Origin of the sequence: Polaromonas sp. C04 (assembly GCF_002002705.1) — a bacterium.
Classification (GTDB): domain Bacteria; phylum Pseudomonadota; class Gammaproteobacteria; order Burkholderiales; family Burkholderiaceae_C; genus Rhodoferax_A.
Genome location: NZ_MUNS01000019.1, coordinates 1 through 49766 on the forward strand (window position 1 = coordinate 1; position 49766 = coordinate 49766).

A 49766-nucleotide genomic window follows, 5' to 3' on the forward strand; every position below is an offset into this window, starting at 1 on the left:
ATCCCTGCCTTCCCCCAGCGGGGGAAGGAGCAAACAACCCGCAACCCTATTTGCTGATGTGGATCCACTTGTAATCCATGAAGTTGTCGGCACGCTGGACCAGCGAGACTTTCTTGCTCATGCCCCAGGCCAGCAATTGCTGGTGCAGCGGGATATGGCCAACGTCGGCGGCGTGGATGGCAAACGCCTCCTTGATCTCGGCGTCGCGCTTGGCCTTGTCGGTCTCGGACTGGATCTTGTGCGTCAGCTCATCGAGCTTGGGGTTGCAGTAGGAACCCAGGTTGAACTGGCCAGCGCCCGTCTTGTCGTCCGGGCACACCATCAGCGCATTCAGCGCGTTGTGCGCGTCATAGGTCGATGGCGTCCAGCCCAACATGTAGAAGCTGGTATCGCGGCGCAAAACCTTGGGGAAGTAGGTGCCCTTGGTTTCGGCCTGCAGGTTGATCTTGACGTTGATCTTCGCCAGGTTGGCGGCCACGGCCTGGCAAATCCGGCTGTCGTTCACATAGCGGTCGTTCGGGCAATTCATGGTGAGTTCAAAGCCAGCCGGGTAGCCGGCCTCGGCCATCAGCTTCTTGGCCGCTTCCACGTCGTAGGGCAGGCGCTTGTCCTGCTCGGCCGTCCAGCCGTTGTTGCCCGGGCCGATCATCAGCGCGGTCGGTCGCGACTGGCCGCGCATCACCGTGGTCTTGATGCCCTCGATGTCGATCGCCTGGTAGAACGCCCTGCGCACCCGAACGTCCTTGAACGGGTTCTTGCCCTTCACGCTGGAGTACAGCAACTCGTCGCGCTTTTGGTCCATGCCCAGGAAGATCGTGCGCAGCTCGGGCCCGGTCAGAACTTTCGTACCCGCATTCGCATTCACACGCGCGATGTCCTGCACCGGCACCGGCTCCATCACGTCCACCTCGCCCGAGAGCAGAGCCGCCACGCGCGTGGCGTCGTTGCCGATCGGGGTGAACACCACCTGTTGCACGTTCCCTTCGATCTTGCCCCAGTAGTTACCGAAGCGCTCCATCGTGGTGCGTACATTGGGCTGGCGCTCGCGCAGGCGGTATGGGCCCGTGCCGTTTTCGCGGAACGATGCGGCATTTTCAATGCCTTTGCGGCGGTCCACCGGCTTCGTCGCCTGGTTGGTTTCACACCATTTCTTGCTCATGATGTAGACCAGCGACACCACATCGGGCAGGATCGGGAACGGCGCCTTGGTCTCGATCTCCACCGTGTAGTCGCCGACCTTGCGCACCTCCTTGATGTCGTTGGTATAGCTCTTCATGTCGGAGCCGTCGGACGCGGCGCGCTGGAAGCTGAACAGCACGTCGTCGGCCGTGAACGGCGTGCCGTCGTGGAACTGCACACCCTTGCGCAGCTCGAAGCGCCACACGTTCGGCGAGGTCTGCTTCCAGCTGGTGGCCAGCGCCGGCGCCAGACTCAGGTCCTTGGCGCGCCCCGTCAGCCCCTCATACATGTTGCCGTCGACACTGAGCTGCAGCGACTCGTTGAGCGAGTGCGGGTCCATCGACAGCGCATCGCCCTGATCGGCGACCCGCAAGGTTTGTGCGGACGCTACAAAACTTGCAGCGGATAGCGCACAAACGACGGCAACTGTGAGCAGATTTGACTTAAATTTCACAACGAACTCCTTGGGACAAGAAAGAAAAGAATCGGGGTCACGATACCGCCGACGGACGCACCGGCATTGCCTGCTCCACCAGGCTGGCGTGCAGCGCCGAGCCCAGCGGAAGAATGTCGTCATTGAAGTCGTAGCGGCTGTTGTGCAGGAAGCAGCTGCCCACGCCGTTTTCGGCGCCCTGACCGATGCGCAGGTAGGCGCCGGGCTTGACCTGCAGCATGAACGAGAAGTCTTCCGCGCCCATGCTCGGCTCCAGGTCGCGCACCACGCGGTCGGCGCCCAGCAGCGACTCGGCCACGTCGGCGGCAAACTCCGCCTCGTCGGCCGAGTTGATGGTGGCCGGATACATGCGCTCGTATTTCACGCTGGCGGAGGCGCCGAAGCCCAGCGCCACGGCGCTGCACAGGTCATGCAGGCGCTGCTCCATCATGTCCTGCACCTCGGAGTTGAAGGTGCGCACCGTGCCCACCAGCGTGGCCTTGCCCGGGATCACGCTGAACGCCCCCAGGTCGCCCGCGTGCATGGCGCACAGGCTGATCACGGCGCTGTCGATCGCCCGCACGTTGCGCGAGACGATGCTTTGCACGGCCGTGATGATGTGGGCGGACACCAGCACCGGATCGATCGTCATGTAGGGGTGTGCGCCGTGGCCGCCGCGACCCGTGATCTCGATGGTGATGCGGTCGGCCGCCGCCATCATGGGGCCGGGGTTGACGCCCACCATGCCCGGCTTCATGGAAGGCCAGTTGTGCATGCCATACACGGCCTGCACCGGGAAGCGCTCGAACAGGCCGTCCTCGATCATGACGCGCGCGCCGGCAAAGCCTTCTTCGCCGGGCTGGAAGATCAGCACGGCCGTGCCGTCGAAATTGCGCGTGGCGGCGAGGTACCGCGCCGCCCCCACCAGCATGGTGGTGTGGCCGTCGTGGCCGCAGCCATGCATCAACCCGGTTTTGGCGGACTTCCAGCCAAAGTCGTTGTACTCGGTCATGGGCAGGGCATCCATGTCGGCGCGCAGGCCGATCATCCTGCCGCTGCCGTGGTGTTTGCCGCGGATCAGCGCCACCAGGCCGGTCTTGCCGATGCCGGTATGAATCTCGTCCACGCCGCACAGTTTCAAGGCCTCCTTGATGCGCCCACCGGTGTAAAGCTCCTCGAAGCCGAGCTCGGGGTGCGCATGCAGGTCGCGGCGGAACGCGGTGAGCTCGGGGTGAAACTCGGTGATCTGGGCAAAGGCGCGGCCATTCGCCTTCAAGCGGGGTGCCAGCATCAGTGTCCTCCGGCGTTGCCAACGCGCAGCCTGGGATCCACCACAAAATACAGCAGATCGACGATCAGGTTGATGATGACAAAAATCAGCGCGATCAGGCACAGGTAGGCCGCCATCACCGGGATGTCGGCAAAGGTGATGGCCTGGATGAACAGCAGGCCCATGCCGGGCCACTGGAACACGGTCTCGGTGATGATGGAAAAGGCAATCAACCCGCCCAGCTGCAGGCCCGTGATGGTCATCACCGGCACCAGCGTGTTCTTCAGCGCATGGCCGAAGTGAATGGCGCGGTTGGACAGGCCGCGGGCACGTGCAAACCGGATGTAGTCGGTGCGCAGCACTTCGAGCATTTCGGCGCGCACCAGCCGCATGATCAGCGTGAGCTGGAAAATCGCCAGCGTGATGGCCGGCAGCACCATGTGCATCCAGCCGTCCAGGGTGAACAGGCCGCTGCTCCACCAGCCGAACCTGGTGACATCACCGCGCCCGAAACTTGGAAACCAGCCCAGCCCGACCGAGAAAAACAGGATCAGCAAAATGCCGATCAGGAAGGTGGGCAGCGACACCCCCAGCAGCGACAGCATCATGAACAGCTGGCTCGTGAAGGTGCCGCGGCGCAGCGCCGCATAGACACCCATGGGCACGCCGACCAGCAGCGCCAGCACGGCCGCCACCAGCGAGAGTTCCAGCGTGGCCGGAAAGCGCTCGCCAATCAGGCGCGAGACCTTGGCACCCAGGCGCAGACTCAGGCCGAAATTGCCCTGCACCGCATTCACCAGAAAATGCCAGAACTGCACGATGAACGGCCGGTCCAGTCCCAGATCGACGCGCAGCTGCATCCGCTGCGCCGGCGTGGCGTCCTGCCCCAGCATGAGCATGACCGGGTCGCCCACATACTGGAACAGCATGAAGGCAATCAGGGCAACCACGACCATCACGATCACGGCTTGAATCAGGCGGCGCAGGATAAAAGCAAACATCAGCCAAAGAAGAAGTACCGGGGCATACTAGCAGAGCAAATGGCGTGCCGACACAGGGGTTTCCTTGAGGCCCCGAGGCCCGCTGCCGCCGGGCTATGGTTCCCGCGCGGCAGTGGCCCCTGCAGGCAGCAGCCGCACAGGCCCGTACCAGGCCTGTATGGTGGATCGGGTGTTGTCGGTGTCGGTCATGATGCCAATGCCGACCAGCGCGCCGGGCGCCTCGCCAAAGACCTGTTCGAAATCGGCGCGGACATCGCACTCATAGTCCATCCAGCGGCCCAGCCTGTCGGGCCCCGACTCCATCACCAGCTTGCGGATGCGGTCGGTGCGCGGGCTCACGATCATGCTGCCCGGCGCGCGCTGGTTGTCCCACACATACATCAGCGTGGCGTAGGGCAGCTCTTCACCGGTCAAGGCCCGTACCAACTCGGACATCATCGCGTTTTTGGCTGAGAACGCCGCGCGGTCGCCCTCAAAAACCAGAATGACGCGCACCGGTGAATCGTCGCTCTCACGCAGCGCCATGTCGGCCTGCGCAATCAGTTGCGGCACCTTCCATGAGAAATGCACACGGCCCAGATCGGCCGGCTCAATGCGCAGCTTGTGCCGCAGCATGCTGGCAGACGACACCGCGTGGGCGGCCACGGCGTCGCGCCCCTCCTCGCGGGCGTAGGCAAATTGCGTCGCCTGCTTGCCGGGAAAAGTGTGGTGCTGCCACGGACTGGTAGGGGCGGTTCTGGAAGAAGCCATGGCCCAGGGACTGGCAGCCAGGTGGGCGCCGTCCGACGGCACCGAGGAACAGGCCACCAGAGCAGCCACTGCCAACAAACCCAGCCGGCCTATAGCACGCTGCGCAGCGTACAACGTCATGCCGACAGAGAAATCTCGTGCGTCCAACCAGCGTCAACGAACGACCAAGTCGACATTCTTGCCGGTACGGAACAACATCGCAACGAGTGTATCGAGCGAGAAGCGTCCGAGCTTGAAGTTGACGAGGTCGGAGACTCGCGGCCGGGAGACATCGAGTATTTCAGATGCAGCAACCTGAGTGAGTTTTTCCAATTGCATCCATTGCGTGATAGCGCTCGCAGCCTCTTCCTTCAGCTTTTGAGCCTTGGCAATACGGGCATCCGCATCTTTCAGCAGCGCCTTCGCTTGTTTCGGCGAGAAGCCCAAGTCTGCGAATACGTTGCCATCAGCCGCTGTGACATGGCGGCTCTTCAGGTCATCGTCTTGGTGAGCAGTCTTCATCGAGCTTTCCTTTCCTTTCCTTCAATACTGCGCCATAACGGCGCTTCGCGATATCCTTGTCACCTTGAGAGGTCTTGTTGGTCTTCTTCTGGAAGGCGTGCAACACATACAAGGCCTCTTCGAACTTCGCGACGTACATGACCCGGAACCACCCATCAGCGGTGTCCACGATGATTTCCGCCACACCGGCACCGATCGCAGGCATCGGCTTGAACACGTCCGGCTGTTCCCCTCGCTGAACCTTGCGCAACTGGAAGCCGGCATTGCGTTTGGCATCGTCGGTGAAAGCACGGAGATCGTCAAGAGAACTACCTCGCCAGTCGATAGGCTTCATCATTTGTATAAGTAATTGTACAACAATCCAGGATGTGTAGTAGTCCGGGATTCGACAATCGGGATAGGGGCCGGTCAGCCTTGACCGGACCCCTCCCACACCACCCGGCATGCGGGTCCGCACCGGGCGGTTCGAGAAGTTGAGGTCATGAGAGTCGTGGCAATCCCAGGCGATCGAACCATTCTACGGTCAGGACGCTGTTGAGCCGCTTGCCGCTATTGCGCCACCAGCGACGGCTGTTGGCCGCGACTTGGTGGGCAATCTCGGGTTTGGCGCCCAGCGCTCGCAGTTCGCGATAGATGCTCGTCCCGCGCTTCCACTGCTTGAGTTGAACAGCGCGCAACCGGTGTCGCAACCACTCGTCCAGCTCGCGCCAGACGCGGGGTGTTTGCGCCAACCGGAAGTACGCTTTCCAGCCCAGCAGGTAAGGCCGTAGACCATCCACCACCTGCTGCATGCTTCGTCCACCGCTGCGGCGCGTCAGCTGACGCAATGCCTCGGACATCGACATGTCGCTCAACACTCCTTCTCGTTGGGCCCTTCACCGTGCTCTGCAGCCTCCTCGGCTCGCCCCGGCTACTACGGCTTATGCTGACTCCTCGCTCCGGTCCATCACCGTCGCCCTTTCAGGCATGAAGCGAGGTCTCCCCAGGTAAGGGTCGCACTCCTTCATCGCACAACCGCCGCATTTACGCCACCGCGCCTTGATCACGAGAGCTTCGTGGTCACATGCCCACTCGCCCTGCTTGGCAGCGCCTTCTATGCGGTTCTTGTCCATCGGCTCGCGATTTACGCTCCACGCTTCCTCCCCACACTCGGTCACCCTCGTGCAGTTGCGCTTGCGCTTCGTTCGTCGTGATCAACTTACGGCGGGACTTGCACCCGCAGGAGTGCGCCCATGCTGGGCGCACATGAAAAAAAGCCACCAGCCCGAGGGCTGATGGCTTTCAAGGTTTCTGAATCAACACTGGCACAAGGCCAGCGTGTGATTAGAAGGAGTGACGCAGACCGATGTCGATACCGTTCGAGCTGCCGATAGAGCCAGAGGCGCCAGCGTTAGTGGCGAGGGCGCCAGCGGTCACGTTAGCAGCGGAGCCGCTGTTGCTGACGTGTGCGTACGTACCGTAGATGGCGGTGCGCTTGGACAGGTTGTACACATAACCCAGAGCGTACTGGTTCGCCTTGACAGCGTTGTTGTCGAACTTGACGTGGTTATAGGAAGCCACGATGTTGCCAGGACCGACCGGTGCGTTCAAGCCCAGCAGCCAGGTGCTGTTCTTCTGGGCACCAAGCGCGCCTGGAGTGCCCAGCTTTTCCTGGTTGTACTGGGCCATCAGAGCCACCACGCCGAGGTCGTAGGAAGCACCGATATTGGCCTTCTTGTAGTCGTTCAAAGCCAAGATCTTGGTCTGGCTGTAGGCCAGGGCCACGTTCAGAGGACCATTCTGGTAGCCAACACGCCCACCCATAACGTTGCCGTCTTTGCTGTTGGCAAGAGCGGACGAGTTCTCACCCATGGCGTACATGGCCTGGCCGTAGAAGCCGCCCAGGTTGCCCGGCAGGAAGTAGCCGATGCTGTTGGACGAGCGCACGGTCGTTGCCACGCCATTCGCGCCGCCCAAGGCAATGGTCGCGTTGGTTGCAGCGCCAACACCCACGGTGCCGAACGGATCGAAGATGGTGTCGTTCCAGAACGACGGCGTGTAGTCACGGCCCAAACGGATTTCACCGAAGTTGCCAGCCAGGCTGACGGTTGAACGACGGTTAAAGGTCAGACCACCAGCGCTGTTCTGGGCAGCCTGGTTGTTCAGGCTGGAGTTTTGACCCGTGCCGCTGTCGTTGTTCAGGCCGGCTTCGAGCCAGAAACCTGCATTCAGACCGCCACCGAGGTCTTCGGTGCCACGGAAGCCAAGACGGCTGGAGCTGTTGGCGCCTTGCACCAGGCCGTTAACGGAGCCGGCCAGGGCGCCGCCGCTGACGTGTTCGTAGGCAGCGTCAACCACGCCAAACAGCGTGACGGACGATTGAGCAGAGGCCACGCCGACAAAAGCGAGTGCAGCCAGAGCAACTAGGGATTTTTTCATTTCGAGTTTCTCCAAGGTTAAACAGAGGGCACCGGCGAGAGAAGTTCGGTTCCCCGGGCCAACCTCCTTTTGGGAAGTTGTAGCTATTGCACCAGACCCGGCTGTGATGGGCAAAGGAATTCACCCAAAAACCACCTCTAATGAGCTATTTCGTTGCAATGGCGCCACATCTTGCCGATGGGCCGTGGGTTGCCCGCAACATCGCCGGCGGCCACCGGCTCCTCGCGCGGCTTAAACTGCGGACTGTGGACGGCCCGAATGGGCGCGCCACGCTGGAGGAAACTGTATGGACCCATTCTTGACGGCCGCGGATACGGCCCTGCGCACCCTGTTTGCCACGCCGCGCGCGACCCGGCCCTGCCCCGTGCTGCCGGCCGACGCGACCCAACTCGACCATTCTGCAAAACATCACTCCGGCGCACTGATGCGGGTCAACCACGTGGGCGAGGTCTGCGCCCAGGCGCTGTACGCCTCGCAGGCTCTGGCCACCCGCGACGCCGGGCTGCGCGCCCATTTCGAGGCGGCCGCGCGCGAAGAAACGGATCATCTGGCCTGGATCAAAGGCCGGCTGGACGAGTTGGGCGCGCGGCCCTCGCTGCTGAATCCGCTGTGGTACGCCGGCGCTTTTGCGATGGGTCTCGTGGCCGGGCGTCTCGGCGACCGCGTCAGCTTGGGATTCGTGCTGGAGACCGAGCGGCAGGTCGAGGCGCACCTGCAAAGCCATCTGGAGCGCCTGCCCGCGGGCGACCACGCGTCACGTGCCATCGTGGTGCAGATGCGCGACGACGAGGCGCGCCATGCGGCGCAGGCCAAAGACGCAGGGGCGCTGGAGTTCCCTGCGCCGGTGAAGGCACTGATGCAGGCCGCGGCCAAGGTCATGACGACGACGGCGCATTACATCTGAGGCTGTCATTCCCTGCTGAAGTTGTCATTCCCGCGCAGGTGGGAATCCACCACGGCGCGCCCAAGTGTTACCGTGGATTCCCGCCTGCGCGGGAATGACAAGGGGGCGCCGGAATGACAAGCTAAGCGGGCGTCACGCCTCAATGACCTCGAAGCTGGTGCTGATGGCGGCGGTCTTGCCGAGCATGACGCTGGCCGAGCAGTACTTGTCGTGGCTCATGGCAATGGCGCGCTCCACCGCCTGCGCGGGGATGCCTTTGCCGGTGACGGTGAAGTGCATGTCGATGCTGTTGAACACCTTGGGGTCGGCCTCGGCGCGCGCGGCGCTGAGTTTGACCGTGCAGCCGCGCACGTCGTGGCGGCCGCGCTTGAGGATCAGCACCACGTCGTAGGCGGTGCAGCCGCCGGTGCCCGCGAGCACGGCCTCCATCGGGCGCGGCGCCAGGTTCTGGCCGCCGTTGGCCGGCGTGGCGGCGTCGGGCGCGCCATCCATGGCGAGCACGTGCCCGCTGCCGGTTTCGGCCACGAAGCCCATTCCCGAGCGCGCGCCGGTCGCGCCGGTCCAGCTCACAAGGCATTCCATCATGTCGTCATCTCCTTCTCAAAATTTGCCAAAAAAGTCTCATGCGCGACGGCCCCGATGGTGCAACGCAACAAAAACAGGACTACACTGTACCCAACGCGTCAGAATTTTGATGCACCGGTTGTCTCCTCCATCCTCTGAAAAGATGGATTACGCCCCGAATCGCAAGGTCCGGGGCGTTTTTTTGGCCCCTCATCAGTTTTCCACGGTACTCAAGCGCCTTCCGCGACCCATGAAACCGGCGCAGCCAGATGCCAGGGATACCGCGGAACCGGCTTTGCCGGGCCGCTGGTATCGCCCCCTTGAGGGGGAGGCGCCGCAGGCGCTTCGGGGGTGTTTCATCCTCGCCGCTTATCATTGACCCTCCATGAGCACCAAGCACCTGCAACCCGGCGACTATCTGAAAAAAATCCTCACGGCGCGCGTCTACGACGTCGCCATCGAGTCGGCGCTGGAGCCCGCCCGCACCTTGAGCCGGCGCCTGCACAACAAGGTGCTGCTCAAGCGCGAGGACCAGCAGCCGGTGTTCAGCTTCAAGCTGCGCGGGGCCTACAACAAGATGGTGCAGCTCAGCGCCGCGCAGCTGCAAAAGGGCGTGATCTGCGCCTCGGCCGGGAATCACGCGCAGGGCGTGGCGCTGTCCGCGCACAAGCTCGGCTCGCGCGCCGTGGTCGTGATGCCGACCACCACGCCGCAGCTCAAGATCGAGGCGGTGAAGGCGCTGGGCGGCGAGGTCGTGCTGTTTGGCGACAGCTACTCCGATGCCTACACGCACGCGGCCGCGCTCGAAAAAGAGCAGGGCCTGACGTTTGTGCATCCGTTCGACGATCCGGACGTGATCGCCGGCCAGGGCACCATCGCGATGGAAATCCTGCGCCAGCACCAGGGCCCGCTGGATGCGGTGTTCGTGGCGATCGGCGGCGGCGGGCTGATCTCGGGCGTGGCCAACTACATCAAGGCGGTGCGCCCCGAGGTGCGCGTGATCGGCGTGCAGATGAACGACTCCGACGCGATGATGCAGTCGGTCGCGGCCCACAAGCGCGTGACCTTGCCGGACGTCGGCCTGTTCTCGGACGGCACGGCCGTCAAGCTGGTGGGCGAGGAAACCTTCCGCATTGCCAGCAGGCTGGTCGACGAGTTCATCACGGTCGACACCGACGCGGTCTGCGCCGCCATCAAGGATGTGTTCGTGGATACGCGCAGCATCGTCGAGCCGGCCGGCGCGCTGGCGGTGGCCGCCATCAAGCAATACGTGGCGAAGAACAAGACCCGGGGCGAAACCTACGCCGCGATTTTGTGCGGCGCCAACATGAACTTCGACCGCCTGCGCTTCGTGGCCGAGCGCGCCGGCGTGGGCGAAGAGCGCGAGGCGCTGTTCGCGGTGACGATTCCCGAGGAGCAAGGCAGCTTCCGGCGCTTTTGCGAGGCGGTCGGCCAGCTGCCGGGCGGCCCGCGCAATGTGACCGAGTTCAACTACCGCATCAGCGACGCGGTGCGCGCCCATGTGTTCGTCGGCCTGACCACGCACGGCAAGGGCGAGTCGCCGCGGATTGCGGACAACTTCAACAAGCACGGTTTCGACACGCTGGACCTGACGCATGACGAGCTGGCGAAGGAGCACATCCGTCACATGGTAGGCGGCCACTCGGCGCTGGCGCAGGACGAGCGGCTGCTGCGCTTTGTGTTCCCCGAGCGGCCCGGCGCGCTGATGAAGTTTTTGAACCTGCTGGGGCCGGGCTGGAACATCAGCCTGTTCCACTACCGCAACCAGGGCGCCGACTACGGCCACATCCTGGTCGGGCTGCAGGTGCCCCCGGCCGACAACCCGGCCTTCAATCGGTTCCTCGACACGCTGGGCTACCCCTGGGTCGAAGAAACCGGCAACCCGGTGTACCGGCTGTTCTTGCAGACCTCTTGACCGATGTGGTGTGGCCGCGATCAGGCATTCCCTGCTCGCGGTCCAGTTTTTCACGCGCAGGCTGGTTACGGTTTGAGCGGCGGCAAGTCCAGCGTCACGCTGGCCGGCGCATCCATGCCGGCGGCCAGCACCGCACGGCGCGGTGCCACGGACTGCAACAGCAAGCCGTCACCCACCGCGGCGCCCACACGATAGGGTTTGGGCGGCTTTCCGTCGATGGCGATCAGCGCGGCGCCGCTGTGGCCGCGGTCCGCCACCACGCCCAGCAGCTTGTAGCGGCTGGCACCGCTGACAGCACCAGCGGCAGGCGCTGTCGCCGGGTTGGCGCCGAGCAGGCGCGCGACGGCGGCCGGGTCTGCCGTCGCGACCCCGTTGCCCGCGATCGGCAGCGCCGCGGGGGCGCCCGGCGCCGGCACGAACCTGAGCCCCCAGAACACCGCGCTGGCCGCTGCCAGCGCCCACACCATCAGTGTGACACTGCGCAACCACCACCTGCTCTGCGAATTCATCGGCATGCGGCGATTATCATTGAAGCGAATCCGATTTCAGGCCCACGACGAGCAAGCACACCATGACACTGTTTCCCCCCAACCTGCGCCGGCGCGTGCAGGCCGGTTTCACCCTGATCGAGCTGATGGTGGTGCTGGTCATCATCGGCGTGCTGGCCGCGCTGATCGTGCCGAATGTGCTCGAGCGCGCCGACGATGCGCGCGTCACGGCTGCGCGCACCGACATCAACAACCTGATGCAGGCGCTCAAGCTGTACCGGCTCGACAACCAGCGCTACCCGAGCGCCGAACAGGGCCTGCAGGCCCTGATCATCAAACCCACCGTGCCGCCGATTCCGCCGAACTGGAAGCCGTACCTGGACAAGCTGCCGAACGACCCCTGGGGCAACCCCTACCAGTACCTCAACCCCGGTGTGAAGGGCGAGATCGATGTCATGTCATTCGGCGCCGATGGCAAGGCGGGGGGCGAGGGCAAGGATGCGGACATTGGCAGTTGGCAGTAGAAATTGCCCCCACGCTTGTCGCTTCGCGTACTGCGCTGCCCCCCGAGGGGGCCGCATTTCGCCTTGGGGCGGCCCGGCGGCGAAACCGTAACCCCTACGCGGCACGCGGGCTTCACGCTGCTGGAGCTGCTGGTAGTGGTGGCCATCATCGCGGTCGCCTCGGCCGGGGTCAGTTTTGCCATGCGCGATTCGTCGCAGACCCAGCTGGAGCGCGAGGCGCAGCGGCTGGCGGCGCTGCTGGAGTCGGGCCGCGCCCAGTCGCGCACCAGCGGCGTGCCGATCGTCTGGCACACCACCCCCGGGGGTTTCCAGTTCGACGGCGCGGCGCCGCAGTCGCTGCCAGAGTACTGGCTCCATGCGGACACGCAGGTCAGCCAGGCCACCACCATGGTCGCTGGCCAGGCCCTGCTCACGCTCGGGCCCGAGCCCATCATCGGCCCGCAGGAAGTGGTGCTGGGCAGCGCGGACCACCCAAAGCAGTCGCTGCGCGTGAGCACGGACGGGCTGCGGCCCTTTGCGGTCCAGCCGGCGAATTCACCATGAGGCGCCCCACCAGTTCGGGCTTTACGCTGATCGAAGTGCTGGTGGCGCTGGCCATCGTCGCCATTGCGCTGGCGGCGGGCACGCAGGCCACGATGGCCTTGACCACGCATGCGCAACGCCAGTCCGACATCCTGCTGGCCCACCTGTGCGCCGAAAACGAACTGGTCAAGGTGCGCCTGCTACACCAGATGCCCGGCGTGGGCGACTCCAGCGTGGCCTGCGAGCAGGCCGGGCACCCCTTCGACGTGGCCGTTTCGGTGCGCCCGACGCCGAATCCGAGCTTTCAGCGCGTCGACGCGCAGGTGTTCGATGGCACAACACCGGTGCTGCGCCTGTCCACCATCGTGGGACGGTTTTAATGGCCCCCACGCTTGTGACTGCGTGTACTGCGCTGCCCCCCGAGGGGGCTGCTTCGCCTTGGGGCGGCCCGGCGGCGAAGCGGTTGATGCGGCGCCAGCGTGGTTTCACGCTGATCGAGCTGCTGGTGGCGATTTCGATCATGGCAGTGATGGCGGTGCTGAGCTGGCGCGGGCTGGACGGCATGACGCGGGCGCAGGCCCAGACCCAGCAGCGCGCGGACGAGGTGCTGACGCTGCAGGCCGGCCTCAACCAGTGGACGGACGATCTGGACGCGCTGATACAGCTGCCGCAGGTCAACGCGCTCGACTGGGACGGCCGCGTGCTGCGCATGACGCGGCCCGCCCCCCATGCCAGCGACGGCATGCTGGTGGTGGCCTGGTCGCGCCGCGACGTGGACGGCACGGGACAGTGGCTGCGCTGGCAATCGCCGCCGCTGCACACCCGCGGCGACCTGGCGAATGCCTGGGCCGAGGCGACGCTGTGGGCGCAGAACCCGGGCGACGAGGAAAAAAAACGTGAGGTCGCGATCACGCCCTTGCTGGACTGGCAGATTTTTTATTTCCGCAGCGATGCCTGGACCAACCCACTGTCCAGCGACAGCACCAGTGTGGCGCCCAACCCGGTCGCGCTGGCGCAGGGCATACCGAATACCAGCGTGCCCGATGGCGTGCGCCTGGTGCTGACGCTACCGCCCGGCCAGGCCCTGAGTGGCACGCTGACACGCGACTGGGTGCGCCCCACTTTGGGCGGGAACAAGTCATGACTGGATGTGGCCCCCACGCTTGCCACTGCGTGTGCTGCGCTGCCCCCCCGGGGGGCGCATTTCGCCTTGGGGCGGCCCGGCGGCGAAACCATGGCGCTCCCACGCAAAAGGGCGCCGCGCTGCTGATGGCCATGCTCACCGTAACGCTGGTGGCCACGTTTGCCGCGGCGGCGATGTGGCAGCAGTGGCGCGCCAGCGAGGTCGAGGCGGCCGAGCGCGCGCGCGTGCAGGCGGGCTGGGTGCTGGTCGGCGCGCTCGACTGGGCCCGGCTGATCCTGCGCGAGGACGCCCGCTCGGGCGGCGCCGACTACCTGGCCGAGCCCTGGGCGGTACCGCTGGAAGAGGCGCGGCTGTCCACCTTTCTGGCGGCGGACCAGAACAACACCGGCGGCCATGCCGACGACAGCGACGGTGCACAGAACGCATTTTTATCGGGCCGGATGATCGACCTGCAATCGCGCCTGAACGTGGCCAACCTGGTGCAGAACGGCCAGGTCTCGGCACCGGCGCAACTGGCCTTCGAGCGGCTTTTTGGCGTGCTCGGGCTGCCGCCGGCGCAGCTCAGCGTGCTGACCGACAACCTGCTGCTGGCATCGAGCGGCGCTGCGACCGCGGCTGCCGCGGCGATTTCTGCAGTTACCGGCGGTACGACCGGCGCCCCCGTTACGCCGAGCCCTGCATCAGCCAACAACAGCGACAACGCGCTCGCCCCGCTGCTGCCGCAGCGCGTCGGGCAGTTGGTGTGGCTGGGCCTGTCGCCCGCAACCCTGGCGGCGCTGCGTCCCTACATCACGCTGCTGCCGGTGCGCACGCCAGTGAATCTCAACACCGCCAGCGCCGAGGTTCTGTACGCCTGCATCCCCGGGATCGAGATGGCCGATGCGCAGAAGCTGGTGACGCAGCGCGATCGCACGCACTTCGCCACGCTGGCCGATGCCGCCCTGCTGCTCGGCACTGCGGCCGGCGCACTGAACGCCGACCAGCATGGGGTATCTTCGCGTTTTTTCGAGGTGCGTGGCCGCCTGCGGCTGGACCAGACCGTGGTGCAGGAGCGCTCGGTGGTGCAGCGCGAGGGGCTGGACGTGCGCGTGCTGTGGCGCGAGCGCGGGGTCCCGCCGGCGCTGCCCGGTCAGACGCCCCCTGCGAACTGAGCGCGACGCGACGGATGGCCCCCACGCTCCCTCACTTCGTGTGGTCACTGCCACCCGAGGGGGCTGGCCTCGCTCGGGACGGCCCTTCGCTGCGGCCGGCGGCTCTCTACAATGCCGCTAAAACATGAGTACGCTGATCGTTTACCTTCCGCTGGAGAGCGCCGGCCCCGCCACGCTGTACGGCTATGTCCTCACACCCGACAGGCGTGCGCCGGCGAGTGCCGCCAGCGCACCCGTGGCGCTGCTGCCGCAGCCGGCCCAGTCGAATGGCGAGGTGGTGGCGGTGGTGCCGATCGCGGCCCTGTCCTGGCACCGCGTCACCCTGCCCCCGGGCACGAGCGGTACGTCGGCGCGCCTGCGCGCGGTACTGGACGGACTGCTGGAGGAGCGCCTGCTCGACGACCCCGAGGCCCTGCATTTCGCCATCGAGCCACAGGCGCGTGCCGATGCCACGGTCTGGGTCGCTGCGTGCAACAAGGCCTGGCTGCGCGGCGCCATCGGGGCGCTGGAAGCGGCCAGGCGCCCGGTGTCGCGCATCGTGCCCGAATTCGCCCCCGACATGTCGCCCGCGCCGCAGCTGTCGCTGCATGCCGTGGGCACGCCCGAAGAAGCAAGTCTGGTGATGACGGGCCTGAGCACGCACAGCGGTGTCACCGTGCTGCCTTTGAGCCGGGCCGGTGTGGCGCTGGCCCTGCCGACGGACCCGGATGCGAGCCCCATCGAGGTCGTGGCCGAACCCGCCGTCGCCGAACTGGCAGAACAACTGCTGCAGCGCCAGGTCAGGCTGGAGCAGCCCGCGCAGCGCTGGCTGCGGGCGGCCGCCTCGCCCTGGGATCTGGCGCAATTCGAGCTGGCCAACTCGGGCCGCAGCCGTGCCATGAAGCGGCTCGGCACGTATTGGCTGGCGCTGGCACGGGCGCCGCAGTGGCGCGCGGTGCGCTGGGGCTTCGGGCTGCTGCTGCTGGCGAATCTGGCGGGCCTGAACGCCTGGGCCTGGCGCGAACGAAGCACGCTCGAACAGGAGCGCACGGCGGTGCGCGCGGCGCTGACACAAACCTTCCCGAATGTGCGCGTGGTGGTGGACGCCCCGGTGCAAATGGAGCGCGAAGTCGCCGCCCTGCGCCAGGCCACTGGGGCCGCATCGGGTCGCGACCTTGAATCGCTTCTTGGAGCTTTAAGCGCTGCAGCCCCTGCCAGTAAAAGCGTTAACGCTATTGAATTCGTAGCTGGCGAAATCCGCGTCAAGGGCCTGGACCTGAATCCTGGCGAAACCGCGAGCGCAAACCGTACGCTGCAAGCCGCCGGTTATGTGGCCCGCCCCGAGGGCGACAGCCTGCTGGTGCGACCGGAGGCGGCACGATGAAGCTCGCCCCGGCCGTACAGGCGCGCTGGGACGCGCTGGCCGCGCGCGAGCGGACCCTGGTGCGCGGCGCGCTGGTGCTGGTGGCCGCGGCCGTGCTGTGGTGGCTGTGCCTGGCCCCCGCCCTGCAAACCGTGCGCACGGCCGACGCCCAGCACCGCAGCCTGCAGGGCGAACTCGAACAGATGAAAAGCCTGCAAGCCCAGGCGCAGGCGCTGCAGGCACAGCCCCGGCTCGGCTACGACGAGGCGCTGCGTGCGCTGCAGGCGTCGGTCAAGGCACTGGGGCCGCGCGCCCAGCTGGGCGTGGTGGGCGAACGCGCCACGGTCACCTTCAAGGGCGTGCCCGCCGATGTGCTGGCGCCCTGGCTGGCGCAGGCCCGCGTCAATGCGCGCGCGCTGCCCACCGACGCGCGGCTGACGCGCCATCAGGGTGCCCCCACGGGTCCCGGCACCGCCAACTGGGACGGCACCGTGGTGCTGAGCCTGCCGTCCCGCTGATGTCGCGCCGCCCCACGCCCACCTCGCACACTGGCAGCCCCTGGTCCTGGGCCGCGGGCGGCCTGGTCATAGGTGCCCTGGTGGCCACGTTGCTGTTTGCGCCCGCCAGCTGGCTGGCGTGGCTGATCGAGCTACGCACCGGCGGGCACGTGGTGCTGGCGCAGGCGCGCGGCACGGTCTGGAACGGCTCGGCGCAATTGGTGCTCGCCGGTGGCTCCGGCAGCCATGAGGCGGTGGCCCTGCCGGGCCGGCTGTCGTGGCAGTTGCGGCCCGGCTGGCGCGCTCTCGCGGCCCGCATCGAGGCACCCTGCTGCACCCCGCAGCCGGTGCAATTGCGCATCAGCCCACGCTGGGGCGGCGTGCAGCTGGCGCTGGCCGACGGACAGTCGCAGTGGCCCGCGGCCCTGCTGGCCGGTTTGGGCGCGCCCTGGAATACCGTGCAGGCCGAGGGCACGCTGGCGCTGTCCACCCAGGCCCTTTCAGTAGAATGGATCGAAGGCCGGCTGGGCGTGGCAGGGCAGGCCCAGCTTGAAGCCACCGGGCTCTCATCGCGCCTGTCAACACTCAAACCCATGGGCAGTTATCGCATGACACTCAACGGAGGCGCCACGCCAACCCTCAGGCTGGAGACGCTGGAAGGCAGCCTGCAGCTCAGCGGCACGGGCCAATGGGTCGGCTCGCGACTGCACTTCAACGGCGTGGCCAGCGCCGCGCCCGAGCGCGAGGCCGCGCTATCCAACCTTTTGAACATCATCGGACGGCGCAGTGGCGCGCGTTCCATCATCACCCTGGGTTAACCGCATGAATCGTCCCTTTCGCCGCAGTCTGCCGTCGGCCCGCCTGCTCCTTTCCGTGCTGGCCGTACTGACTGCGCTGGCGGGCCTGCCGGGCCTGGCAACGGCCCAGCAGCCCAACGAAGTCTCTGCCGCCGGCGCCCCGATCAGGCCGGGCGAGCCGGTCACGCTGAACTTCGCGAACGCCGACATCGACGCAGTGGCACGCACCATGGCCGCCATCAGCGGGCGCAACGTGGTGGTGGACCCGCGCGTGAAGGGCACCATCACGCTGGTGACGGACAAGCCGGTCAGCGCCAAGGCCGCGCTCAACCAGTTTCTGGCGGCGCTGCGGCTGCAGGGCTTCACCATGATCGACACCGAGGGCCTGTACAAGGTGGTGCCCGAGGCCGACGCCAAGCTGCAGTCCACCAACGTATCGGTGTCCGACCGGGGCGGTTCGGTCACGGCGGCCGGGAACCAGATCGTCACAAAAATCTTCCGGCTCAATTTCGAGACGGCGAACAACCTGGTGCCCGTGCTGCGGCCGCTGATCAGCCCGAACAACACCATCAACGTGAACCCCGGCACCAACTCGCTGGTGATTACCGACTACGCGGACAACCTGCAGCGCATCGGCCGCATCATTGCGGCGCTGGATGTCTCGAATGCCTCCGACGTGGAAATCATCCCGCTGAAAAACGCCATCGCTACCGACCTGGCGCCGCTGATCCTGCGGCTCGTCGAAACCAGCGGCACGCCGGCAGCGGCCGGCCAGGGCCAGGCCGACACCTCGTTCAAGACCACCCTGATTGCCGAGCCGCGCAGCAATTCGCTGATCCTGCGCGCCGCCAATCCGGCACGCGTCGCGCTGGTCAAATCACTGGTGGAGCGGCTGGACCGCCCGGGCGCGGACGGCAGCAATCCGGCGGGCAATATCTACGTCGTTTACCTCAAGAATGCCGACGCGACCAAGATGGCGGCCACCTTGAGGGCGGCACTGTCCGGCGAGGTGCGCGGCTCCACCACCGCCAGCGCCGGCAGCGGCTTGTCGACCACCGCCACCCCCACGGCAGCGACCACCGGCGCCAGCACGAGCGCTTTGACCGCAGCAGGGGCCAGCGTCCAGGCCAGCGCCCAGCCGTCCACCGGTGGCCAGATCCAGGCCGATCCGGCCACCAACTCGCTGATCATCACCGCGCCCGAGCCGCAGTACCGCCAGCTGCGCGCCGTGATCGACAAGCTGGACGGGCGCCGCGCGCAGGTGCTGGTGGAAAGCCTGATTGCCGAGGTCAGCACCGACAAGGCTGCACAGTTCGGCGTCCAGTGGCAGGCGCTGCTGGGCAACCACGGCAACAACGTGGGCGTGCTGGGCACCAACTTCACCAATGGCGGCACCAACATTTTCTCGCTGGCCTCCAGCATCAATAGCACGGGCACCGTTCCCGCCTCTTCGGCCGGCGGCAATTTCGGCATTGCCCACAAAACCGCCGGCATGTTCTCGCTGGGCGCGCTGGCGAATCTGCTGCAAAGCACGGGCGACGGCAACGTGTTGTCCACGCCCACACTGCTGACGCTGGACAACGAGGAAGCCAAGATCGTGGTGGGGCAGAACGTGCCCTTTGTGACCGGCCAGTACACCAACAACAACACCAGCAATGGCTCGGTGAATCCGTTCACGACGGTGGAGCGCAAGGACGTCGGGCTGACTTTGCGCGTGAAGCCGCAGATCAGCGAGGACGGCACCATCAAGCTCACCATCTACCAGGAAGTGTCCGCGGTGCAAGCCTCCACGCTGAACAACCTGAACGGGCCGACCACCACCATCCGCTCGATCGCCTCGACGGTGCTGGTGGGTGACGGCGACATCGTGGTGCTGGGCGGGCTGCTGCAGGATGACTATTCGGCCAGCCAGCAAAAGGTGCCGGGGCTCGGCGACGTGCCGCTGCTGGGCGCCCTGTTCCGAAGCGATACGCGCGAACGCACGAAAACCAATCTGATGGTGTTTCTGCGTCCGGTGGTGGTGCGCGACGGCGCCGAGACCGGCGCCCTGTCGTTCGACCGCTACGACCTGATGCGCGGCGTGCAGCAAAGCGCGCAGCCGACGCCCAGTGTGACCGTGCCGGTGAACGCGGCACCGGTGATGGCGCCGCTGCCCAGGCCCGCCGCGGGCGGCCGGCCGGTGCCGCCACCGCTGCTGGCCCCGGGCCTGTCGGGCACTTGGGGTAGCGCACCGCCGGCCGCCACGCGCAGGGATGTGACGGGCTCGTCCGGCGTCGCGGGCGCGTCCAACCTCACGACGGCGCCCGCGGGCAACCCCGCGCCGACGCCCCTGGGTGAGCCCACGCCGGCCCAGCCCTACGCACGCTAGCGGCGACCCATGCGCTACCCGTTGCCCTATCCCTTCGCGCGCACCTACCAGCTGTTGCTGGAGGAGGATGGGCAGGACCGCACCCTGTGGCACACCGGCCAGCCCGACCCGGGCGCCTGGGGCGAGGTCATGCGCAAGTACGCGGTGCGCTCGGTGCAGCAGGCCGATGCGCCCGCGCTGGCGCAACGCATCAGCGCGGCCTACGCCCAGGGTGAATCGAGCGCCGCCACCGTGGTGAGCGAGGTCGAGGGCGATGCCGACCTGTCGCGCATGATGCAGGAGCTGCCCGCCATCGAAGACCTGCTGGAGACCTCCGACGACGCGCCCATCATCCGCATGCTCAACGCGCTGCTCACGCAGGCCGCGCGCGACGGCGCCAGCGACATCCACATCGAACCCTACGAGCGCCATTCCAGCGTGCGCTTTCGCGTGGACGGCAGCCTGCGCGAGGTGGTGCAGCCGAACCGGGCGCTGCACGCGGCGCTGATCTCGCGCCTGAAGATCATGGCCGAGCTCGACATCTCGGAGAAACGCCTGCCGCAGGATGGCCGCATATCCTTGCGCATCGGCACGCGCGCCGTCGACGTGCGCGTGTCCACGCTGCCGAGCGCGCATGGCGAACGCGCTGTGCTGCGCCTGCTCGACAAGTCGGAGTCCAAGCTGAGCCTGGAATCGGTCGGCATGCAGGGCGATGCGCTGGCGCGGCTGCAGCGCCTGATCGCGCAGCCGCACGGCATCATCCTGGTCACCGGTCCCACCGGCTCGGGCAAGACCACCACGCTGTACGCGGCGCTGAGCCGGCTGGACGCGGCGCGCAGCAACATCATGACGGTGGAAGACCCGATCGAGTACGAGCTGGCGGGCGTCGGCCAGACCCAGGTGAACGCCAAGATCGACCTGACGTTTGCCAAGGCCCTGCGCGCCATCCTGCGGCAGGACCCGGACGTGATCATGATTGGCGAGATCCGCGACTTCGAGACCGCGCAGATTGCCATCCAGGCCTCGCTGACCGGCCACCTGGTACTGGCCACGCTGCATACCAACGACGCCGCCAGTGCGGTGACGCGGCTCACCGACATGGGCGTGGAGCCGTTCCTGCTGAGCTCGTCGCTGCTCGGCGTGCTGGCGCAGCGGCTGGTGCGCAAACTCTGCAAAACCTGCCATGGCCCGGGCTGCGCCGACTGCGGTCACACCGGCTACCAGGGCCGCACTGGCGTGTTCGAGCTGCTGGTCACCGACGACGCGATCCGGGCGCAGATCCACAACCGCGCGGCCGAGGCCGAGATCCGTGAGGCCGCGTTGCAGGCCGGCATGACCCTGATGCGCGACGACGGCGAGCGACTCGTGCAAACGGGCATCACCTCGCGCGAAGAACTGGTGCGCGTCACCCGCGACTGAAAATAAGATGCCTGCTTATTCTTTCGAAGCACTGGACGCCCAGGGGCAGATCCGTAGGGGTGTGATGGAAGCCGACACGGCGCGCTCGGCGCGTGGCCTGTTGCGCGTGCAGTCGCTGGTGCCCCTGTCCGTGGAGCCGCTCGGCAGCGGCGCTGCGGCCGGCGCGGGCCGCCTGGGACTGGGCACCACGCTGTTCACGCCGCGCGTCTTCAATGCCACCGGGCTGGCGATCTGGACGCGCCAGGTGGCAGGGCTGGTGTCGTCCGGCCTGCCGCTGGAGCGGGCGCTGACCGCGCTCACCGACGAGGCCGAAAACGAGGCCCAGCGCAACCTGGTCGCCTCGCTGCGCGCCGAGGTCAACGCCGGCGCCCCGTTTGCCAGGGCGCTGGCGCAGCACCCGCGCGAGTTCTCGCCGATCTACACCGCCGTGATCGGCGCCGGCGAGCAGACCGGCCATCTCGGCCTGGTGCTGGAGCGTCTCGCCGACGATCTGGAAGAACAGCAGGCGCTCACCGCCAAGCTGATCGGCGCGGCCCTGTACCCGGCCATCGTGACGCTGGTGGCGATCGTGATCGTGATGTTCCTGGTGGGCTATGTGGTGCCACAGGTGGCCAATGTGTTTGCCGGCTCCAAGCGCGCGCTGCCGTTCCTCACGGTGGCCATGCTGGCCATCAGCGATTTTGTCAGGCACTACGGCTGGTTCATGCTGATTGCTCTTGTTTTGATAGCTATTGGCGCCCGTGTGGCCTTGAGAAACGAGGCATTTCGTGAAAAATTCGATGCTGCGTGGCTGAACCTGCCGCTGCTCGGCAAACTCGCGCGCGGCTACAACGCGGCGCGCTTCACCAGCACCTTGGCCATGCTCGCCGCGGCCGGCGTGCCCATCCTCAAGGCGCTGCAGGCCGCCGCCGAAACCCTGAACAACCGCGCCATGCGCGCGGACGCGCTCGATGCGCTGGTGCTGGTGCGCGAAGGCGCGCCGCTGGCTTCCGCGATCGGCCAGAAAAAGCGCTTCCCGGGGCTGGTCAGCATGTTCGCGCGGCTCGGCGAGCAAACCGGCCAGCTGCCCTTGATGCTGCAGCGTGCCGCCAGCCAGCTCGGCGCCGAGGTGCAGCGCCGCGCCATGCAGCTGGCCACCATCCTGGAGCCGCTGCTGATCGTGGCGATGGGGCTGGTGGTGATGCTGATCGTGCTGGCGGTGATGCTGCCCATCATCGAGCTCAACCAGTTGGTGAAATAAATGGCCGCCTCGCTTGACGGTCAACTGGTGGTGGCGATTTCATCGCGCGCGCTGTTCGACTTCGAGCAGGAGAACGAACTCTTCGAGCAGGGCGACGACCGCGCCTACATGCGGCTGCAGCTCGAGCGGCTGGAGCAGCCGGCCGCACCCGGCGTGGCGTTTTCGCTGGTAAAAAAGCTGCTGGCCTTCAATGGCGATGCCAAGCGCGTGGAGGTGGTGATCCTGTCGCGCAACGACCCGGTGTCGGGTCTGCGGGTGTTCCGCTCCGCGCAGGCCAGCAGGCTCGAGATCGAGCGCGGCGTGTTCACCAAGGGCCGCGCGCCCTACGGTTATCTGCGGCCGCTGCAGGCCAACCTATTCCTGTCGGCCAGCCCCGGTGATGTGCGCGCCGCGCTGGACCAGGGATTCGCCGCCGCCACGGTGCACACCGGCTCGGTGCAGGCGCGCGACACCTATCCCAACGAAGTGCGCATTGCCTTCGACGGCGACGCCGTGCTGTTCTCCGACGAGGCCGAGCAGGTGTTTCAGCGCGCGGGCCTGGAGGCTTTCCAGAGCCATGAGAAACGTCACGCGGGCAAGCCCCTGCCGCCCGGCCCGTTCAAGCCGCTGCTGCAGGCGCTGCACCGGCTGCAGAAGGAAGGCACGGCCACGATGAGCATCCGCACCGCGCTGGTCACCGCGCGCAGCGCCCCGGCGCATGACCGCGCCATCCGCACCCTGATGAACTGGAACATCGAGATCGACGAGGCCATGTTTCTCGGCGGCCTGCCGAAAGGAGAATTTTTGCGCGAATTTGAACCCGACTTCTTTTTTGATGATCAGACCGGCCACGTCAATTCCGCCGCGCAGCACGTGCCCGCCGGGCATGTGGTCAGCGGAGTGGCGAACCAGATCAAGGGTCCCCCCGCATGAGCCTGTCCACCAAAATCGCCGACTTCAAGGTCTTCACACGCAAGGTCTGGGCGCTGTCGCTGCCCTATTTCCAGTCCGAAGAAAAGTGGAAGGCGCGTGGCCTGCTGGTGGCCATCGTGCTGCTGAACCTGGGGGCGGTGTACATGCTGGTGCTGCTCAACGACTGGAACCGGCTGTTCTACGACGCCTTGCAGAACAAGAACGAGCCCGTGTTCTGGACCCAACTCGGGCGCTTCACCTACCTCGCGTTCGCCTTCATCCTCATCGCGGTGTACCGCTTCTACCTGACCCAGCTGCTGGAGCTGCGCTGGCGCGCCTGGATGACGGGCCACTACCTGCAGCGCTGGCTGGCCCATCACGCGTTCTATCAGCTCGAGCTGGCGCGCTTTACCGGCGCCGCCGGGGCCACGCCCGACAACCCCGACCAGCGCATCCAGGAAGACTTGAACCTGTTCACCAGCTACACCATCTCACTGACGATGGGGCTGCTCAACGCAGTCGTCACGCTGGCCAGCTTTGTCGGCATCCTGTGGAGCCTGTCGGGCGGCTTTGCGTTCAAATTTGACGGCGGCAGCTACAACATCCCCGGCTTCATGGTCTGGATGGCGGTGCTGTACTGCATGGCGGGCAGCGTCGCGACCCATTACATTGGCCGGCCGCAGATCCGTCTCAACTTCCTGCAGCAGCGCTACGAGGCCGATTTCCGGCACCACATGGTGCGCGTGCGCGAGTACAGCGAATCAATCGCGCTGGACAAGGGCGAGGCCGTGGAGCGCGCGCAGCTCGACGGCCGCTTTTCCAGCGTGCTGTCCAACTTTCTCAAGCTGCTCAAGGCGCAAAAAAACCTGGTCTGGTTCACCAACTTTTTTGGCCAGGCGGCCGTGGTGTTTCCGTTCATCGTGGCGGCGCCGCGCTTTTTCAGCGGCGCCATCCAGCTCGGCGAGCTGATGCAGATCGCCTCCGCCTTCGGCCGCGTGCAGGATTCGCTGGGCTGGTTTGTCGACAACTACAGCAGCCTGGCCGCCTGGCGCGCCACGGCCGACCGGCTGACCAGCTTTGAAGAGAGTATGGCGGCGCAAGCCAAGACCCAGTCTATGCTGGATGCTACCAATTCAGTAGCGCCCGACACGCTGGCCACGCACGGCCTGACGCTGGCGCTGCCCGGCGGCACGGTGCTGCTCTCGGACGTTACCCTGCACGCGCGCGCCGGCGACAGCGTGCTGATCAAGGGCCCCTCGGGCAGCGGCAAGTCCACGCTGTTCCGCGCGTTTGCGGGCATCTGGCCGTTTACCCGCGGCCGGGTGGAGCAGCCCGCGGACTCGATGTTCATTCCGCAGCGCCCCTATTTCCCGAACGGCCGGCTGCGCGATGCGCTAGCCTACCCCGTGCCGGCCGACCAGTACAGCGACGCGGCGCTGCAGCAGGCCCTGAACGATGCCCTGCTGCCTCAGCTGGCGGCGCAGCTCGATACGTGGGATGCCTGGAGCCAGAAACTCTCGGGCGGCGAGCAACAACGCCTGGCGATCGCGCGCGTGCTGCTGAAAAAACCCAAGTGGATTTTTGCCGACGAGGCCACCAGCGCACTCGACGAGCCAGCCGAAAAACAAGTGTATGAAAAGCTTCTGGCCCAGGTTCAGCATGCGGGTGGCGCTATCGTTTCAATAGCGCATCGACCGGCCTTGAGCGCGCTGCATAGCCAGCGCTGGACGCTGGAAAAGCGGCCTGAGGGCGCGCCGTCGCTGTACCAGATCAGGGAAAGCGCGAGTTGACCGCAGGGCACCGACGCCATGACCCTGGCAGGATGGCCGGCATCAGCTGCGGGAAAATAGCGTCGGAGAGTCTACGGTTCTAAATCCCAAAATATTTATTAAAATTGGCCTAACCATGAGGAATTCATATATGCAAACTCGTCGCGAGACTCTCCATCGAAGCGCCGTCGTGGCTGGCCTGCTGGCCGCGACCGGCCTGTTCCCGCAATTCGCATGGGCCTACAACAACATCGCCTTCGACGCGAAAAGCGTGCCGGACGTGCTCAAAGCCCTGGGTGCCGGCGCGCCGGTTGCCAGCAAGGATGTCATGATCGAAGGCCCGGACATCGCCGAAAACGGCGCCGTGGTGCCGGTGGGCGCCTCCACCACGCTCGCAGGCGCCAAGCAGATCCTGATTCTGGTCGAAAAGAACCCCTCGACCCTGGCGGCCGTGTTCCATGTGAACGACAGCATCGAGCCCAACTTCAAGACGCGCGTGAAGATGGGCCAGACCTCCGACGTTTATGTCGTGGCCGTGATGGCCGACGGCCGCGCCCTGTTCGCCAAAAAGGAAATCAAGGTCACGCTCGGTGGCTGCGGCGGCTGAGCCCGTGGTGCGTTCATTTCATTGTTTGAAACCAGATTGAGGAGTTGAAAATGGGAGATCCGATGCGCATTCGCGCCCAAGTCGCTGGCGCCAACGCCGTGGTGCGTGTGCTGATGGCGCATGAAATGGAATCCGGCCAGCGCAAGGATTCCGCCGGCAAAATCATCCCGGCCTGGCACATCCAGGACGTGACCGCCACGCTCAATGGCAAGACCGTGATGACGGCCGAATGGGGACCGGCCGTCTCGAAGAACCCGTTTCTGCAGTTCACCGTCAAAGGCGCCAAGGCGGGCGACAAGATCGGCATCAGCTGGAAGGACACCAAGGGCGACAGCCGGACCGACGAGGCCACGGTTTCCTGACAACAACAAGGCGAGGTGCCCATGAGGATGACAAAAATACTGGCAATGGCCGCGTTCGTCGGCCTGGCGGCGAGTGCGGCCTGGGCGCAAAAAACAACGGAGGAAGGTATTGCCGAATACCGGGCCATGCTGCAGGACGGCAATCCCGCCGAGTTGTTCGAGGCCAAGGGCGAAGATCTGTGGAAAAAGCCACGCGGCCCTAAAAATGCCTCGCTGGAAAAATGTGACCTGGGCAAGGGTGCGGGTGTTGTCAAGGGTGCGTTCGTGGAGCTGCCACGCTATTTTCCCGACACAAAACGGGTCCAGGATCTCGAATCGCGCCTGCTGACGTGCATGGAGGCCCTGCAGGGTTTCAACGCCGCCGAGATTGCCAACACGCCCTTCGGCAAGGGCGAGCAGGCGAATCTGGAGGGTCTGGTCGCCTGGATCTCTTCCGAGTCGCGTGGCATGAAGCTCAATGTGCCGCAATCCCGCCCTGAAGAGAAAACCATGTACGAGGTGGGCAAGCGCCTGTTTTTTGCGCGCGCCGGCACTCATGACTTTGCCTGCGCGTCCTGCCATGGCACCGACAACAAGCGCATTCGCCTGCAGGACCTGCCGAATCTGACGAAACCCTCTGGTGCTGCCAGTGGTTTCGGCTCGTGGCCCGCCTATCGCGTGTCGTCGGGTGAACTGTGGGGCATGCAGCGGCGGCTGAACGATTGCTATCGCCAGCAGCGCTTTCCCTACCCCCGTTTTGGCAGCGATGCCACGATCGCCCTGGCCGTGTACATGGGTGTGACCGGCAAAGGGGGTGTATCCGTTGCCCCTGCCATCAAGCGTTAAGAAGGCAGCACTATGAGAAAAGCCATGAAATTCCTGCTGCCCGCTGCAGCCTTCCTGCTGGCGGGCTGCGCGAGCGCGCCTGCGGCCTCGGACTACGACCAGTTGACGGTGGCCATCATGAAGGCGTCGTTCCGCGATCAAGGCATCGCCAGGACGGACCGGCTGGCGCAGGACGACACCAATCGCGCATGCAGCGCCGCGGATGTGGCGGGCAAACCGCTGGACGAGGCCAGCGCCAAGGCGCTGGAGGCAGCCAACCTCAAGACCGTCAAGATGCCGCTTGATGGCAAGTTTCTGGGCGACTGGAAGGAAGGCGAGAAAATTGCCCAGGATGGCCGCGGCATGACCTGGAACGACAAGGCCGGCGCGCCCAATGGCGGCAACTGCTACAACTGCCACCAGATCAGCAAGCAGGAGTTGTCGTTCGGCACCATCGGCCCGAGTCTTTACCACTACGGCAAAACGCGCGGCGTGGCCGATCCGGACAGCCCGGCGGCCCGGGCCGTCGTCGAATACACCTGGCGCAAGATCTGGAATGCCAAGAGCTACAACGCCTGCTCGGACATGCCCCGCTTTGGCCACGCCGGCATCCTGAATGAGCAGCAGATCCGGGACGTCATGGCGCTGTTGCTGGACCCCAAGTCACCCGTCAACCAGTAACCGACGGGCCTGGCCTCTGTCAGACCCGGGTGAGCCCGGGTTTTCTTTTATTGCTTGTCTCAACGGCCGCCAATCTATGAATTTGACTACGCGCGAGTTTTTGCAGGTGCTCGGTGCCGGCACCATGGCAGGCATGAGCCTGGGCGTCTACGCCGAAACCGACATTGCCACGGCAGCCCATGGGCTGTATGACATTCCCAAGTTTGGCAATGTCTCGTTTTTGCACATGACCGACTGCCATGCGCAGCTCAAACCCATTTACTTTCGCGAACCCAACGTCAACCTGGGCGTTGGCGACATGAAGGGCAAGCTGCCTCATTTGGTGGGCGAGCACTTGCTGAAGTTCGCCAGCATTCGCCCCGGCAGCGCGCAGGCCCATGCCCTCACGTATCTGGACTTTGAGAAGGCTGCCAGGCGCTATGGCAAGGTGGGGGGGTTCGCGCATCTGGCCACGCTGGTCAAGCGCTTGAAAGCCAGTCGCCCCGGTGCGCTGCTGCTCGACGGCGGCGACACCTGGCAGGGCTCAGCCACGTCGCTGTGGACCAAGGGCCAGGACATGGTGGATGCCAGCAAGCTGCTGGGTGTCGACCTGATGACCGGGCACTGGGAGTTCACCTACGGCATGGACCGCGTGAAGGAAATCATCGACAAGGACTTTGCGGGCAAGATCGATTTTGTGGCGCAGAACGTCAAGACGAATGACTTTGGCGACCCGGTTTTCAAGCCCTACGTGATGCGCGAGATCAACGGCGTGCCGTGCGCGATTGTGGGGCAGGCCTTTCCATACACCCCCATTGCGAATCCGCGCTATCTGGTGGCGGATTGGACTTTCGGCATCCAGGACGACAACCTGCAAAAGGTGGTGGACGAGGCCCGTGCCAAGGGCGCGCAGGTGGTGGTGGTTCTGTCCCACAACGGCATGGACGTGGATCTGAAAATGGCCGGCCGCGTGACGGGCATCGACGCCATCCTGGGCGGACACACGCACGATGGCATGCCGGTAGCCACCCTGGTGAGCAACCGCGGCGGCAAGACCATCGTCACCAACGCAGGCTCGAACGGCAAATTCTTGGGCGTCCTCGATGTCGAGGTCAGGGACAAAAAGGTGGCCGACTTCCGCTATAAGCTGCTGCCCGTCTTTGCCAACATGCTGCCTGCCGACCCCGAGATGGACGCGTTGATCACGCGCGTGCGCGCCCCGTTTGAAGCCCGGCTGGCCGAGCAGCTGGCAGTGACCGAGGGCACCTTGTACCGCCGCGGCAACTTCAACGGCACGGGTGACCAGTTGCTGGTGGACGCGCTGATGGACGTGCAGGGCGCCGACATGGCTTTTTCGCCCGGGTTTCGCTGGGGCACCAGCCTGCTGCCGGGCCAGGCCATCACGCGCGAGTGGCTGATGGACATGACGGCAACCACTTATTCGTACGCCACCGTGACCGAGATGACCGGGGACACCATCAAGACCGTGCTGGAAGACGTGTGCGACAACCTGTTCAACCCCGACCCTTACTACCAGCAGGGTGGCGACATGGTGCGCGTTGGCGGGCTGCAGTACACCTGCAGCCCCTCAGCCACCATGGGCAGGCGCATCGACGACATGCGCCTGCATGGCAAGCCGATTGAAGCCGATAAAAAGTACAAGGTGGCCGGCTGGGCCCCCGTGGCGGAGGAAGCCAGAACTCAAGGCAACCAGCAGGTCTGGGATGTGGTGGAAGTTTGGCTCAGGGCCCAGGGTGGCAAGGTGGCTGCGCGCAAGCCCAACACGCCCAAACTGGTGGGCGCCACACCCAACCCCGGTATCGCCGACTTGCCGGGTTCGACCTGAAGCGGCGACTACCGGCCCCACGTGGGCGAGTGCGTGAGCGCCACGCCCACGATGTAGCCAACACAAAGTAATGCCGCCACAAATGCCGGCAGGCGTTGCCCTTTGGCAGTGCTGCGCCCCAAAGCCACACGGCCCAGCAGGATGTACGCCAGCAAGGCCAGCACCTTGGCCGTGAGCCAGCCCTGCACGAACGGATATTGGCCGATGGTCCAGCAAAGCCACAGCGCAGACCCCAGCAGCACCGTGTCGACGATATGCGGAGCGATGCGCAACACCCCCCAGCGGCGCCAGGGAACTTCCTGCCATTGCAGCGCGGCGCGCAAGCTAAACAGACTGATACTGAGCGCCACGCAGGCAATGTGCAGCGACTTCACCGCCCCATAGTTCATCCGCTTCACCCGCCAGAGTCAGACAGGAGCGGCAAATTTTCCAGCCGGGCGAGCACGCCCGCGACGATGCGGTCACACCGCTCCCCGGCAAAGGCAAAGGCGTCGCCAAAGCTGAAGTCGATTTCGCGTGCCAGCGCCTCGCGCAGCAAACCCTTGGCCCGGAAGTAACGCGTGCGCACGGTGGCCGGCGGAATGCCAAGGCAAACGGCGGCCTCATCCACGCTCATCTCTTCCAGTGCCCGCAGTACAAACACCGTACGGAATGCGTCAGGCAACTGGTCGATTTTGGCCTCCAGCAGGCGGCGCATTTCTGCGCGCATCGCGGCGCGCTCGGGTTGTTCGGAAGAGGCTTCGTTCATAGGCACCTCGGCGGCGTCATCATTTTGTTCCATGGAACCATTGAGTTGTATCACCTCGGCACGTCGGCTGCGTTTGCGCGCCCGCCCGATCGACTCGTTCACCACAATACGCACCAGCCAGGTTGACAGCTTCGCATCGCCACGAAAACCACCCATCGCGCGATACGCCAGGATATAAGCCTCCTGCACCGCGTCTTCGGCCTCGGCATCGTCTTTCAATATGCTGCGGGCCGTGCGGTACAGCGTCTGGTTGTACCGCCGCATGAGCTGCCGCAACGCGTCCCGATCGCCAGCCGCGATCCGCCGGGCCATTTCGACGTCGGGCAGGTCCTTCTCGATGCGCTTTTCGGCTGTTGAATTCATAAGGCTCCCTGTTGTTCGCTTCATCGGGTTCGCACCATTAGATGGCGACGAACTGCCATGCGTTCCCGCCAATGAGGTATCAACGCCCTGGGCGAGCCCCAACGGGGTCAGCATAATCCCACGAAAGGTATTGCCCTGAGACAGGATTCACTATAACATCTATAAAAAATAGATGTTATAAATCGGCCTGTCATCGGCCTCCTCAAATGCAATGAAACTCCCCTCCATCCCCATTCAACCCGGCGCGGCTCAAAGCGTGCCGCCCGCGCGAGGCCTGCCTTTGCTGCGTCTCGGCTTTCGGCCTTTCTACCTGTGCGCCGCACTGGTCGCCACATTGGCCGTTCCGCTATGGGTCGCCGTATTTCTTGGCCGGATCAGCTTCGAGCCATCGGCGCCTGCCATGCTGTGGCACGCCCACGAGATGCTATTCGGTTTTGCGGCCACCGTGATCATTGGCTTTCTGTTGACGGCCGTCAAGGCATGGACCGGGCTGGACACGCCGCGCGGCCCCGTGCTCGGCGCCCTGGCACTTTTATGGCTGGCCGCCCGCATCACCGCAGTGGTTGGGCCTTATCCTGTGTACGCGGTGCTCGATGTGGCCTTGTTGCCTCTTGTGGCGGTGGCCCTGATCGACGTCCTGGTACGGGCCCGGAACCATCGCAACCTGCCTCTGGCGCTGATTCTCGTTTTGATGTCGCTGGCCAATCTCGGCTTTCATCTGGCCGTCATGGGCGCCATCGATATCCCGCCCGTGCAACCGCTGTACGCCTGTCTCGCGCTCATCGTCATGGTGGAATGCGTGATCACGGGGCGCGTGATTCCCGCGTTCATGAACAACGCCATGCCGGGACTGAAGCTGGTCACTCAGCGAAAGTTCGAACTGACCACATTGGCGGTCACCGCGGTGGGCCTCGCCATGTGGGTTTGCGCACCCGCCGGCTGGGTCGCGTTCGCGGTGCTGTTGCTGGCCGCTGGCTTGCACGTTCGTCGTCAATGGCACTGGCGCCCCCGCATGGCGGGCAACCGGCCGATCCTGTGGATCCTGCATACCGCCTATGCCTGGATTGCGCTCGGGCTGGCCTTGCTGGCATTGGCAGAGATCGGAATCGTGCCCGTTTCCGCCGGGGTACATGCGCTTGCGGTGGGCGCAACGGGCGGCCTCATCATCGGCATGATCACACGTACCGCCCGCGGTCACACCGGCCGGCCACTCAAGGCTTCAAAGCCCGAAATCCTGGCGTACTCGCTGGTCATGCTTGCAGCGGCCCTGCGCGTGCTGCTTCCGCTGGTATCGCCCGACTTGCTGGCGATCTCGCTGGTAGGGGCCGCGCTCGCCTGGACCGCGGCATTCGGCATATACCTGGTGATTTACACACCATGGCTGATGCGGGCACGGCTGGACGGCAAGGATGGCTAGTCACCCAGTTTTCAAATCGTGATCTGTAGAAGAGTGTTTGGTACCATGCCAAGCGAATCCAACTTGAGGAGGCACCCGTGAATCCAGCTGCCATTCTGCTTTCAGCGTTCGTCATTTCGTTCGTCGCGCTAGTCATATTTATCTGGTCGCAACGCATCGGCCTGTTTGATCGCAGCAGTAGCGGCGCCGAGGTCATTTTTGCGCCTGGCGAAATCGGCCGCGTGGAAGAGCCAGCCGGAACGGCCAGCTCCCAACAGGCATTGCAGGGCGCGGTCGACGCCGCCGGAACCGGGACGACCGCCCATGGCGACCCCCACGAAATTGCCGAGCGGGCCGCCGCCGACGCGTCCACCGGTCCGCTCATATTTTTCTTCTACTGCTGTTCCATTGTCTGGCTGCTGGTGGCGTCCGCGGCCGGACTCACGGCCTCCATCAAACTGCACGACCCGGACTGGCTGACGTCACAACAGTGGCTCACCTTCGGCATCATTCGAACCCTGCATCTGAACTCGGTCGCCTATGGCTGGACACCCATGGCGGGTTTGGGCACGGTGCTATTTGTCATCCCGCGCGTGCTCAAGACACCCTTGATCGGCATGCGCTTCGCATTTTTGGGCGCCATCTTGTGGAACGCCGGCCTGATTGCCGGCCTGGGCGCCATTGCGGCGGGCTTCAACGCCGGACTCATGTGGCTTGAAATGCCATGGCAGGTCAGCATCCTGATGGCCGTGGGGGGTGCCCTGATTGGTCTGCCCCTGGTGCTGACGCTGGTCAACCGTCGCGTCGAGCACCTTTACGTGTCCGTCTGGTACATGGGTGCCGCGCTGTTCTGGTTTCCCGTGCTGTTCATTACGGCGAAGATCCCCGGCCTGTACACCGGCGTGCAGGCGGGCACCATGAACTGGTGGTTCGGCCACAACGTGCTCGGCCTGTTCTACACGCCACTCGCGCTGGCGTCGATCTATTACTTTCTTCCAAAAATCATTGGCCGCCCCATCCGCTCCTACAACCTGTCTCTGCTGGGATTCTGGGCGCTGGCTTTTTTCTACGGTCAGGTCGGTGGCCACCATCTGATTGGCGGGCCGGTGCCCGAGTGGATGATCACGCTGTCCATCGTCCAGAGCATGATGATGATCATCCCGGTGGCTGCGTTCTCCGTGAACATGTTTCAGACACTGGAAGGGCAGCTGTCCACGTTTCGCTATTCACCGACCCTGCGTTTCATCGGCATCGGTGGCCTGATGTACGCCGCCAGTTCACTGCAAGGCTCGATCGAGGCGCTGCGCAGCGTCAACCTGATCACCCACTTCACTCATTTCACCGTCGCGCACGCACATTTGGGCTTGTACGGTTTCGTCACCTTTGTGTTCTTCGGCGCGATGTACTTCGTGATGCCACGCATCACGGCGCGTGAGTGGCCCTACCCCTGGCTGATCTCTGCCCACTTCTGGCTGGTCAGTGGCGGCTTTGCGCTCTACTTTATCGGCTTGACCATTGGCGGCTGGCTGCAGGGTGAGGCGATGCTGGATGGGACCCGGCCATTCATGGATTCCGTGGCCGTGACGATCCCGTATCTCCAGGCTCGCAGCATTGGCGGCGCCATCATGGGCTTGGGCCACCTGATATTCGCGGCCCATTTCATTGCGATGGTGCTCAATTTCGGACCCACGCGCAACCAGCCGGCACTGTTTTCGCATTTGCTGGCCAAGAAGGTGGCACCATGAAAAGCGAAACCACGCTCATCGGCGGCGCCATGGTCATGATCGCGCTGTCCATCAGTGCCCTGGTGATCGTGCCTGCCATGGAACTGCACGACATCGCCCCCACGCCGGGGCTGAAACCCTATACCAGCGCCGAATTGCGCGGCAGGCAGGTGTATATCAGCAACGGCTGCGTCTACTGCCACACGCAACAGCCGCGCACCAAGGAATTCGCACCCGCGGACTTCAAGCGCGGCTGGGGCCGCGCCACGGTCGCCGGCGACTATGCCTACGATTCGCCGCCCCTGCTGGGTGACATGCGCACCGGTCCCGACCTGATGAACATCGGCGTTCGCCAACCCAGCGAGCAATGGAATCTGGGCCATCTGTACGAGCCGCGCGCGTATGTGCCGGGGAGCATCATGCCGGCCTTCCCGTTCCTGTTCGAGGCCAAGGCGCAGGCAGACAAGGATGAAGTGGTCGTGACGCTGCCGCCCGGCTACACGCCGGCCAACAAGGTGGTGGTCGCGCGCCCGGAAGCACTCGACCTGGTGAAATACCTGTTGTCCCTGAATCGCAGTTTCCCGGCCATCGAGACACCCCCCGCAGCGAATGCACCCGCGACGCCGGTACCGGTACCGGCCAAATAATGCAGCACCGCACCAACCGAGCACGATCATGACAACGCCTGAAATCCTGCCGCAGCAAGAGCGCGAAAACCCGGAGCCGGTTGAAGGCGCCAACCCGACACCATGGTTCATCATCGTGCTGGTAACCGCGCTATTCATCTTTGGCGTGGTGTACATCATGCGCACCACGCTGAACACCCCCTCTGACTGGGGCGATGGCCGTACGGCTGCCGAGTTGCAGGGCGCGCCGGCGCTGGCGCCAGGAGCGGCGGTGGACGGTGCGGCCGTGTTTGCGTCGCACTGCGTCGCCTGCCACCAGGCGACCGGGCTGGGTCTTCCCGGCGTGTTTCCGCCGCTGGCGGGCTCGGACTGGGTGGCCGGCAAGGAGGCCACGCTGATAGCCATCGTGCTGCACGGCATCAACGGTCCCTTGACCGTCGAGGGCAAGCCTTATAACGGTGCCATGCCGACATTCCAGGGTCAATTGCAGGATGCCGAGGTGGCGGCCGTGTTGACTCACGTGCGCAGCCAGTGGGGCAACACCGGCGCGCCCATCACCGCCGACGCCGTCGCCGCAGTGCGCAAGGATACGGCCTCGCGCACCGAGCCATTCAAGGGCGACGCCGAACTCGGTCCGCTGAAGTAGCGCCGTGGCGCGACCGAGGGCATGTTGTGCCGGATTCCATCTCTCCCGCTGATGGCGCGCTCGCGCGCCGCTTGACGGTGGCACTGTGTGTCGCGCTACTGACGACCTTTGCCTGGGCCCTGTACCGCTACACGGCGAACTTCGACGTATGGACCTTCGAAGGCCGGCGCCAACTGGCACTGCAAGCCGGCGAGTTGCGCGCTGCACAGGTACCGCTGCGCGAGATGCACGATGCGCCGGTCACGCTGTGGGGCGGCACGAACAGCCCGCCTGCCGCCTACCTGGTAGATTTCATCTACACCCGCTGCCCCAGTGTCTGCCGCGTGCTCGGCGACGAGTACCAGCAAATGCAGACCCAACTGGCCGCACAGCGCGCCAGTAGTCCGGCCTCGGCCGCGGTGCATCTGGTCTCCATCTCCTTCGACGCGCAGCACGACGATCCGGCCAGCCTGCGCGAATACGCCCGCGAGCACCGGATCGATCCCGCGCTGTGGACGCTCGCGATACCAGCAACGGCAGCGGATACCCGGGCGCTGATGCGCTCGCTGGACGTCATCGCCATTCCGGACGGTCTGGGCGGCTTTGTCCACAACGGAGCCATCCACCTTCTCGACGCCTCGGGGCGGTTGCGTGGCCTGTATGAATTCGACCAGTGGCCCCAGGCGCTCGAAGCAGCCAAGCAGCTTGCGGCGGCGCGGCGCGACGGACCATGATGCACAGCACCCGCTTGGCAAAGCCCGTTGCCGGCCTGCTGGCGGTGCTGCCGCTGATACTGCTGTGGCCCACGCTGCGCCACAGGATTGAAAGCCAGATGCTGCTGCACATGCTGGTCGAGTTCCCGGTGTTGTTCGCCGCAGGCTGGGCTGCACGCCGTCTTGTCGGGCGGGCCGCAACGCGCCGGTTCCCCCACTTGAGCAGAACAATGGCGCTGCTGGACTGGCGCGGGCTGACGAGCGTCAGCGTGGTCACCTGCGTGGTGATGTTCTGGATGATCCCGGCGGCACTCGACGCCACGTTATTGGTGGCTCCGGTGGCAGCGGCAAAATACCTCAGTTGGTGGCTCGCCGGCCTGATGCTGGCGGGCAGTTGGCGCCGCATGGCGCCCGAGTTGCTGCTGTTTTTTGTAGGCAATCTGTCATGGACGAGCGCCACCGCAGGCATGCTCTACATGGACACCACCTCGCGCCTGTGCGCCAACTACCTGACCGATGACCAGAGCAACACCGGTACCGGCCTGGTGCTGCTCGCGCTGGTACTGGGGGTGCTGGCGCTGCGCCAGATGATTCGGCTTGGCGCCACCCAAGCCGCACCGCGCCGGATCACGCCGCCCGTTGCGCCCGCGCCGACGAAGACAGCACGGTAAAAGCTCGAACCGTCCCCTCGGCGCCGGCGATGTCTTGCAGCGTGTGTGCATCCAGCGGTGCGCTCAAATCGATCGCTGCCACGCCAATGCCGCCCTGCGTTTCCAGGTGCAGTTGCGACACGTTCAGGCCGGCCGCCGACAGCAAGCCGTTGAGCCTGGACATGACGCCCGGACGGTCGTGATGGATGTGCACCAGGCGGCAGGGTGCCCGCAAGACACCCACCGACAGTTCAGGCAGATTCACGCTGCCGCGCACAGCGCCGGACAGCAGGTAGTCGCGCAATTTCTCCGACACCTCGACGCCCAGGTTGCGCTGCGCCTCGAAGGTGGATCCGCCCACATGCGGCGTCAGGATCACGTTGTCCAGCGTGCGCAGCGGTGATTCAAAGGTATCGGCCTTGGACGCCGGCTCCAGCGGAAACACGTCGATCGCCGCGCCGCGCAGCCGGCCACTGCGCAACGTCGCATACAGCGCGTCGATATCGACCGCCTGACCACGCGCCAGGTTGATCAGCGCCGCATCGTCCTTCATCTGGGCCAGGCGCCCGGCGTCGATCAATTGCCGGGTGCGTTCCGTCTCCGGAACATGCAGCGTGACCACATCCGCCTCGCGCAAGAGGGCTTCAAGCGATGCGGCCGGCGTGGCATTGCCGAGCGGCAGGCAGGCCTCGATGTCGTAGTACATCACCCGCATGCCGATGGCCTCGGCCAGCAGCCCGGTCTGAGTCCCGATCTTGCCGTAGCCGACGATCCCCAAGGTCTTGCCCCGCAGCTCATTGGAGCCCTTCGCGTCCTTCAGCCACGCGCCACGCATCGCGGCGGCATGGCGCTCGGGAATGCGGCGCAGCAAGTGGATGGCGTGGCCGATCACCAGCTCGGCCACCGAGCGCGTATTCGAAAACGGCCCGTTGAACACACCGATCCCGCGCTCCGTTGCCGCCTTCAGATCCAGGTTGTTGGTGCCCGTGCAGTAAGAGCCCACCGCCTGCAGGCGGGGGGCATGTTCCAGCACCTGGCTGGTGAGCCGGGTGCGCGAACGCAAGCCCAGCACATTCACATCGGCCAGCAGCGTCTGCAGCTCCTGTGCGTCCGGCGCGTGTTTGAGCCGGACGATTTCGACATCGCGGATCGATTGAAGGATGGGGGTGGCGCTGGTATGGATATCTTCCAGCAACAAGACTTTAAGGCTCATTTGAACTCCGGTAAAACAAACTTGGCAGACCGCGATCTGATGCGGTCAAATTCTTGAACTTATGAATGGCACTCATGAACGGGACCGTCTTGACTCGCACCCGGGCCGCCTTGCGGGCCTCCAGAACGACTTCCTCGAAGCCGGCCGTGGCGCCGAAGTAGCCGCGGTGAAGCATCTTCGCAATACCCAGGGCGGCCTTCTGCAGGACCGCGGCAGCACCGGGCCGACACAATTCGCTGGTGCGCAAAAACCAATACGTGAGCCAGCGCGTGAAGTGCTCGGGCGTAACGCCCGACACCGCCATGTGCTTGCCGAAAACATTGCCTTTGAAGCTGCGCGTGCCCAGCATCACGGTGCTCCAGAACTCGACCATTCGCGCCAGATGCGGCCCCCAGCGGTCCTCGATCACGGCATCGAAGGTAGGTCCGAGAACCCGATCGGATCGAACGTCTGCATAGAACGTGTGAACAAGCTGGACGATGAGTTCACGGTTGGGGAAGGCCGGATCTGCTGGCATGGCATCGCCGGATGTGCTGGTTTTATCCATAACATTCATATTATATGAATGTTATGGAATTTTGCTTGCGATCACTCCGGATGCAGCGCCAGCACACGTTTGAACTCGTTGGGCTCGCTCATCAGGTCCTCCAGCGTATAGCGGTCAAGTTCCGCATACAGGGCGTTGAAGGCGCGCACCAGGACACCCGGGAGTCTGCATACGGGCGCAATACGGCAGCGCGCCGGCTCGCCGGACAGGCATTCGACAATCGGACCTTCACCCTCAGCCTGCCGCACCACCTGACCCAGGCGGATCTGCGCCGGCTCGAGCGCCAGCCGCAGGCCGCCACCCTTGCCGCGCACGGTTTCCACCACACCGCTGCGCGCGAGCTGATGCACCACCTTCATCAAGTGGCTTTCCGAGATGTCGTAGGCTGTGGCAATCTCCTGGATCGTCGCGAGGCGATCGTCTTGCAACGCCAGGTACATCAGGACCCGCAGGCTGTAATCAGAAAAGGTAGTCAGGCGCATAAAATTGAAGATCTATTTTTAATATTGCTTTTTCAAAAAACCGGTGATATATTTAACTTGCATTAATAATACATCTTTAAAAATACACTGTCCAACCCGACACCCCGAGAGAAGGATCGCCCTCCATGTCCGCTGAATTCGCCGCCACCCTCGACATTCGCCAGATCGCACCCCACCAGCGCCATCCGATGATCTTCAACAGCTTCGAGACCCTGCAACCAGGCCAGTCCCTGCAATTGATCAACGACCACGATCCCAAGCCGCTGTACGACCAATTCCAGATGAGGTCGGGCGACGCCTTCAGCTGGGCTTACCTGGAGGCCGGCCCCGAAGTATGGCGCGTGCAGATCGGCAAAACCGCTGCGGCGACAAGCGACTGCTGCTCCGGCGGAGCCTGCTGCGGCTGAGGAAAGGACAACTCACCATGACTTTCGTCGTCACCGAGGCCTGCATTAAGTGCAAGTACACCGACTGTGTCGATGTATGCCCTGTGGATGCGTTCCGCGAGGGCCCCAACTTCCTGGTCATCGACCCCGACGATTGCATTGACTGCGCGGTGTGCGTGCCCGAATGTCCGGTCAATGCGATTTACGCCGAAGAAGACGTGCCGGCCGATCAGCAGGACTTCACCCCCTTGAACGCCGAACTGGCACGATTATGGAAGCCCATCATCCGGACCAAGGCCGCACTCCCGGACGCAGACGAGTGGGCGGCCGTGACGGACAAGCGGGACAAACTCGAGCGTTAAGGCGCATCGGCCCTTTCTGCCGCCCGCGGCGCCCCCTATTTTTGAAACGGAGATCAAAAGATGGAAACCATCCAGCCCCACTCCCACCTTTCCCCCGACGCGCTGTATCCCTTTGATGCGCGCGGCATTGCCAAACGCTTCCGTCATGCCGCCATTTTTGGCGCGCTGGATGCCCTGCGTGCGGGCGAGACCATGCGCTTCGTCAACGACCACGATCCCTTGCCCCTGCTGCAGCAATTGCAGGCACGCTACGCCGACGCGGTGGAGATCGCCTACCGCCAGCGCGGACCGGACGGTGTGGTGATCGATTTCATCCGACACTGACGATCTCTGCGAAACTTCGGGCAGGAGTCGCCATGCAACAGGAGTTCAAGATCGGCAATGGCAGCCTGGGTTTGCACCGGGCCATCGTCGAGCAGGCGCCCGAGGCCATCATTTTTGCGGGCCGCGACGGTGCGATCCGGCTCTGGAACCGCGGCGCCGAAACTGTGTTTGGACACACGGCCGACGAAGCGCTGGGGCAGAGTCTGGACATCATCATTCCGGAACGCCTGCGGCGCGCCCATTGGGATGGCTTTAACCACGCCATCAGCACCGGACAGCAGAAATACGTGAACCGCGTGCTGACCACGCGCTCCATGCACAAGAACGGGACCAAGCTGTATGTAGACTTGAGCTTTGCGCTGGTGCGCGACGAGGCCGGTGCCGTCGTCGGCGCGCTGGCCGTGGGCCGCGATTGCACCGCGCGCTATCTCGCAGACGGTGCTCTTCGCGCGCGCCTGAACGAGCTGGAAGAAAAAGCAAAGGGCGGCGTCGAAGAAAACAGGGAGTCCACCGCATGAGCACACCTTTCCCGGGGTTTTCCACACCAAGCGCGGGCCCCGAGGCGCCGCTGGAGATGCTCTCGGTCTGCCACGACCGCATGGCGCGCCAGTGCGCCACCTTGCGCCGCCTGGTGCCGCACCTGGCGCTGCATGGCGCCGACCCGGAAGCACGCACCGCGGCGGCCAACGTGATGCGCTACTTCGACACCTCGGCCATCAACCACCATCGGGACGAGGAGGTCGACCTCTTCCCTGCGCTGATCGAATCCATGGCCGGCTCGGACGCGGTCTGCCTGCACGAGATGACCGAAGGTCTCACGCTGGACCACCGCGCGCTGGAGGCGCAGTGGCAGCGGCTGCGCATTACCCTTGCGCAAATTGCGGCGGGCGAGTCTGCCCCCCTCGCATCAAGCGACGTGGAAGCGCTGGTCGGCCTGTACGAGCGCCATATCGAACGCGAGGACACCGAACTGCTGCCAATGGCGGCGCGGCTGCTGGGCGACGACGCGCTCGCAAATATCGGCCGCGCGATGCGGGAGCGGCGCGGCATCGCTGAGGTCTAATATCTCGGGCCACTTAAGCGGTGGTTTCTCACAGCAAACTCTGCTGCTGTGATGGTGGCGACTTTGGCCTACCCTTCAAAGGTTTCAATGTTTCCCGGGCCCAATCCAGCGCCTTCTGCCGGTCCCAGTATTCACGCATCTTGCTGACATAAAGCCACGCCTCGTACTTGCCACCCACCGTGATGCCATAGCCGGCATCAGGCTTGACGGGTTGGGGCGAATCCTGCAGCAGCATCTTCACCGCCACCGGGTAGTCTTTCCCGGCCAGCGCGATCATCTTCTGGGCGTTCGCGGTGTCCCCCAAGGCAAATTTGGCCAGCACCGCGTTCAGCGCGAGCGCCGGCTGCATGTCATCGGGATACCGGTCGCCGATCGCAAGCACGTCAGCCCAGCGCTCAAACCTGACATAAGCACACGACAAATCATCGCGAAGTCCGTGGTTGTCGTTCGGATTGAGTTCAAACACCAGCCAATGGGCCAACTCCATGAATCGATGCCAGTCTCCTGCCTCCTTGCAGATATAGGCAAGATGCGCAATCGGCCGCAGGATAGGGCGGTTGCTCAGGACGACCCATGGACATTCAACGAGACCGTTTTCCCCCGATTCGAGCGTCATGCGCAGCTGTTCGGCCGCCCGCTCGGCCATGGGCACCAGCAATCGCTGCTCCACACCGGCCCAGTGGACCGTGTCCACGGCCATGACCAGGTCGTCCAGAACATCGAAGCTGAACCACAAGGCAGGATTCTTTTGCAGGAGGTCGAGCCACTCTGAGGCGTTGTCCCAGACTTCCTCAACATCATTTTGCAAAGCAGTCAGGCCTGGCTTGGCCTGCAGGAAGGCTTGTCGCCAGCGCTTCTCCAGCTTGGCCAGAACAGCGTCAGGCAGGAATTCGGCCGCTACGGCGCGGGCGCCGCGATGCTCGTCTTCTTCCATGAAAACATCGAATCGATGTCGCACCACAGGAGGTGGAGCGGCCAGGAACAGATCATGCAAACGCTGCAGGTCCGCATTGGCCGATGTGGCGACGTCCATGAGGCTGACATGGGGATCTTTGGCCATATCCCGCAAACGGTCCACCAGGTCAGCCAGTTGCGGGTCCCGCTGCCTGGCCAGGAACGCCGCCCACCACTGAGCACGTGCCTGGGCCTCGCTGATGCGCCCCTCGCTCATGAGCGTCGTGACTTCCAGAAAACTCAACGCCGGATCGTTGGGATTGAGCTCGCTGGCTTGCTTGAAGGTTCGCCAGGCACCGGCATAGTCATTCCGATCCGCCAGCATGGTGGTGCGCCGCTGCAGTGCATCGCTTTTGAGCGGCCTGTCGCCACGCCGCAAGATTGCCTCGATCAGCCGCTCGCGCTTGGTGCTGTGGCCGAGCTCCAGCCAGGTGTCCATCAGCAGGTTGAACAGCGGCGCCACTCGCACCGTCAAGGGCCCCGGTCCCGAAAAATAGGGCTCCAGCAATGCGCTGGCGCGGGCGGGATCACCGGCATCAAGCCATTGGAGCGCAGTATCTGCGACGGCATCAATGCTGGCTTTGCTGGCAGAGACCTCGCCAAGGCGAGACTTGGGATAGCTATCCAGCACATAACGCAGCAGATTCAAATTGCCGAAGAGCGGCGGCATGGCGATGGCGCCGCAGCAATGCTTGTATTTTTGCCCAGACCCGCACGCGCAGAGGTCATTGCGCCCCTGCTTGGGTTGCCCCGCCGGTTGCAGGGCGTGACCTGGCATGGGCAGATTCGCAAACAGGCTGAGCGCCGCGGACCGAAGGAATCGATCAGTCTCCTCAGGCCCTGGCAGTATTTGATCGAGCAGGGCCGGCATTACCGCTGGCACCGCCAACTTGAACCATTGCGCAAACGCTGCCGGAGTCGGGTTGGCTGCAGCTTGCCGACCCGCCAGACGCAACAGCGCTTCAATTTGGCGTTCGAAGTCAGATGGAAAGGTCGAGTCCATGTAGAGGTCCGTTCATATTGCGGAAATCATATGGGGATTTGCGGCAAGAGACGTATCTTGCCGGCCGATCAAGGGCGCCATCAGGCCGGCAACTCACCCGGCTGCAAATCTCCCGCAATCAGCCTGAACTGCTCCAGCGCCGCCTCCAGATCGTCCACGATTTCCTGCGCGATCACATCGGGCGGCGGCAGGTTGTCGCTGTCGGCCAGCGAGTCGTCCTTGAGCCAGAAAATGTCCAGGCTGGCCTTGTCGCGGGCGACCAGCTCGCTGTAGTCGTAAACGCGCCAGCGGCCTTCCGGACTCTCGGCAGACCACGTTGCCGCTCTAGCATGCCGGTTGGCCGGGTTGTAGAGCTTGACGAACTCGTCCAGGTGCTCGCGCTTGAGCGGATTGGTCTTGAGCGTGAAGTGCTGGTTGGTACGCAGGTCGTAGATCCACAGCTTCTTCGTCCACGGCGTCTCGCTGGCCGGCTTGCGCTCGAAAAACAGCACATTGGCCTTCACGCCCTGCGCGTAGAACAGGCCGGTGGGCAGGCGCAACAGCGTGTGCACATCGCACTCGTGCAACAGCTTCTTGCGAATGGTCTCGCCCGCGCCGCCTTCAAACAGCACGTTGTCGGGCAGCACCACCGCCGCGCGGCCATGCTGCCTGAGCAGCGTCTTGATGTGCTGCACAAAGTTGAGCTGCTTGTTCGACGTGGTGGCCCAGAAGTCGTCGCGCTCGATCACGTCCTTCTCGGTCGTCACCTTGCCTTCAGCCCCGGTGATCATCGTGCTGCTCTTCTTGCCAAAGGGCGGATTCGCCAGCACAACCTCAAAGCGCTCGCCGGGATCAGCGGCCAGCGCGTCGGCCACCACAATGGGCACGGATTGGTCGGAGCCGATGCCGTGCAGCATCATGTTCATCGCCGCGAGCCGCGCCGTGCTTTGCACCAGCTCCCAGCCGCGCAGGGCGGATTCCTTCAGGTGCTTCTTCTGCGCGCGCGTGAGGTTGGGGTTGTGCTGCGCCACGTGGTTGTGTGCAGCCAGCAAAAAGCCGCCCGTGCCACAAGCCGGGTCGCACACCGCCTCGCCGGGCCTGGGTGCGATGCAGTCCACCATGGCCTGAATCAACGGGCGCGGCGTGAAATACTGCCCCGCGCCGCTCTTGGTGTCCTGCGCGTTTTTCTCCAGCAGGCCCTCATAGGCGTCGCCTTTGACATCGGCACCCATGGCCGACCAGTTCTCGCCGTCGATCAGGTCCACCACCAGGCGGCGCAGCTTGGCCGGGTCCTGAAACTTGTTTTGCGCCTTGCCGAAGATCAGGCCGATCGTGCCCTTCTCGGCGCCCAGCTTTTCCAGCGTGTGGCGATAGTGGTCAAACAGATCGTCGCCATCTTTCGCCAGCAGCGACGGCCAGTCGAACCCCTTGGCAATCGGACTGGACTGGCTCCAGGGCGGCTGGCTGCGCTCGTCGGCCATTTTCAGGAACAGCAGATACGTGAGCTGCTCGACATAGTCGCCGTAGCTCATGCCGTCGTCACGCAACACGTTGCAATAGTTCCAGAGTTTCTGGACGATGGTGGCTGAGTTCATGGGTTTTCCGAGAATAAATCCGGCCGATGCTGGCTGAACCAGCGCTGGGTGGTGATCATATTGTCACCAGCTCTATTCCCGAATAATCGGCACCTGCGAGCCACGCGCTGCGATGGCTGCCGACCCGAGCAAATGCCCGGTGCCGGGCTCCACCAGTGCAAAGGCGGTCAGCTTTTTGGTCTGTTCGATACCTGCCTTGAACAGGCACACGCAACTGTGGCGCGGGTGCTGGGCCGATGCATAGAGGATGCCGTGCAAGCCCTGCTGCCTGCAGTTTTGTGCAAACTTCTGACTTGTCTCGTAGCGCATGGACTGCAGCACGGGGTAACGCTCTTCCAAACCGCGCAAATCCGCCAGACGCAGGCTGGCGCGTGTCTCAAAAGCGACCAGGCTGCGCTCTAAAAGCCGGTCCCAATGGCAGCTCCGCACCTCACGGCGGAACACGGATTCGTAAAGCGTCGTTTCTGGCGAATCCGCCAGGTAGGCGGTTGGCTCGTCTGCCAAATCGAAGCGGCCGGCCAAGCCACCCATGGGTGCCAGCACATAGCCCTTGAGCCTGACGCTGCCGCGCCGAGCGCTGGTGCGCTGCACGCGGTACCACATCTGGTGGGCGGGAATTTCGAGGATCGGGGGCGCGAAACTGAGTAAGTGAGGGGCTTTGAAGTTCATGGACAAGGTCAGTGAGCCTCAGCCGTTGCCAGCGCCAGGATGCGCTCGGGCGTCGCGCCCTGCTCCAGTGCTGCACGGGGAGTCTGGCCGTCCAGCGCGGTGGCGGGCGACTCCAGAAACGACAGCAACTGCCAGCCATCGCTGGTGCCCAAGGCTTTGGCCAGGGGCTGCAACACGGGCCAGATGGCGGGCTCGAACTGCCAGCGCGGCAGCTTGAACCCACGGCGCAAATGCGCCACGCCAATGCAGCGCCCCGCCTTGATCCAGGCGTTGACCGTCACACGGGTAGCGCCCGCCAGCGCGGCGGCTTCGTCGGTGGAGATCATGTCGGCCGCGTCCATACGCTTGCGGCGGTATTGCGCGCCGGAACGCAGCAAAGCCTGTGTTTGCGCGGCTGTGGCGTAGGGGCTGTCCGTGGAAGAGTCATGGCGCGGTTGGGCGGTTTCCGTAGCAAGCGGCGAGTGAATAGTTAAGGTGTTCATGCGTGTGCTCTGGAAATTTTGTCTTGCGCAGTTTTAAGTACGATTATTTGATTCTTTCACCGCCCGCGTCCGCGATGTGCTGCCCTCTGAAACTTGGAACCCGGTTCGACGCGAGCCATATGGACTTTAGATCAACTCGTAATTTTCGGCAATCTCGTTAAGTTAGTTTTATTCGACACCAGGATGCGAGTAGTGTTTTTAACCGGAATTCCCTATTGAATATGGCTATGGCCCTTGTACTCATTGCGCAAGCTGCTACGTTTTTAATAGTAAATCCGCCGGATACAACTGATTCACCAAGTCCGTCACGATTTCACGGTAGGCACCGGGCGTCACACAGACGCAGAACCAGAGCCTGCATTTCTGCCGCCGGAAGCTTTGCTTTGAGTCGGGCGGGTTCGGCCAATGACAGGAGTTCCGGGGTCAAATGAGGGGAGCTCACAGCCGTATGAGGGGAGTCCGCCTCCAAATGAGGGGAGTCGTCCTCCGATTGGGGAAAGTCCTCCGCCACGCGGTAGCTCGCCCAGCGCCGCTGGTTCTGCTGCGTCAGCAGGCCATCGCGCACCAGGGTTTGCAGTACGACGGTGATATCTTTGGAGTGCTCGCCGGTGATTTCCTGCATGCGGCCATTGGTCACGCTGCCTTCCACCTGGGCTGTCACCACCGCTTGCACCGCCGTCTTGTCCAGCTTTGCGAACCGGTCGCCAAAGCACACCCCTAGCGCTTGGTCCACGTCATCGGGTATCAAACTGACCATGGGTAGCACCAGCTTCACGCGGTCGGGCTGCAACGACTCTTCCAGCCGGGACGAGCGCCAATCAAGCCTTGGAACGAATTCGGGTCGCGGTAACTTTGCGCTTTTTTGCTTCCGGCACACCCAATGACGGCGCGTCAACCGCTGGCTCCACTGCTGGTTTTTGTGTTGCCAGATCGGCAAAACTCAAAGACGGCAGCAGCATGCCCCCATGGGCAGAACGGCTCGTAATGTTGCTTACCAGTTCCCGCACCACGCCATATAGCAAGGACACACCGTTGACCAACGCGCGCACCCGCCTTTCCTCAGCTTGGTTGACCTCTTGCGTCAGGTGCATGCGAACCACGCCGCGAACCGAAACCTGCACGTTGTAGGGAGCCTGCTTATCCTCCTTCGGTGCAACGCGTAAGGTTAGCTTGATCCCGTAATCCGAATAGCTGGCTTCTTCGCCCAATACGGCCAACCCCGCCTCGGCAGAGATTGCCAAATTGCCGGGAAAAAACACCAAACCCGTGGAGAACTTCGGATCTGCAACATACCCTTCGACCGGGGTTACAGAAACACCGTCAAACGTGTATTCCAAAAGCTGCAAGGGACTAAGCTGCACAACCCATCTCCTGATGCATGTAATCGTGATTCGACGAATCCAGTTGCGCGCCAATGACCAAAACCTCCTTGGCACCACTAAACTGGCTTGCCATCGGCTTCATGGTTTTGCGGCTCATCCATAGGGCGAGGCCCGGCTCATCACGCATTTCCAGCATCAAAGTTGCTTGTGTCTCCCACGGTTGCGCCGGTGCAGACTCAGCCGGCTTGCGAAACACCGTGTCAAATGTATAGCCCAGCGCGCGTGTGATTGCCGCAATGGTTTGCACCGTCAGGTTCTCACGCCCCGACAACACCTGCGTCACGCGCGCACGGCTCCAGGCCAGGGCACGCGCAAGCTCCGCGCGCGATTTGCCTGCATGGTGCAACAGGAGCACCAAGTCAGCCGCCACATCAACAGATTTCAGCTCTTCAGCCAACCCGTCATGCGCTGCAATCAAGTCATCAAAAAGAGGTTTGTGTTCCATAGTCATCTCACTTCATTTAACCCACTGAATACCCGCTTCAGATCGGGATGCCTCCAAAAAATCAAGCACCGCTTGCTTGGCAATATTTTTCTCTTTCGCAGAGAGCTTGTCCGTGCGTTTGGGCAACGTATGCGCCAGCAGCACCACCTTATCCACAGCGTAGTAAAACAAAATCCGAATATCGCCACGGCGATACCGCCATACCGTCTCATTGCGTTGGGTCAGTTCGCAATAAAACGGCTCGAACGCTTCATGCACGGCCTTCTTGTCCACCAGCTGGTTAAACGGCTTGCCCAATTGCGCCAGCTTGAGCAGGTATTTGAGGCCGGCCAATGCCTGGCGCTGATCAGTTCTCTCCATACCCTGAACCACCTCAAACACCGCTGCAGACCTTCTTTGCTTCGGGTCACTGCACGGAGACGCCACCTTGAACCTGCCCTGCGCTGACAACACACCTTGCTCGAAGTCATCCACCCTGATTTCGGTCAAATAGTACATTTGTTTAGTTATAGCTTAACATTCTTGGATGAATCGGGCTTGAGGGTTGCCCCTAATGTCACCGGCATCTTCATGGTCAAACGGAATTTCATTTGAATCGGTCCTCACGTCCCTATATCGGAGCAAAGGCCTTCGAAAGCGTCGCTTGCCGTAGCGCCTGCGCGCGTTTGAGGTTGGCATCGACTTCAGCCTCGACACTACGAATGAGCGATAACCGACGTTCAATTTCTGCAACGATACGAAGCTGCTCAGCGACTGGCGGAAGCGGAACCGGCAACCGCTCCACATCTCCGACGCGCAAATGCTTCACTCCGCTTCCAACTGCAACACGATCAATCAAATCTTTGACCACTGGCGACAACAAAGCAGAAAGAAGAAACCCAGCCGTGATCGCAGAGGATGGGCGCATCAGCATAGTTCGCTGACCCAAACAAAGTTTCACGCCTGGCGGAATGATGCCCGCTTCGCCCATGGGCGCTTCGCGGGTGAACAGCACGTCACCCGGCTCGGGTGGACAGCGTCGCGACCAGAACTCATAGGTTGGCTGATCGACGTATCGAACTTCATCGAGCAGCAATCGCCCATCGCGGATATTGGTGGTCCGAACCAAGGGGATGCCGCTGGTTGTGTAAGGCGCGGTCTTATTGTGGCAGTCGACTACCTGGTCACAGGCTTGTGTGGCAGAGACCCATGTCCATCCTTCCGGTAAGCTGGCCAGATTGGTAACGCTTGGCCCTTCTGGCTGATTAAATTTGCCTTTGCCCTTCCACTCACTACGCCGTATTTCGAGAATGCGTTGTAGGAGCTGGGTGCCGGTTTCAAAACTGCAGCCTTCGCGGCGGGCGAGTTCGGCTTCGCTGGGAACGAGGCGGCCTTCGACGGCGTCTTTAAGGACGGAGGCTTTGTAGCGTTTGAGGTTGGCCTTGACGCGCTGGAGGTTGGCGACGGCTTCGTCGAGGCGGGAGAACTGCTTTTCGAGTTCGGCGACGATTTCACGTTGCTCTTCAATGCGCGGCAGCGGAATCAATTGCTCTTCGAGGTATGCACTTGGCACGCGGCGCAGACCCACTGCGCCTGTCATGTGGCCGGATGCTTCCTTGCGAAATGTCCGGCTAGATACGAAGTAGTAGACGTACCGAGCATCAACACTAGCACGCGGACGCAAGACGTGAAACTCGGTTGAGCCAAAGCCAACACCGTTGACAAGTTTGCGAGCAATGGCCATTTTGCCGTTTTCCATGCACGGCGTGACCTTGGCAAACAGAATGTCGCCATCGCGAAAGTGCGTGTAGCCCTTTTTGACTTCCGCGTATTTGCGGATGGTCGATACATCAATGCCGCCAGTTAGCGCTTCAACCGCAGCCATCGGAACAAACGATACGTCCAAGTCATCATTCAACGAACTGCGGTCGAGCTTGGGGTTGATCTCAACAGCTTCAGACAGGGGCACCAATTGCGCGGTGGCGATCACGTCGTCAAGCACAGCACTCACGCCGCCAACTCCCGATTCATCGCTTCAAGCACCTTGGGCAGTTCCGTGCCAAACAGTTGGTACACGCGGCCCATGCCGCCTTCCTGGGCGAAGGGAGAGTATTCAAAATCGTCGGGCACGATGGAGAGGTTGCCTGCTATGTGTTCGCGGATCATGTCTAGCCAATGCAGTTGTTCGGTTGTAAACGCAGTGCCGTTTTGTGCCTGCTGCGCCAGCCAGGCCTTGAAGTTGGCGTTGACGCGCTCGGGGAAGGGCACCAGCTCGTTGTCCTGGCGCATGGCAAAGCGCACCAGGCTCACCAGGTCGGTCAGGATGCGGCGGCGGTTTTCGCCCCTGACCTTGGTTTTATCCAGCGCAGCGTAGGCTTGCCAGAGCTGGCCTTCGGTCCACAAGTGCGGCGGGGCTTGCAGGGCGTCGGCCAGGGCCTTGAGCGCTTCAAATGTGAGTATTTCGGCCGCTAGCCCTTGCAGGCGCTGGGGTTGCTGGTACAAAATTTGTAGCGCGGTGATTTCGTCTTTGTGCTCGGCGATGAAGCGCTCGAAGGATTCGACGGTGCCCTTGGCGCGGTCGCGGGCGGCTTCGGAGAAGTCGGCCTCCAGCAAGCTGTCTTGCGTGACGGTGTCGATGATTTGCTCGGCCTTTTTCTTCAGGTCGATGAGCAGGTTGCGCAGGGCGGGGT

At 63.8% G+C, this 49766-nt stretch carries 55 protein-coding genes and 1 pseudogene; 31 read left to right on the forward strand and 25 right to left on the reverse strand.

Going from position 1 to position 49766, the window contains the following annotated elements:
- Window positions 1–46: 46 nt before the first annotated feature.
- The 8 genes and pseudogenes from B0E49_RS00995 to B0E49_RS01035 all read right to left on the reverse strand — a co-directional run bounded on the left by B0E49_RS00995 (window position 47) and on the right by B0E49_RS01035 (window position 7552).
- Window positions 47–1633, reverse strand: a complete 1587-nt coding sequence (locus tag B0E49_RS00995) for an ABC transporter substrate-binding protein (protein ID WP_286137727.1) — start codon at window positions 1631–1633, stop codon at window positions 47–49.
- A 37-nt stretch (window positions 1634–1670) separates the two neighbouring features.
- A complete protein-coding gene (locus B0E49_RS01000; protein WP_077560110.1) occupies window positions 1671–2903 on the reverse strand; it encodes a M20 aminoacylase family protein in 1233 nt (410 codons plus the stop codon).
- Window positions 2903–3883 carry an ABC transporter permease gene (locus B0E49_RS01005; RefSeq protein ID WP_077560111.1) on the reverse strand — a complete coding sequence of 327 codons (981 nt, stop codon included), beginning with the start codon at window positions 3881–3883 and terminating at the stop codon, window positions 2903–2905. The genes B0E49_RS01000 and B0E49_RS01005 overlap by 1 nt, the downstream gene beginning before the upstream one ends.
- 93 nt (window positions 3884–3976) lie before the next feature.
- Window positions 3977–4753 (reverse strand): DUF3047 domain-containing protein, encoded by a 777-nt coding sequence (locus B0E49_RS01010; RefSeq protein ID WP_077560112.1) that lies wholly within the window; start codon window positions 4751–4753, stop codon window positions 3977–3979.
- A gap of 33 nt (window positions 4754–4786) precedes the next feature.
- Window positions 4787–5134 (reverse strand): helix-turn-helix domain-containing protein, encoded by a 348-nt coding sequence (locus B0E49_RS01015; protein WP_077560113.1) that lies wholly within the window; start codon window positions 5132–5134, stop codon window positions 4787–4789.
- A complete protein-coding gene (locus tag B0E49_RS01020) occupies window positions 5109–5468 on the reverse strand; it encodes a type II toxin-antitoxin system RelE/ParE family toxin (RefSeq protein ID WP_502688689.1) in 360 nt (119 codons plus the stop codon). Before B0E49_RS01020 ends, B0E49_RS01015 begins: the two co-directional genes overlap by 26 nt.
- Window positions 5469–5613: 145 nt before the next feature.
- A pseudogene (locus B0E49_RS01025) lies at window positions 5614–5979 on the reverse strand (group II intron maturase-specific domain-containing protein); the annotation flags it as partial.
- Window positions 5980–6457: 478 nt separating this feature from the next.
- Window positions 6458–7552 carry a porin gene (locus B0E49_RS01035; protein ID WP_077560115.1) on the reverse strand — a complete coding sequence of 365 codons (1095 nt, stop codon included), beginning with the start codon at window positions 7550–7552 and terminating at the stop codon, window positions 6458–6460.
- 286 nt (window positions 7553–7838) lie between these two features.
- Here B0E49_RS01035 and coq7 point away from each other — a divergent pair, with 286 nt between their 5' ends.
- Window positions 7839–8456, forward strand: coding sequence for a 2-polyprenyl-3-methyl-6-methoxy-1,4-benzoquinone monooxygenase (gene coq7, locus B0E49_RS01040; protein WP_077560116.1), 618 nt, complete (start codon window positions 7839–7841; stop codon window positions 8454–8456).
- 132 nt (window positions 8457–8588) lie between these two features.
- Here the strand turns inward: coq7 and B0E49_RS01045 are convergent, their stop codons facing one another.
- Window positions 8589–9038, reverse strand: a complete 450-nt coding sequence (locus B0E49_RS01045; protein ID WP_077560160.1) for an OsmC family protein — start codon at window positions 9036–9038, stop codon at window positions 8589–8591.
- 367 nt (window positions 9039–9405) lie between these two features.
- Between B0E49_RS01045 and ilvA the strand changes: the two genes are divergently transcribed.
- On the forward strand, window positions 9406–10956 hold the full coding sequence (gene ilvA / locus B0E49_RS01050) for a threonine ammonia-lyase, biosynthetic (protein ID WP_077560117.1): 1551 nt from the start codon (window positions 9406–9408) through the stop codon (window positions 10954–10956).
- A 65-nt stretch (window positions 10957–11021) separates the two neighbouring features.
- Here ilvA and B0E49_RS01055 read toward each other — a convergent pair whose 3' ends face one another.
- Window positions 11022–11471, reverse strand: coding sequence for a type II secretion system protein N (locus tag B0E49_RS01055; RefSeq protein WP_077560118.1), 450 nt, complete (start codon window positions 11469–11471; stop codon window positions 11022–11024).
- Between the two features lie 56 nt (window positions 11472–11527).
- Between B0E49_RS01055 and gspG the strand changes: the two genes are divergently transcribed.
- From gspG to soxB, 18 genes are all read left to right on the forward strand, one after another.
- Window positions 11528–11968 carry a type II secretion system major pseudopilin GspG gene (gene gspG / locus B0E49_RS01060; RefSeq protein WP_077560119.1) on the forward strand — a complete coding sequence of 147 codons (441 nt, stop codon included), beginning with the start codon at window positions 11528–11530 and terminating at the stop codon, window positions 11966–11968.
- A 63-nt stretch (window positions 11969–12031) separates the two neighbouring features.
- On the forward strand, window positions 12032–12511 hold the full coding sequence (locus tag B0E49_RS01065) for a prepilin-type N-terminal cleavage/methylation domain-containing protein (RefSeq protein ID WP_077560120.1): 480 nt from the start codon (window positions 12032–12034) through the stop codon (window positions 12509–12511).
- Window positions 12508–12870, forward strand: coding sequence for a type II secretion system minor pseudopilin GspI (gspI, locus tag B0E49_RS01070; RefSeq protein ID WP_077560121.1), 363 nt, complete (start codon window positions 12508–12510; stop codon window positions 12868–12870). Before B0E49_RS01065 ends, gspI begins: the two co-directional genes overlap by 4 nt.
- An 86-nt stretch (window positions 12871–12956) precedes the next feature.
- Complete coding sequence (locus B0E49_RS01075; protein WP_077560161.1) at window positions 12957–13634, forward strand: PulJ/GspJ family protein; 678 nt, start codon at window positions 12957–12959, stop codon at window positions 13632–13634.
- Between the two features lie 131 nt (window positions 13635–13765).
- Window positions 13766–14785, forward strand: coding sequence for a type II secretion system minor pseudopilin GspK (gene gspK, locus B0E49_RS01080; RefSeq protein ID WP_502688690.1), 1020 nt, complete (start codon window positions 13766–13768; stop codon window positions 14783–14785).
- Between the two features lie 124 nt (window positions 14786–14909).
- Window positions 14910–16148, forward strand: coding sequence for a type II secretion system protein GspL (gene gspL, locus B0E49_RS01085; RefSeq protein WP_077560123.1), 1239 nt, complete (start codon window positions 14910–14912; stop codon window positions 16146–16148).
- Window positions 16145–16645, forward strand: a complete 501-nt coding sequence (locus B0E49_RS01090; protein WP_077560124.1) for a type II secretion system protein M — start codon at window positions 16145–16147, stop codon at window positions 16643–16645. The genes gspL and B0E49_RS01090 overlap by 4 nt, the downstream gene beginning before the upstream one ends.
- Window positions 16645–17442 (forward strand): type II secretion system protein N, encoded by a 798-nt coding sequence (gene gspN / locus B0E49_RS01095; protein WP_077560125.1) that lies wholly within the window; start codon window positions 16645–16647, stop codon window positions 17440–17442. The genes B0E49_RS01090 and gspN overlap by 1 nt, the downstream gene beginning before the upstream one ends.
- Window positions 17443–17446: 4 nt before the next feature.
- Window positions 17447–19789 carry a type II secretion system secretin GspD gene (gene gspD, locus B0E49_RS01100; RefSeq protein ID WP_077560126.1) on the forward strand — a complete coding sequence of 781 codons (2343 nt, stop codon included), beginning with the start codon at window positions 17447–17449 and terminating at the stop codon, window positions 19787–19789.
- Between the two features lie 9 nt (window positions 19790–19798).
- Complete coding sequence (gene gspE, locus B0E49_RS01105) at window positions 19799–21187, forward strand: type II secretion system ATPase GspE (RefSeq protein ID WP_077560127.1); 1389 nt, start codon at window positions 19799–19801, stop codon at window positions 21185–21187.
- Between the two features lie 7 nt (window positions 21188–21194).
- Entirely contained in the window at window positions 21195–22427 is a 1233-nt protein-coding gene (gspF, locus tag B0E49_RS01110; protein ID WP_077560128.1) for a type II secretion system inner membrane protein GspF, read from the forward strand.
- The gene (locus B0E49_RS01115) at window positions 22428–23339 is read left to right on the forward strand and encodes a 5'-nucleotidase (protein WP_077560129.1); all 912 of its coding nucleotides are present in this window, start codon (window positions 22428–22430) and stop codon (window positions 23337–23339) included.
- Window positions 23336–25108, forward strand: coding sequence for an ABC transporter ATP-binding protein/permease (locus tag B0E49_RS01120; RefSeq protein WP_077560130.1), 1773 nt, complete (start codon window positions 23336–23338; stop codon window positions 25106–25108). Before B0E49_RS01115 ends, B0E49_RS01120 begins: the two co-directional genes overlap by 4 nt.
- A 130-nt stretch (window positions 25109–25238) precedes the next feature.
- On the forward strand, window positions 25239–25694 hold the full coding sequence (gene soxY / locus B0E49_RS01125) for a thiosulfate oxidation carrier protein SoxY (protein ID WP_077560131.1): 456 nt from the start codon (window positions 25239–25241) through the stop codon (window positions 25692–25694).
- A gap of 50 nt (window positions 25695–25744) precedes the next feature.
- Window positions 25745–26056: a thiosulfate oxidation carrier complex protein SoxZ gene (gene soxZ, locus B0E49_RS01130; RefSeq protein WP_174571047.1), complete on the forward strand. Its 312-nt coding sequence runs from the start codon at window positions 25745–25747 to the stop codon at window positions 26054–26056.
- 21 nt (window positions 26057–26077) lie between these two features.
- Complete coding sequence (soxA, locus tag B0E49_RS01135) at window positions 26078–26881, forward strand: sulfur oxidation c-type cytochrome SoxA (RefSeq protein WP_077560133.1); 804 nt, start codon at window positions 26078–26080, stop codon at window positions 26879–26881.
- A 24-nt stretch (window positions 26882–26905) separates the two neighbouring features.
- Complete coding sequence (gene soxX / locus B0E49_RS01140) at window positions 26906–27541, forward strand: sulfur oxidation c-type cytochrome SoxX (RefSeq protein ID WP_502688691.1); 636 nt, start codon at window positions 26906–26908, stop codon at window positions 27539–27541.
- A 76-nt stretch (window positions 27542–27617) separates the two neighbouring features.
- Window positions 27618–29366, forward strand: a complete 1749-nt coding sequence (gene soxB, locus B0E49_RS01145) for a thiosulfohydrolase SoxB (RefSeq protein WP_077560135.1) — start codon at window positions 27618–27620, stop codon at window positions 29364–29366.
- 8 nt (window positions 29367–29374) lie between these two features.
- On the opposite strand, the gene B0E49_RS01150 is transcribed toward soxB, so the two are convergent.
- Window positions 29375–29755 carry a SirB2 family protein gene (locus B0E49_RS01150; RefSeq protein ID WP_077560162.1) on the reverse strand — a complete coding sequence of 127 codons (381 nt, stop codon included), beginning with the start codon at window positions 29753–29755 and terminating at the stop codon, window positions 29375–29377.
- 5 nt (window positions 29756–29760) lie between these two features.
- The gene (locus tag B0E49_RS01155) at window positions 29761–30477 is read right to left on the reverse strand and encodes an RNA polymerase sigma factor (protein WP_077560136.1); all 717 of its coding nucleotides are present in this window, start codon (window positions 30475–30477) and stop codon (window positions 29761–29763) included.
- A 211-nt stretch (window positions 30478–30688) separates the two neighbouring features.
- On the opposite strand from B0E49_RS01155, the gene B0E49_RS01160 reads away from it, so the two are divergent.
- The 6 genes from B0E49_RS01160 (at window position 30689) to B0E49_RS01185 (ending at window position 36232) form a co-directional block, all read left to right on the forward strand.
- On the forward strand, window positions 30689–31894 hold the full coding sequence (locus B0E49_RS01160) for an NnrS family protein (protein WP_077560137.1): 1206 nt from the start codon (window positions 30689–30691) through the stop codon (window positions 31892–31894).
- Window positions 31895–31971: 77 nt separating this feature from the next.
- Window positions 31972–33618: a cbb3-type cytochrome c oxidase subunit I gene (locus B0E49_RS01165; RefSeq protein ID WP_077560138.1), complete on the forward strand. Its 1647-nt coding sequence runs from the start codon at window positions 31972–31974 to the stop codon at window positions 33616–33618.
- Window positions 33615–34244 (forward strand): cbb3-type cytochrome c oxidase subunit II, encoded by a 630-nt coding sequence (locus B0E49_RS01170; RefSeq protein WP_077560139.1) that lies wholly within the window; start codon window positions 33615–33617, stop codon window positions 34242–34244. Before B0E49_RS01165 ends, B0E49_RS01170 begins: the two co-directional genes overlap by 4 nt.
- 28 nt (window positions 34245–34272) lie before the next feature.
- Entirely contained in the window at window positions 34273–34869 is a 597-nt protein-coding gene (locus tag B0E49_RS01175) for a c-type cytochrome (protein ID WP_077560140.1), read from the forward strand.
- Between the two features lie 26 nt (window positions 34870–34895).
- Window positions 34896–35582: an SCO family protein gene (locus B0E49_RS01180; RefSeq protein ID WP_077560141.1), complete on the forward strand. Its 687-nt coding sequence runs from the start codon at window positions 34896–34898 to the stop codon at window positions 35580–35582.
- Window positions 35582–36232: a hypothetical protein gene (locus B0E49_RS01185; RefSeq protein WP_144264388.1), complete on the forward strand. Its 651-nt coding sequence runs from the start codon at window positions 35582–35584 to the stop codon at window positions 36230–36232. Before B0E49_RS01180 ends, B0E49_RS01185 begins: the two co-directional genes overlap by 1 nt.
- Here the strand turns inward: B0E49_RS01185 and serA are convergent.
- Genes serA through B0E49_RS01200 form a run of 3 tightly spaced genes read right to left on the reverse strand, consistent with a single transcriptional unit; the run spans window position 36189 to window position 38453 of the window.
- On the reverse strand, window positions 36189–37424 hold the full coding sequence (gene serA, locus B0E49_RS01190; RefSeq protein ID WP_077560143.1) for a phosphoglycerate dehydrogenase: 1236 nt from the start codon (window positions 37422–37424) through the stop codon (window positions 36189–36191). The two genes, B0E49_RS01185 and serA, sit on opposite strands and share 44 nt — an antisense overlap.
- Window positions 37414–37971: a group III truncated hemoglobin gene (locus tag B0E49_RS01195; RefSeq protein ID WP_174571048.1), complete on the reverse strand. Its 558-nt coding sequence runs from the start codon at window positions 37969–37971 to the stop codon at window positions 37414–37416. Before B0E49_RS01195 ends, serA begins: the two co-directional genes overlap by 11 nt.
- A gap of 41 nt (window positions 37972–38012) precedes the next feature.
- On the reverse strand, window positions 38013–38453 hold the full coding sequence (locus tag B0E49_RS01200; RefSeq protein ID WP_077560144.1) for an RrF2 family transcriptional regulator: 441 nt from the start codon (window positions 38451–38453) through the stop codon (window positions 38013–38015).
- A gap of 125 nt (window positions 38454–38578) precedes the next feature.
- On the opposite strand from B0E49_RS01200, the gene B0E49_RS01205 reads away from it, so the two are divergent.
- Genes B0E49_RS01205 through B0E49_RS01225 form a run of 5 tightly spaced genes read left to right on the forward strand, consistent with a single transcriptional unit; the run spans window position 38579 to window position 40588 of the window.
- Window positions 38579–38860: a DUF2249 domain-containing protein gene (locus B0E49_RS01205; RefSeq protein WP_077560145.1), complete on the forward strand. Its 282-nt coding sequence runs from the start codon at window positions 38579–38581 to the stop codon at window positions 38858–38860.
- Window positions 38861–38877: 17 nt separating this feature from the next.
- Window positions 38878–39201 carry a ferredoxin FdxA gene (fdxA, locus tag B0E49_RS01210; protein ID WP_077560146.1) on the forward strand — a complete coding sequence of 108 codons (324 nt, stop codon included), beginning with the start codon at window positions 38878–38880 and terminating at the stop codon, window positions 39199–39201.
- A gap of 60 nt (window positions 39202–39261) precedes the next feature.
- On the forward strand, window positions 39262–39525 hold the full coding sequence (locus B0E49_RS01215; RefSeq protein WP_077560147.1) for a DUF2249 domain-containing protein: 264 nt from the start codon (window positions 39262–39264) through the stop codon (window positions 39523–39525).
- Between the two features lie 32 nt (window positions 39526–39557).
- Window positions 39558–40043 (forward strand): PAS domain-containing protein, encoded by a 486-nt coding sequence (locus B0E49_RS01220; protein WP_077560148.1) that lies wholly within the window; start codon window positions 39558–39560, stop codon window positions 40041–40043.
- Window positions 40040–40588: a hemerythrin domain-containing protein gene (locus tag B0E49_RS01225; RefSeq protein ID WP_077560149.1), complete on the forward strand. Its 549-nt coding sequence runs from the start codon at window positions 40040–40042 to the stop codon at window positions 40586–40588. Before B0E49_RS01220 ends, B0E49_RS01225 begins: the two co-directional genes overlap by 4 nt.
- A gap of 28 nt (window positions 40589–40616) precedes the next feature.
- On the opposite strand, the gene B0E49_RS01230 is transcribed toward B0E49_RS01225, so the two are convergent.
- The 10 genes from B0E49_RS01230 to B0E49_RS01275 form a co-directional block, all read right to left on the reverse strand.
- Window positions 40617–42545 carry a YecA/YgfB family protein gene (locus tag B0E49_RS01230; RefSeq protein ID WP_077560150.1) on the reverse strand — a complete coding sequence of 643 codons (1929 nt, stop codon included), beginning with the start codon at window positions 42543–42545 and terminating at the stop codon, window positions 40617–40619.
- Window positions 42546–42625: 80 nt separating this feature from the next.
- Complete coding sequence (locus B0E49_RS01235) at window positions 42626–44119, reverse strand: class I SAM-dependent DNA methyltransferase (protein WP_077560151.1); 1494 nt, start codon at window positions 44117–44119, stop codon at window positions 42626–42628.
- A 72-nt stretch (window positions 44120–44191) separates the two neighbouring features.
- On the reverse strand, window positions 44192–44788 hold the full coding sequence (locus B0E49_RS01240) for an RES family NAD+ phosphorylase (protein WP_077560152.1): 597 nt from the start codon (window positions 44786–44788) through the stop codon (window positions 44192–44194).
- 8 nt (window positions 44789–44796) lie between these two features.
- On the reverse strand, window positions 44797–45270 hold the full coding sequence (locus B0E49_RS01245) for a hypothetical protein (RefSeq protein WP_077560153.1): 474 nt from the start codon (window positions 45268–45270) through the stop codon (window positions 44797–44799).
- Between the two features lie 313 nt (window positions 45271–45583).
- A complete protein-coding gene (locus B0E49_RS01250; RefSeq protein ID WP_077560154.1) occupies window positions 45584–46060 on the reverse strand; it encodes a hypothetical protein in 477 nt (158 codons plus the stop codon).
- A 28-nt stretch (window positions 46061–46088) separates the two neighbouring features.
- Window positions 46089–46631, reverse strand: coding sequence for a protein-export chaperone SecB (locus B0E49_RS01255; protein WP_077560155.1), 543 nt, complete (start codon window positions 46629–46631; stop codon window positions 46089–46091).
- Window positions 46621–47097 (reverse strand): helix-turn-helix domain-containing protein, encoded by a 477-nt coding sequence (locus B0E49_RS01260; RefSeq protein ID WP_168174979.1) that lies wholly within the window; start codon window positions 47095–47097, stop codon window positions 46621–46623. The genes B0E49_RS01255 and B0E49_RS01260 overlap by 11 nt, the downstream gene beginning before the upstream one ends.
- Window positions 47098–47109: 12 nt before the next feature.
- Window positions 47110–47595: a hypothetical protein gene (locus B0E49_RS01265; protein WP_077560157.1), complete on the reverse strand. Its 486-nt coding sequence runs from the start codon at window positions 47593–47595 to the stop codon at window positions 47110–47112.
- Between the two features lie 112 nt (window positions 47596–47707).
- Window positions 47708–49087: a restriction endonuclease subunit S gene (locus tag B0E49_RS01270; protein ID WP_077560158.1), complete on the reverse strand. Its 1380-nt coding sequence runs from the start codon at window positions 49085–49087 to the stop codon at window positions 47708–47710.
- The coding region (locus B0E49_RS01275) for a type I restriction-modification enzyme R subunit C-terminal domain-containing protein (RefSeq protein WP_286137730.1) at window positions 49084–49766 on the reverse strand (683 nt) is incomplete at its 5' end. The genes B0E49_RS01270 and B0E49_RS01275, both read right to left, overlap by 4 nt.

Excerpts from the sequence above, each read along its gene's own strand:
- gspI (WP_077560121.1), top strand. The coding sequence starts at position 12,508 with ATGAGGCGCCCCACCAGTTCGGGCTTTACGCTGATCGAAGTGCTGGTG.
- B0E49_RS01205 (WP_077560145.1), top strand. The coding sequence starts at position 38,579 with ATGTCCGCTGAATTCGCCGCCACCCTCGACATTCGCCAGATCGCACCC.
- B0E49_RS01020 (WP_502688689.1), bottom strand. The coding sequence starts at position 5,468 with ATGAAGCCTATCGACTGGCGAGGTAGTTCTCTTGACGATCTCCGTGCT.
- gspL (WP_077560123.1), top strand. The coding sequence starts at position 14,910 with ATGAGTACGCTGATCGTTTACCTTCCGCTGGAGAGCGCCGGCCCCGCC.
- fdxA (WP_077560146.1), top strand. The coding sequence starts at position 38,878 with ATGACTTTCGTCGTCACCGAGGCCTGCATTAAGTGCAAGTACACCGAC.
- B0E49_RS01175 (WP_077560140.1), top strand. The coding sequence starts at position 34,273 with ATGACAACGCCTGAAATCCTGCCGCAGCAAGAGCGCGAAAACCCGGAG.
- B0E49_RS01170 (WP_077560139.1), top strand. The coding sequence starts at position 33,615 with ATGAAAAGCGAAACCACGCTCATCGGCGGCGCCATGGTCATGATCGCG.
- ilvA (WP_077560117.1), top strand. The coding sequence starts at position 9,406 with ATGAGCACCAAGCACCTGCAACCCGGCGACTATCTGAAAAAAATCCTC.
- B0E49_RS01200 (WP_077560144.1), bottom strand. The coding sequence starts at position 38,453 with ATGCGCCTGACTACCTTTTCTGATTACAGCCTGCGGGTCCTGATGTAC.
- gspK (WP_502688690.1), top strand. The coding sequence starts at position 13,766 with ATGCTCACCGTAACGCTGGTGGCCACGTTTGCCGCGGCGGCGATGTGG.
- B0E49_RS01235 (WP_077560151.1), bottom strand. The coding sequence starts at position 44,119 with ATGAACTCAGCCACCATCGTCCAGAAACTCTGGAACTATTGCAACGTG.
- B0E49_RS01225 (WP_077560149.1), top strand. The coding sequence starts at position 40,040 with ATGAGCACACCTTTCCCGGGGTTTTCCACACCAAGCGCGGGCCCCGAG.
- B0E49_RS01090 (WP_077560124.1), top strand. The coding sequence starts at position 16,145 with ATGAAGCTCGCCCCGGCCGTACAGGCGCGCTGGGACGCGCTGGCCGCG.
- B0E49_RS01150 (WP_077560162.1), bottom strand. The coding sequence starts at position 29,755 with ATGAACTATGGGGCGGTGAAGTCGCTGCACATTGCCTGCGTGGCGCTC.
- gspG (WP_077560119.1), top strand. The coding sequence starts at position 11,528 with ATGACACTGTTTCCCCCCAACCTGCGCCGGCGCGTGCAGGCCGGTTTC.
- B0E49_RS01045 (WP_077560160.1), bottom strand. The coding sequence starts at position 9,038 with ATGGAATGCCTTGTGAGCTGGACCGGCGCGACCGGCGCGCGCTCGGGA.
- soxA (WP_077560133.1), top strand. The coding sequence starts at position 26,078 with ATGAGGATGACAAAAATACTGGCAATGGCCGCGTTCGTCGGCCTGGCG.
- B0E49_RS01000 (WP_077560110.1), bottom strand. The coding sequence starts at position 2,903 with ATGCTGGCACCCCGCTTGAAGGCGAATGGCCGCGCCTTTGCCCAGATC.
- soxX (WP_502688691.1), top strand. The coding sequence starts at position 26,906 with ATGAAATTCCTGCTGCCCGCTGCAGCCTTCCTGCTGGCGGGCTGCGCG.
- B0E49_RS01260 (WP_168174979.1), bottom strand. The coding sequence starts at position 47,097 with ATGGAACACAAACCTCTTTTTGATGACTTGATTGCAGCGCATGACGGG.
- B0E49_RS01120 (WP_077560130.1), top strand. The coding sequence starts at position 23,336 with ATGAGCCTGTCCACCAAAATCGCCGACTTCAAGGTCTTCACACGCAAG.
- B0E49_RS01185 (WP_144264388.1), top strand. The coding sequence starts at position 35,582 with ATGCACAGCACCCGCTTGGCAAAGCCCGTTGCCGGCCTGCTGGCGGTG.
- B0E49_RS01155 (WP_077560136.1), bottom strand. The coding sequence starts at position 30,477 with ATGAATTCAACAGCCGAAAAGCGCATCGAGAAGGACCTGCCCGACGTC.
- B0E49_RS01265 (WP_077560157.1), bottom strand. The coding sequence starts at position 47,595 with ATGTACTATTTGACCGAAATCAGGGTGGATGACTTCGAGCAAGGTGTG.
- B0E49_RS01220 (WP_077560148.1), top strand. The coding sequence starts at position 39,558 with ATGCAACAGGAGTTCAAGATCGGCAATGGCAGCCTGGGTTTGCACCGG.
- B0E49_RS01230 (WP_077560150.1), bottom strand. The coding sequence starts at position 42,545 with ATGGACTCGACCTTTCCATCTGACTTCGAACGCCAAATTGAAGCGCTG.
- soxY (WP_077560131.1), top strand. The coding sequence starts at position 25,239 with ATGCAAACTCGTCGCGAGACTCTCCATCGAAGCGCCGTCGTGGCTGGC.
- gspF (WP_077560128.1), top strand. The coding sequence starts at position 21,195 with ATGCCTGCTTATTCTTTCGAAGCACTGGACGCCCAGGGGCAGATCCGT.
- B0E49_RS01015 (WP_077560113.1), bottom strand. The coding sequence starts at position 5,134 with ATGAAGACTGCTCACCAAGACGATGACCTGAAGAGCCGCCATGTCACA.
- B0E49_RS01115 (WP_077560129.1), top strand. The coding sequence starts at position 22,428 with ATGGCCGCCTCGCTTGACGGTCAACTGGTGGTGGCGATTTCATCGCGC.
- B0E49_RS01075 (WP_077560161.1), top strand. The coding sequence starts at position 12,957 with ATGCGGCGCCAGCGTGGTTTCACGCTGATCGAGCTGCTGGTGGCGATT.
- B0E49_RS01240 (WP_077560152.1), bottom strand. The coding sequence starts at position 44,788 with ATGAACTTCAAAGCCCCTCACTTACTCAGTTTCGCGCCCCCGATCCTC.
- gspD (WP_077560126.1), top strand. The coding sequence starts at position 17,447 with ATGAATCGTCCCTTTCGCCGCAGTCTGCCGTCGGCCCGCCTGCTCCTT.
- B0E49_RS01010 (WP_077560112.1), bottom strand. The coding sequence starts at position 4,753 with ATGACGTTGTACGCTGCGCAGCGTGCTATAGGCCGGCTGGGTTTGTTG.
- B0E49_RS01055 (WP_077560118.1), bottom strand. The coding sequence starts at position 11,471 with ATGCCGATGAATTCGCAGAGCAGGTGGTGGTTGCGCAGTGTCACACTG.
- B0E49_RS01160 (WP_077560137.1), top strand. The coding sequence starts at position 30,689 with ATGAAACTCCCCTCCATCCCCATTCAACCCGGCGCGGCTCAAAGCGTG.
- soxB (WP_077560135.1), top strand. The coding sequence starts at position 27,618 with ATGAATTTGACTACGCGCGAGTTTTTGCAGGTGCTCGGTGCCGGCACC.
- B0E49_RS01215 (WP_077560147.1), top strand. The coding sequence starts at position 39,262 with ATGGAAACCATCCAGCCCCACTCCCACCTTTCCCCCGACGCGCTGTAT.
- B0E49_RS01245 (WP_077560153.1), bottom strand. The coding sequence starts at position 45,270 with ATGAACACCTTAACTATTCACTCGCCGCTTGCTACGGAAACCGCCCAA.
- serA (WP_077560143.1), bottom strand. The coding sequence starts at position 37,424 with ATGAGCCTTAAAGTCTTGTTGCTGGAAGATATCCATACCAGCGCCACC.
- soxZ (WP_174571047.1), top strand. The coding sequence starts at position 25,745 with ATGGGAGATCCGATGCGCATTCGCGCCCAAGTCGCTGGCGCCAACGCC.
- B0E49_RS01035 (WP_077560115.1), bottom strand. The coding sequence starts at position 7,552 with ATGAAAAAATCCCTAGTTGCTCTGGCTGCACTCGCTTTTGTCGGCGTG.
- B0E49_RS01005 (WP_077560111.1), bottom strand. The coding sequence starts at position 3,883 with ATGTTTGCTTTTATCCTGCGCCGCCTGATTCAAGCCGTGATCGTGATG.
- coq7 (WP_077560116.1), top strand. The coding sequence starts at position 7,839 with ATGGACCCATTCTTGACGGCCGCGGATACGGCCCTGCGCACCCTGTTT.
- B0E49_RS01195 (WP_174571048.1), bottom strand. The coding sequence starts at position 37,971 with ATGGATAAAACCAGCACATCCGGCGATGCCATGCCAGCAGATCCGGCC.
- gspN (WP_077560125.1), top strand. The coding sequence starts at position 16,645 with ATGTCGCGCCGCCCCACGCCCACCTCGCACACTGGCAGCCCCTGGTCC.
- gspE (WP_077560127.1), top strand. The coding sequence starts at position 19,799 with ATGCGCTACCCGTTGCCCTATCCCTTCGCGCGCACCTACCAGCTGTTG.